Origin of the sequence: Salegentibacter flavus (genome assembly GCF_900115145.1) — a bacterium.
GTDB classification, from domain to species: domain Bacteria; phylum Bacteroidota; class Bacteroidia; order Flavobacteriales; family Flavobacteriaceae; genus Salegentibacter; species Salegentibacter flavus.
Window position 1 is genome coordinate 57,672 of sequence record NZ_FOVL01000007.1, and the last position, 57,671, is coordinate 115,342.

At 40.1% G+C, this 57,671-nt stretch carries 49 protein-coding genes and 1 tRNA gene (1 of these 50 only partly in view); 22 read left to right on the plus strand and 28 right to left on the minus strand.

Features of this window, described 5'->3' with window-relative positions; all coding sequences use genetic code 11:
• Nucleotides 1–55 precede the first annotated feature (55 nt).
• Nucleotides 56–391 (plus strand): single-stranded DNA-binding protein, encoded by a 336-nt coding sequence (locus BM266_RS07200; RefSeq protein WP_093407709.1) that lies wholly within the window; start codon nucleotides 56–58, stop codon nucleotides 389–391.
• 69 nt (nucleotides 392–460) lie between these two features.
• On the opposite strand, the gene BM266_RS07205 is transcribed toward BM266_RS07200, so the two are convergent.
• The 3 genes from BM266_RS07205 to metG form a co-directional block, all read right to left on the minus strand.
• Nucleotides 461–1,363: a histone deacetylase family protein gene (locus BM266_RS07205; RefSeq protein WP_093407712.1), complete on the minus strand. Its 903-nt coding sequence runs from the start codon at nucleotides 1,361–1,363 to the stop codon at nucleotides 461–463.
• Between the two features lie 32 nt (nucleotides 1,364–1,395).
• Nucleotides 1,396–1,614 carry a hypothetical protein gene (locus tag BM266_RS07210; RefSeq protein ID WP_093407714.1) on the minus strand — a complete coding sequence of 73 codons (219 nt, stop codon included), beginning with the start codon at nucleotides 1,612–1,614 and terminating at the stop codon, nucleotides 1,396–1,398.
• A 91-nt stretch (nucleotides 1,615–1,705) separates the two neighbouring features.
• A complete protein-coding gene (gene metG / locus BM266_RS07215; protein WP_093407717.1) occupies nucleotides 1,706–3,793 on the minus strand; it encodes a methionine--tRNA ligase in 2,088 nt (695 codons plus the stop codon).
• A 163-nt stretch (nucleotides 3,794–3,956) separates the two neighbouring features.
• On the opposite strand from metG, the gene BM266_RS07220 reads away from it, so the two are divergent.
• On the plus strand, nucleotides 3,957–4,526 hold the full coding sequence (locus tag BM266_RS07220) for a hypothetical protein (RefSeq protein ID WP_093407719.1): 570 nt from the start codon (nucleotides 3,957–3,959) through the stop codon (nucleotides 4,524–4,526).
• Between the two features lie 66 nt (nucleotides 4,527–4,592).
• On the plus strand, nucleotides 4,593–4,958 hold the full coding sequence (locus tag BM266_RS07225) for a YraN family protein (protein ID WP_093407722.1): 366 nt from the start codon (nucleotides 4,593–4,595) through the stop codon (nucleotides 4,956–4,958).
• 59 nt (nucleotides 4,959–5,017) lie between these two features.
• Here BM266_RS07225 and BM266_RS07230 read toward each other — a convergent pair whose 3' ends face one another.
• The 3 genes from BM266_RS07230 to BM266_RS07240 form a co-directional block, all read right to left on the minus strand.
• On the minus strand, nucleotides 5,018–7,087 hold the full coding sequence (locus BM266_RS07230) for a M13 family metallopeptidase (RefSeq protein ID WP_093407725.1): 2,070 nt from the start codon (nucleotides 7,085–7,087) through the stop codon (nucleotides 5,018–5,020).
• 153 nt (nucleotides 7,088–7,240) lie between these two features.
• Nucleotides 7,241–7,738 carry a nuclear transport factor 2 family protein gene (locus tag BM266_RS07235; protein WP_093407728.1) on the minus strand — a complete coding sequence of 166 codons (498 nt, stop codon included), beginning with the start codon at nucleotides 7,736–7,738 and terminating at the stop codon, nucleotides 7,241–7,243.
• A gap of 57 nt (nucleotides 7,739–7,795) precedes the next feature.
• Nucleotides 7,796–8,365 (minus strand): hypothetical protein, encoded by a 570-nt coding sequence (locus BM266_RS07240; protein WP_093407730.1) that lies wholly within the window; start codon nucleotides 8,363–8,365, stop codon nucleotides 7,796–7,798.
• Nucleotides 8,366–8,509: 144 nt separating this feature from the next.
• Here BM266_RS07240 and BM266_RS07245 point away from each other — a divergent pair, with 144 nt between their 5' ends.
• Nucleotides 8,510–9,466: an NAD-dependent epimerase/dehydratase family protein gene (locus tag BM266_RS07245; protein WP_093407733.1), complete on the plus strand. Its 957-nt coding sequence runs from the start codon at nucleotides 8,510–8,512 to the stop codon at nucleotides 9,464–9,466.
• Between the two features lie 83 nt (nucleotides 9,467–9,549).
• On the opposite strand, the gene BM266_RS07250 is transcribed toward BM266_RS07245, so the two are convergent.
• The 4 genes from BM266_RS07250 to aspS form a co-directional block, all read right to left on the minus strand.
• Entirely contained in the window at nucleotides 9,550–9,744 is a 195-nt protein-coding gene (locus BM266_RS07250; protein ID WP_093407735.1) for a cold-shock protein, read from the minus strand.
• A 102-nt stretch (nucleotides 9,745–9,846) separates the two neighbouring features.
• Nucleotides 9,847–10,086, minus strand: coding sequence for a hypothetical protein (locus BM266_RS07255; protein ID WP_093407738.1), 240 nt, complete (start codon nucleotides 10,084–10,086; stop codon nucleotides 9,847–9,849).
• Between the two features lie 2 nt (nucleotides 10,087–10,088).
• Nucleotides 10,089–11,801, minus strand: coding sequence for a chloride channel protein (locus BM266_RS07260; RefSeq protein WP_093407741.1), 1,713 nt, complete (start codon nucleotides 11,799–11,801; stop codon nucleotides 10,089–10,091).
• A gap of 138 nt (nucleotides 11,802–11,939) precedes the next feature.
• On the minus strand, nucleotides 11,940–13,688 hold the full coding sequence (aspS, locus tag BM266_RS07265; RefSeq protein WP_093407743.1) for an aspartate--tRNA ligase: 1,749 nt from the start codon (nucleotides 13,686–13,688) through the stop codon (nucleotides 11,940–11,942).
• Between the two features lie 227 nt (nucleotides 13,689–13,915).
• Here aspS and BM266_RS07270 point away from each other — a divergent pair, with 227 nt between their 5' ends.
• On the plus strand, nucleotides 13,916–14,275 hold the full coding sequence (locus BM266_RS07270) for a toxin-antitoxin system YwqK family antitoxin (RefSeq protein WP_093407746.1): 360 nt from the start codon (nucleotides 13,916–13,918) through the stop codon (nucleotides 14,273–14,275).
• Nucleotides 14,276–14,329: 54 nt separating this feature from the next.
• Here BM266_RS07270 and BM266_RS07275 read toward each other — a convergent pair whose 3' ends face one another.
• The 4 genes from BM266_RS07275 to BM266_RS07290 are packed head-to-tail and all read right to left on the minus strand — an operon-like array spanning nucleotide 14,330 to nucleotide 20,971.
• Nucleotides 14,330–17,803: an efflux RND transporter permease subunit gene (locus tag BM266_RS07275; RefSeq protein WP_093407747.1), complete on the minus strand. Its 3,474-nt coding sequence runs from the start codon at nucleotides 17,801–17,803 to the stop codon at nucleotides 14,330–14,332.
• A gap of 1 nt (nucleotide 17,804) precedes the next feature.
• Nucleotides 17,805–19,016 carry an efflux RND transporter periplasmic adaptor subunit gene (locus tag BM266_RS07280; RefSeq protein WP_245760402.1) on the minus strand — a complete coding sequence of 404 codons (1,212 nt, stop codon included), beginning with the start codon at nucleotides 19,014–19,016 and terminating at the stop codon, nucleotides 17,805–17,807.
• On the minus strand, nucleotides 19,006–20,361 hold the full coding sequence (locus tag BM266_RS07285) for a TolC family protein (RefSeq protein ID WP_093407750.1): 1,356 nt from the start codon (nucleotides 20,359–20,361) through the stop codon (nucleotides 19,006–19,008). Before BM266_RS07285 ends, BM266_RS07280 begins: the two co-directional genes overlap by 11 nt.
• Nucleotides 20,354–20,971 carry a TetR/AcrR family transcriptional regulator gene (locus BM266_RS07290; protein ID WP_093407952.1) on the minus strand — a complete coding sequence of 206 codons (618 nt, stop codon included), beginning with the start codon at nucleotides 20,969–20,971 and terminating at the stop codon, nucleotides 20,354–20,356. Before BM266_RS07290 ends, BM266_RS07285 begins: the two co-directional genes overlap by 8 nt.
• Before the next feature lie 147 nt (nucleotides 20,972–21,118).
• Here BM266_RS07290 and BM266_RS07295 point away from each other — a divergent pair, with 147 nt between their 5' ends.
• From BM266_RS07295 to odhB, 3 genes are all read left to right on the plus strand, one after another.
• Nucleotides 21,119–22,093: a polyprenyl synthetase family protein gene (locus tag BM266_RS07295; RefSeq protein ID WP_093407753.1), complete on the plus strand. Its 975-nt coding sequence runs from the start codon at nucleotides 21,119–21,121 to the stop codon at nucleotides 22,091–22,093.
• A gap of 195 nt (nucleotides 22,094–22,288) precedes the next feature.
• Entirely contained in the window at nucleotides 22,289–25,057 is a 2,769-nt protein-coding gene (locus BM266_RS07300) for a 2-oxoglutarate dehydrogenase E1 component (RefSeq protein ID WP_093407755.1), read from the plus strand.
• A 65-nt stretch (nucleotides 25,058–25,122) separates the two neighbouring features.
• On the plus strand, nucleotides 25,123–26,367 hold the full coding sequence (gene odhB / locus BM266_RS07305) for a 2-oxoglutarate dehydrogenase complex dihydrolipoyllysine-residue succinyltransferase (protein WP_093407758.1): 1,245 nt from the start codon (nucleotides 25,123–25,125) through the stop codon (nucleotides 26,365–26,367).
• A gap of 248 nt (nucleotides 26,368–26,615) precedes the next feature.
• Here odhB and BM266_RS07310 read toward each other — a convergent pair whose 3' ends face one another.
• On the minus strand, nucleotides 26,616–27,050 hold the full coding sequence (locus BM266_RS07310) for a retropepsin-like aspartic protease (RefSeq protein ID WP_093407760.1): 435 nt from the start codon (nucleotides 27,048–27,050) through the stop codon (nucleotides 26,616–26,618).
• Nucleotides 27,051–27,101: 51 nt separating this feature from the next.
• Between BM266_RS07310 and BM266_RS07315 the strand changes: the two genes are divergently transcribed.
• From BM266_RS07315 to BM266_RS07355, 9 genes are all read left to right on the plus strand, one after another.
• Nucleotides 27,102–27,869 (plus strand): TatD family hydrolase, encoded by a 768-nt coding sequence (locus BM266_RS07315; protein ID WP_093407763.1) that lies wholly within the window; start codon nucleotides 27,102–27,104, stop codon nucleotides 27,867–27,869.
• A 50-nt stretch (nucleotides 27,870–27,919) separates the two neighbouring features.
• Nucleotides 27,920–29,062: a 1-acyl-sn-glycerol-3-phosphate acyltransferase gene (locus BM266_RS07320; protein WP_093407765.1), complete on the plus strand. Its 1,143-nt coding sequence runs from the start codon at nucleotides 27,920–27,922 to the stop codon at nucleotides 29,060–29,062.
• Complete coding sequence (locus BM266_RS07325; protein ID WP_093407768.1) at nucleotides 29,046–30,074, plus strand: asparaginase; 1,029 nt, start codon at nucleotides 29,046–29,048, stop codon at nucleotides 30,072–30,074. Before BM266_RS07320 ends, BM266_RS07325 begins: the two co-directional genes overlap by 17 nt.
• Before the next feature lie 72 nt (nucleotides 30,075–30,146).
• Nucleotides 30,147–30,234, plus strand: a tRNA-Ser gene (locus BM266_RS07330).
• Nucleotides 30,235–30,312: 78 nt separating this feature from the next.
• Nucleotides 30,313–31,116, plus strand: a complete 804-nt coding sequence (locus BM266_RS07335) for a MotA/TolQ/ExbB proton channel family protein (RefSeq protein WP_093407770.1) — start codon at nucleotides 30,313–30,315, stop codon at nucleotides 31,114–31,116.
• A gap of 14 nt (nucleotides 31,117–31,130) precedes the next feature.
• Nucleotides 31,131–31,568, plus strand: coding sequence for an Asp23/Gls24 family envelope stress response protein (locus BM266_RS07340; RefSeq protein ID WP_093407773.1), 438 nt, complete (start codon nucleotides 31,131–31,133; stop codon nucleotides 31,566–31,568).
• Between the two features lie 4 nt (nucleotides 31,569–31,572).
• On the plus strand, nucleotides 31,573–32,181 hold the full coding sequence (locus BM266_RS07345) for an ExbD/TolR family protein (protein WP_093407775.1): 609 nt from the start codon (nucleotides 31,573–31,575) through the stop codon (nucleotides 32,179–32,181).
• Between the two features lie 37 nt (nucleotides 32,182–32,218).
• Nucleotides 32,219–32,701 (plus strand): ExbD/TolR family protein, encoded by a 483-nt coding sequence (locus BM266_RS07350; RefSeq protein WP_093407778.1) that lies wholly within the window; start codon nucleotides 32,219–32,221, stop codon nucleotides 32,699–32,701.
• A gap of 132 nt (nucleotides 32,702–32,833) precedes the next feature.
• Nucleotides 32,834–33,529: a porin family protein gene (locus BM266_RS07355; RefSeq protein ID WP_317040964.1), complete on the plus strand. Its 696-nt coding sequence runs from the start codon at nucleotides 32,834–32,836 to the stop codon at nucleotides 33,527–33,529.
• Here the strand turns inward: BM266_RS07355 and BM266_RS07360 are convergent.
• The 8 genes from BM266_RS07360 to pyrH form a co-directional block, all read right to left on the minus strand.
• A complete protein-coding gene (locus BM266_RS07360; RefSeq protein ID WP_093407783.1) occupies nucleotides 33,524–34,129 on the minus strand; it encodes a hypothetical protein in 606 nt (201 codons plus the stop codon). The genes BM266_RS07355 and BM266_RS07360 overlap by 6 nt on opposite strands.
• Nucleotides 34,129–35,586, minus strand: a complete 1,458-nt coding sequence (rpoN, locus tag BM266_RS07365; protein WP_093407785.1) for an RNA polymerase factor sigma-54 — start codon at nucleotides 35,584–35,586, stop codon at nucleotides 34,129–34,131. The genes BM266_RS07360 and rpoN overlap by 1 nt, the downstream gene beginning before the upstream one ends.
• A gap of 84 nt (nucleotides 35,587–35,670) precedes the next feature.
• Complete coding sequence (locus BM266_RS07370) at nucleotides 35,671–36,537, minus strand: RluA family pseudouridine synthase (protein ID WP_093407788.1); 867 nt, start codon at nucleotides 36,535–36,537, stop codon at nucleotides 35,671–35,673.
• A 3-nt stretch (nucleotides 36,538–36,540) separates the two neighbouring features.
• A complete protein-coding gene (asnS, locus tag BM266_RS07375; protein WP_093407791.1) occupies nucleotides 36,541–37,983 on the minus strand; it encodes an asparagine--tRNA ligase in 1,443 nt (480 codons plus the stop codon).
• Nucleotides 37,984–38,076: 93 nt separating this feature from the next.
• Nucleotides 38,077–40,497, minus strand: coding sequence for an efflux RND transporter permease subunit (locus tag BM266_RS07380; protein WP_093407793.1), 2,421 nt, complete (start codon nucleotides 40,495–40,497; stop codon nucleotides 38,077–38,079).
• A 75-nt stretch (nucleotides 40,498–40,572) separates the two neighbouring features.
• Nucleotides 40,573–43,041, minus strand: coding sequence for a DUF5686 family protein (locus BM266_RS07385; RefSeq protein ID WP_093407796.1), 2,469 nt, complete (start codon nucleotides 43,039–43,041; stop codon nucleotides 40,573–40,575).
• A 117-nt stretch (nucleotides 43,042–43,158) separates the two neighbouring features.
• Entirely contained in the window at nucleotides 43,159–43,713 is a 555-nt protein-coding gene (frr, locus tag BM266_RS07390) for a ribosome recycling factor (protein WP_093407798.1), read from the minus strand.
• A 32-nt stretch (nucleotides 43,714–43,745) separates the two neighbouring features.
• Nucleotides 43,746–44,453, minus strand: coding sequence for a UMP kinase (gene pyrH, locus BM266_RS07395; RefSeq protein ID WP_093407801.1), 708 nt, complete (start codon nucleotides 44,451–44,453; stop codon nucleotides 43,746–43,748).
• 160 nt (nucleotides 44,454–44,613) lie between these two features.
• On the opposite strand from pyrH, the gene BM266_RS07400 reads away from it, so the two are divergent.
• The gene (locus BM266_RS07400; RefSeq protein WP_093407955.1) at nucleotides 44,614–45,300 is read left to right on the plus strand and encodes a zinc metallopeptidase; all 687 of its coding nucleotides are present in this window, start codon (nucleotides 44,614–44,616) and stop codon (nucleotides 45,298–45,300) included.
• Nucleotides 45,301–45,454: 154 nt separating this feature from the next.
• Here BM266_RS07400 and BM266_RS07405 read toward each other — a convergent pair whose 3' ends face one another.
• From BM266_RS07405 to lysS, 3 genes are all read right to left on the minus strand, one after another.
• The gene (locus tag BM266_RS07405; protein WP_093407803.1) at nucleotides 45,455–45,886 is read right to left on the minus strand and encodes a Spy/CpxP family protein refolding chaperone; all 432 of its coding nucleotides are present in this window, start codon (nucleotides 45,884–45,886) and stop codon (nucleotides 45,455–45,457) included.
• A gap of 121 nt (nucleotides 45,887–46,007) precedes the next feature.
• Entirely contained in the window at nucleotides 46,008–48,503 is a 2,496-nt protein-coding gene (locus BM266_RS07410) for a zinc-dependent metalloprotease (protein ID WP_093407806.1), read from the minus strand.
• 180 nt (nucleotides 48,504–48,683) lie between these two features.
• A complete protein-coding gene (lysS, locus tag BM266_RS07415) occupies nucleotides 48,684–50,375 on the minus strand; it encodes a lysine--tRNA ligase (protein ID WP_093407808.1) in 1,692 nt (563 codons plus the stop codon).
• Nucleotides 50,376–50,516: 141 nt separating this feature from the next.
• Here lysS and BM266_RS07420 point away from each other — a divergent pair, with 141 nt between their 5' ends.
• From BM266_RS07420 to BM266_RS07435, 4 genes are all read left to right on the plus strand, one after another.
• Nucleotides 50,517–50,675, plus strand: a complete 159-nt coding sequence (locus BM266_RS07420; RefSeq protein WP_093407957.1) for a YqaE/Pmp3 family membrane protein — start codon at nucleotides 50,517–50,519, stop codon at nucleotides 50,673–50,675.
• A gap of 3 nt (nucleotides 50,676–50,678) precedes the next feature.
• Complete coding sequence (lipB, locus tag BM266_RS07425; RefSeq protein ID WP_093407811.1) at nucleotides 50,679–51,380, plus strand: lipoyl(octanoyl) transferase LipB; 702 nt, start codon at nucleotides 50,679–50,681, stop codon at nucleotides 51,378–51,380.
• Nucleotides 51,381–51,734: 354 nt separating this feature from the next.
• Complete coding sequence (locus tag BM266_RS07430; RefSeq protein ID WP_245760403.1) at nucleotides 51,735–54,743, plus strand: SusC/RagA family TonB-linked outer membrane protein; 3,009 nt, start codon at nucleotides 51,735–51,737, stop codon at nucleotides 54,741–54,743.
• A 10-nt stretch (nucleotides 54,744–54,753) separates the two neighbouring features.
• Nucleotides 54,754–56,112 (plus strand): RagB/SusD family nutrient uptake outer membrane protein, encoded by a 1,359-nt coding sequence (locus tag BM266_RS07435; RefSeq protein WP_139220605.1) that lies wholly within the window; start codon nucleotides 54,754–54,756, stop codon nucleotides 56,110–56,112.
• A gap of 73 nt (nucleotides 56,113–56,185) precedes the next feature.
• Here BM266_RS07435 and BM266_RS07440 read toward each other — a convergent pair whose 3' ends face one another.
• Both BM266_RS07440 and BM266_RS07445 read right to left on the minus strand, forming a co-directional pair.
• The gene (locus BM266_RS07440) at nucleotides 56,186–57,043 is read right to left on the minus strand and encodes a cyanophycinase (protein ID WP_093407819.1); all 858 of its coding nucleotides are present in this window, start codon (nucleotides 57,041–57,043) and stop codon (nucleotides 56,186–56,188) included.
• 37 nt (nucleotides 57,044–57,080) lie between these two features.
• Nucleotides 57,081–57,671, minus strand: partial view of a hypothetical protein gene (locus BM266_RS07445; RefSeq protein WP_093407821.1) — the 3' portion only. 1,854 nt of this gene lie beyond the right edge of the window; the window shows 591 of its 2,445 coding nt (coding positions 1,855–2,445); its start codon lies off the right edge, out of view — the gene reads right to left on this strand; it ends in the stop codon at nucleotides 57,081–57,083.

Genomic DNA, 57,671 nt, shown 5'->3' on the forward strand with positions numbered 1-57,671 from the left:
AGTTTGTTGTGTTGAAATGAACTAACGATTTTCAGCTAAATTAAAATTTTGAGTTATGAGCACTTTAAGAAACAAAGTTCAGTTGATCGGGAATGTAGGAAGAGAACCTGAGATCGTAAACCTGGAATCGGGAAAGAAAATCGCGAAATTTCCTATCGCAACTAATGAGCACTACAAGAACGGTGCAGGGGAAAAAATCACAGACACCCAATGGCACAATATCGTAGCCTGGGGTAAAACGGCTGAGTTGGTAGAGAAATATGTCGGAAAAGGGAAGGAAGTAGGCATTGAAGGCAAGTTAACCAACCGCAGCTGGGATGATAAAGAAGGCAAAATGCATTTTATAACCGAAGTGGTTTGCAACGAACTGCTGTTAATGGGAAATAAATAGTGTATGAGCCTTAAATTTTCTGAAGATTGAAATTCCCATCCGCATTACCCGGGCGGGAATTTTTTTGTTCTAGAAATAAATTTCCTGAGCTAATTTATAGTTATTGGCATGAGCTTCGATAATTGTTTTAATTTCCGGGGAATACCCGCCACCCATACTGCATTGCACGGGAATCTTAAGATCATGGCAGGTTTGCAGCACAAAGCGGTCGCGTTCTTTGCAACCTGCGACCGTGCAAGAGAGCTTTCCTAATTTATCGGATTTTAAAATATCCACACCGCTTAAATAAAAAATGAAATCGGGATCTTGATTCTTTATTAAATCCGGAAGGGTTTCTTTGAGGATTTTCAAATAGTCTTCATCTCCGGTGCCATCGGGTAATTCTATATCCAGGTCAGATTGTTCTTTTTTAAAAGGATAGTTGTTTTTTCCGTGCATTGAAAAGGTAAAAACCGAAGGATCATTTTCGAAGATCTTGGCCGTGCCATTTCCCTGGTGAACGTCCAGATCTACAATAAGTATTTTTTCGGCCAGTTTTTTATGTTGAAGGTACCTGGCGGCAATAGCCTGGTCATTTAGCAAACAAAAAGCCTCCCCGTAATTGGAATAAGCGTGATGGGTGCCTCCGGCAATGTTGAAGGCGACACCATTTTCAATAGCGAAATGGCAGCCTTTCATCGTACCATCAGCAATTATGAGTTCCCTCTTTACAAGTTCCACAGAAAGCGGAAATCCGGTTTTTCTTTCAGCTCTTCTGTCGAGTTTAAGGTTTTTAAGTTGTGTAAAATATTTTGCATCGTGCACGGCAAGGATATGTTTCTCATCCGGAATTTCCGGTTGAAAAAAATTTGCATCTACACAGGTTCCTTCGTGTAGGAGTTGCCTGGGTAGCAACTCATATTTTTCCATAGGGAAGCGGTGTCCCTCCGGCAAAGGATGTTTGTAGATAGGATGGTAGGCGATTTTTAGCATTTAGCTTGATTAAACCTCACAGGTTTCCACTTCTAAAAAGTCAAAACATTTGCCCATTTTAAAAGATACATTATTAGAAACGTACCTCCGATACCGACAAATATTGCACCTTGCCAATAGAAGGTTCTCGTCCCCCATTTTTTCCACATTTTTTTACCATATTCTTTTCTGAAATGACCACTAGTCATAATCCAAAAAAGAAAAGTGATTATTAAAAAAAGCGAAATTGTTATTACCCAAATTTTTTCCATTTGTCGAAATTTCAGTTTAAATGGTTTGCCAACTGTGTCAGTTCAAGCCGATTTGAGGCTTGTAGCTCGAGAGGAGTCGAGAGAACGAGAACTAATTGATTGCCGCTCCCGGTTCCACGCCATCTTCATCGGGATTAACAAAAACCAGTTTTCCCTGGGCATTTTCGGTCATCAGGATCATCCCCTGACTTTCTACGCCGCGCAGTTTCCGGGAAGCTAAATTGGCCAGAACTGTAACTTTCTTTCCAATGATCTCTTCGGCCTTAAAATGCTCTGCTATACCGGAAACTACAGTCCTTTGATCCAGTCCAGTGTCAACCTTTATAACCATAAGTTTCTTGGTTTTTGGCATTTTATGAGCTTCAATGATAGTTCCTACCCTCAGGTCCATTTTGGTGAAATCCTCAAAGCTTGCGGTATCTTTTTGCGGCTCTACTTTATTTGCTTCAGCGGCATTTGCAGTTTTTGTAGCTTCCAGTTTTTCCAATTGTTTCTCTATTTGTTCATCTTCAATTTTGCTGAAAAGCAATTCTGCTTTTCCTATTTGGTGACCCGCAGGTAACAATGATTCCCGGGTCGAGATCTTATCCCATTGAGATTTCTCATAGTTTTCCAGCCTGTTTTCTTCCGCTGAAAATTTCAGCATACCTTTTAGTTTCACCGAAGTGAAGGGTAAGAACGGCTCGCTTAGGGTGGCCAGGGCAGAAGCGATCTGCAGGGCAACATACATTATGGTTTGTACTCTGTCGACATCGGTTTTTATAAGTTTCCACGGCTCTTCATCTGCAAGGTATTTATTGCCAAGGCGGGCTAGGTTCATCAATTCGGCCTGGGCCTCGCGGAAACGATATTTTTCAATAGAACTTGCGATCACTGAAGGATAAGCTTTCAGCTCGGCAATGGTTTGCTCATCAACTTTTGAAAGCTTTTGAGGCTGGGGAACAAGTCCCTCGTAATATTTATTGGTAAGCACGATCACGCGGTTGATGAAATTCCCGAAGATGGCAACCAGTTCGTTGTTATTTCTGGCCTGGAAATCCTTCCAGGTAAAATCGTTGTCTTTGGTTTCTGGAGCGTTGGCAGTAAGTGCATACCGCAACACATCCTGCTGCCCGGGGAAATCTTCAAGATATTCATGAAGCCAAACCGCCCAGTTCTTGGAGGTAGATAGTTTCTTTCCTTCCAGATTAAGAAATTCGTTGGCAGGCACATTTTGCGGCAAAATAAAGTCGCCTTGAGCTTTTAACATTACCGGGAAAATAATACAGTGGAACACGATATTATCTTTTCCGATAAAATGGATGAGTTTGGTGTTTTCGTCTTTCCAGTATGGTTCCCAGTCTTTTCCTTCCCGCTCAGCCCACTCCTTGGTGGACGAGATATACCCGATTGGCGCATCAAACCATACATAAAGCACTTTTCCTTCGGCACCTTCAACGGGAACCGGGATTCCCCAATCCAAATCGCGGGTTACGGCACGTGCCCTAAGACCATCGTCTATCCAGGATTTAACCTGACCGTACACATTGCTTTTCCAGTCGGCTTTATGGCCAACCAGAATCCATTCTTTCAGCCAGTCTTCATACTGATCTAAAGGCAAAAACCAGTGACGGGTTTCCTTCAAGGTTGGTGTCGCTCCTGAAAATGTAGATTTCGGATTGATAAGATCGGTGGCATTCAGGGAAGATCCGCAGCTTTCACACTGATCGCCGTATGCTTCTTCATTCCCACATTTAGGGCAGGTTCCGGTTACAAAACGATCGGCCAGGAACTGTTTGGCTTCCTCATCATAAAGCTGTTGAGTGGTTTCTTCGATGAATTTGCCGTCTTCATACATCTTTCTGAAAAAATCAGAAGCCGTATCGTGGTGAACCTTCGCTGAGGTCCTGGAGTAATTATCAAAAGAAACCCCAAAATCCTTGAATGATTTTTTAATGATGGCGTGATACTTATCTACGATATCCTGCGGGCTCACGCTTTCCTTTTTCGCCTTAATGGTAATAGGCACACCGTGCTCGTCACTTCCGCAGACAAAAGCCACGTCGTGCCCCTGCATTCTTAAAAATCTCGCATAAATATCGGCAGGTACATAGACCCCTGCAAGGTGACCAATATGAATAGGGCCGTTGGTATATGGTAAAGCCGCTGTAATAGTATATCGCTGTGTAGAATCGCTCATTAATCTTAAACTTTTTGGAAGCCGTAAAGGTAAGCAACTGTTAAATAATACGCGTTAAATTCTTGTAAAAGACAGGGCTTCTCTGTGGAATGTTCCTGAATTTAGTGTCAAAATTTTTTCGTAGAGATTTTTCTGAATTTTTTGCGGAAGCAAACTAACCAAAATGAAAAAAATATTTGTTGTAATAAGCGTATTGACACTGGTTGCCTGCGGCAGTTCCAGAAACAACGCATCCAAAGATAAATTTGTAATTGAAAATCTTCAGAAGTATTCTTCTGAAGAGCTTAAACGCGAATATCCCGATGCGAATTTCAGGGAAGATGTGGGAATGTTTGAAGAAGGCACCGTGGAGCGTGCCTATACAATCCTTTTCCCCGATACTCCAAACGAACTTCACGTAACCTGGAAAGATAAAAGCCGCACAGAGATCCACGACATTAGATTTGACGTAGACGGGCAATGGAAATCCGATGAGGGCATTCAAATAGGGACTACTTATGAAGAACTCAACAGGCTGAATGGAAAGGACATATCTTTTTACGGCTTCGGCTGGGATTACAGTGGCGCGGTAATGTGGAATGACGGAAAGCTTGAAAATTCAGGCTTACGTGTTTTTCTCGGGCCTCAAAACGAACCCGGGAATGATTTCTATGGTGACCGCTTAATTGAAGCGAGCCCGGAAGAAATAGAAGCATTAGATCTAAGAGTGGAAACGATAATGCTGGTTAACTAAGCAAAATATAAAGGAATTCCCCCAATTCATTTTCGGTCAGGAAATTTTAATTTGCTTAAAAACTAAATGGCCAAATATAATTCATTAGGAATAGAGGGGGAACAATTAGCTGTGGCGCATCTTAGGAAAGAGGGGTATGAGATTCTGGCCGAGAACTACACGTTTCAGAAAGCAGAGGTAGACATAATTGCCAGAACAGGTGATACCCTCGTGATAGTTGAGGTGAAAACCCGCAGCACCCCCGATTTTGGCCTACCTCAGGAATTTGTAAAGCCTAAACAAAGAAGACAACTCCTAAAGGTCGCCGACTTCTATATCAATGACAGAAACCTCTCTGAAGTAGAAGCCCGTTTTGATATAATTGCGATTGTAATCAATAAGAAGGGTGTGAAACTGGAACATCTGGAAAATGCTTTTTACCATTTTCAATAAAAAAGGCCTACTGAAATTTACTTTCAGCAGGCCTTTTTAATAAATTATTTTTCAAATAACTACCAGATGATCACGCGATCTTCTGGAGCGACATACATTTTATCTTCTTCCCCAATTTCAAAAGCCTCATAGAAAGCATTTATATTTTGAAGCGGCACATACGCACGGTACATTCCGGGAGAATGTGGATCGGTCTTGATCTTGTTTTGCAAGGCTTCATCACGCATTTTGGTTCTCCAAACGGTTGCCCAGGACATAAAGAAACGTTGTTCAGGGGTATATCCGTCAATTTCGCCGGGGTGACCGTTTTCTTCAAGATGGATCTGTAAGCCATCGTAGGCGGCATTAACTCCACCAAGGTCTCCAATATTTTCGCCAAGAGTAAACTGCCCATTGATGAAAACACTGTCGAGAACTTCAATATTGCTGTATTGGTCGGCCAGATCACCTCCAAGTTCTTCAAAGGCTTCCAGGTCTCCATCGGTCCACCAGTTATTCAGGTTTCCTTCAGCATCAAAACGAGATCCGCTATCGTCAAATCCGTGGGAGATCTCATGACCAATTACGGCTCCAATTCCACCATAATTAATGGCAGCATCGGCTTTGTAATCGTAGAATGGTGGCTGGAGAATAGCAGCCGGGAATACGATCTCATTATAACTAGGGTTATAATAAGCGTTAACCGTTTGCGGAGACATAAACCATTCGGTTTTATCTACTGGTTCGCCTAGTTTGGCCATATTTTCGGCAGTTCTCCATTTACTCACATTCATCATGTTTTGGAAATAAGAACCGTCTTTTTCTACTCCGGCGATCTCTAGATCGCTGTAGTCTTTCCATTCATCCGGATATCCGACTTTAATAGTTGTAGTTCCCAGTTTTTCGATCGCTTTTTTCTTGGTATCCTCACTCATCCAACTAAGGTTGTTGATCCTTGTTTCGTAGGCTTTAATGATATTTGCGATCATCTCTTCAGCTTGCTCTTTTGCTTCCGCAGGGAAATGTTCCTCTACATAAAGTTTACCAAGCGCTTCCCCTATGGTCCAGTTAATGGTTTGCAAGGCACGCTCATCACGTGGACGTTGTTCCTGTGCTCCCTGCAGGGTTTTGTTATAGAATTCCCAGTTAGCGGTTTCAATTTCGGTAGAAAGCGCATTTGCAGCATCGTTAAAAATGCTCCATTTCAAATAGGTTTTCCAGTCTTCAACATTATTCCGGGTAAAGACACCCTGTAAAGCCTTCATATATTTAGGCTGAGCTACGATAATAGTGTCTATTTCTTCTGCACCTATTTCGTTGAAATACTTTTCCCAATTTAAAGCCGGAACTGAAGTTTGAAGCTCAGCAACAGTCATTGGGTTATAAGTATTACGCGCATCTCTACGCTCTACTTTATCAAGCTGAGGTTCTGCAAGACTGGTCTCGAATTCGAGGATGGTTTCAGCCGCTTCAGAGGCTTCTTCTTCAGAGTAATCTATATACTGAAGTATTTTAGTGATATGCTCCTTGTATTTTTCACGTTTCTCTTTGGAATCGGCATCATCGGCTACGTAGTAATCTCTGTCAGGAAGGCCTAATCCGGAAGGATAGAGATAAGCAGCATTTTGGTTAGAATTCTTTGCATCAGCTCTTACCCCGAAAGAAAAGAATCCTGCTCCACCGTATTGTTGCATATCAGTAAGAAAAGCCTGAAGGTCTTCTTTGTTCTGAATAGCATCAACTTTTTCCAGGTATGGTTTTACTGGCTCTACGCCTTGCTCATTCCGGCTCGCCGTATCCATAATAGTTTTGTAAAGGTAAACCGCTTTGGCTTGATCGCTATTAGGATCAAGCTTATCGTTGGAAGAAGCGCCTTCCAGTAAAGCAAGGGCATCAACATCGGTGGTTTGTCTTAGTTCCATAAAACTACCCCAGGTAGTCTGATCTTCCGGAATTTTGGTAGAATCCACCCATTTTCCGTTCACGAATCTAAAGAAATCGTCTTTTGGGCTTACCGTAGTGTCCATATAAGCCAGGTTAATCCCGTGGATTTCTTCTTTTTCAACGCTGCCTTCATTATCATTTTTACAACCGCTTACTACAGCAGCTCCTAAAAATGAATAAAACAGCACATTTGTTATTTTCTTCATTTGTTAAATAATTGTTTTTAGAAGATGCTAAAGTACTAAAAAGAAGCGCATTTAATGAAAAATTCTAAAAGTGTAGAATGGCGGTTTATAGAAAGTGATTAAGCCTGATTTCTATTGAAAGCTTTTATCTCATCTGGAATCTGAGGAAAAAATCTAATTATTTCTGATTTCAGAGATCAGTTTTTTATCGAAAGATTTTTTTAATTGAGTAACCTCTTCTACATTTTCATTCGGGATGGCGATAGAGAGCACATAATGAGCAATTTTCCATCCGGTTTCTGTTTTTTGCAGCACTCCTGAGCCCCGGCAAATTCCCATGTGGGTATCCAGAAGCTCATCAAACCAGGCGATAGACTTATTTTCGTTAAAATAAATGTTGCGTTCCAGGCTGGTAAAACTCCAGGCTTTTCCGCGGTCAAAATAAGGTTTTGAAAATTCACGGAAATCATCGTTTTGCCAGTTTTCAGTGGCATCGGTTCCTATAAAGACACCATCTGCGGTCATTAAGCCGAAATATTGATCGAAATCGGCTTCGGCAGCCGCTTTATGCCATTGATCGACGAGATTGTTGATTTTTTCTTCGGAAGTTTCCTGGGAAAATAGTTGAATAGCAAGTGAGAAGAAAAGTAAGGTAAAGCCAAGTTTTTTCATAAGTGAAAAATAAAATTCAAGAAACGATATTCAGAAAAAAGCTAAAGACCGGTTTTTTTAAACCGAATCTTTAATGCGTCTTGTTGCCCTGGAAATACTGTCCTGCTCTTGATCGAGTTCGTCCAGTTCACGTTCAAAATCCTCCAGGCTTTTCAGGAATAATTCATTAAGCTGAAGTTTGAAATTATTAAATTCAACCGGGATGTCCTGGGCGGTTTCTGAGATTTGTTCAAGATTTTTATTCCGGCGAGCGGCAAGTTGTTCAAGTACTTGTGCCTTGGTGGCCAAAACATTTAACCTGGCATCTACCGCTTTTGATTGCAGCGTGTCTGGAACTGTAGATTTTAAAGATTGCATTATTTGGGAGATAGGTTTTGCATTCCCTATTATCTGGCTAAGGTTGGCCGATTTTAAATTGTTTATCTCGTTTTGGGCCGTGATATAATTTACCCATTGCACTGCGTGTTTCCGGGCTTCAGGAAGCAATTCCACTTCAGTATCCGGCAGATTGATATTTTTAGCCAGCAAGGTACTATCCAGCTCGGTTTGCTCGTTGGCTTCGGCATTAACATCAGACTTACATCCGACCAGGATTAGTAAGCAAAAAAGTGGTAATAGGATTCTCATATTCAAACAAAGTTAAATGAAAATTAGCTCTTTAGCATGGAATTTTTTTTCGGATTAACATATTTTTAAGTTGAGGAGAGGTTTCGGAGGTTTTGTTGCGAATACCTTTATAATATTAAATATATTTGCTAAAAATTGAATTACATGACCAAAAATATTTTAGTCATAGGTGCCAGCGGGCAGATAGGAACCGAGTTGTCCTTAAAACTTCGGGAAATTCACGGAAATGACCTGGTTATCGCCAGTGATATTCGGGAAGGAAATGAAGAATTGATGCAATCGGGACCGTTTGAAATCCTTGATGCTACTAATTTTTCTGATGTAGAAAGCATTATTGAAAAATATAAAATAGAGGATGTTTATCTTATGGCTGCAATGCTGAGCGCTACAGCAGAAAAACATCCTATGAAGGCCTGGAGTCTGAATATGGATTCTCTTTTCCATATTTTAAATCTTGCAAAAGAAGGGAAGATAAAGAAAGTGTTCTGGCCATCCAGCATAGCAGTTTTTGGACCCACTACACCTAAGGAAAACACCCCGCAAACCGCTGTAATGGAGCCTTCTACCGTTTATGGAATTAGTAAACAAACCGGGGAGAGATGGTGCCAGTATTTTCATGATAAATATGGCGTGGATGTTAGAAGTATGCGTTATCCCGGAATTATAAGTTACAAAACCCTTCCGGGGGGAGGGACTACAGACTACGCGATCGAGATTTTTCATGAAGCACTTAAAAATAAAGCCTATACCTCATATCTAAGTGAAACTACCGGATTACCAATGATGTATATGGATGATGCTATTAAGGCAACTATAGATCTTATGGAAGCTCCTTCAGAAAAAGTGAAGATAAGATCCTCGTACAACCTAAGCGCGATAAGCTTTACCCCGAAGGAACTCGCCGAAGAGATCAGAAAACATATTCCTGAATTCAGTATAAATTACGCCCCGGATTTCAGGCAAAAAATAGCTGATTCCTGGCCTTCTGATATTGATGATTCTGAAGCAAGAAAAGATTGGAATTGGAAGCATCAATATGATCTTGCTGCCCTAACTAAAAAAATGCTTGACGGAGTGGCAGAAACCTTTGAAATTAATTAGAGAAGGGGATTTGGGAAGTTAATACAATAAAAAAGCCGCTGAAAATCAGCGGCTTTTGTAGTTTCGAAAATAGGATAATCTATCTATTCAATAACGCGCACATCGCTAGCGTTTACTCCTTTTTTTCCTTCTACTTCAACGTACTCAACTTTGTCACCTTCATTTAGAGTTTCCCCATCAAGAGCGGTAACGTGTACGAAGATGTCTCTTCCTGTTTCGTCGTTGGTTATGAATCCGTAACCTTTAGATTCATTGAAAAATTTAACTGTACCTTCCATTGTAAAAAAATAAATAATTAATAAAGTACAAACTTAATATAATAATATAGACAAGCCCATAAATTTTTAGAAATTATTTTGAAGCGCTTTAAAATCAGCTTGTTAATCCAGGCCTTTGTCCCGCATGCGATCCATGTTTTCTTTGGTGAGGGTGTAGTCTTTTAGCTTTTTACCATTCCATCTTATATAGAGAAAAATTGGCATTAAGACGAATGCACTGGCAAGAACAGCCACCCCAATAATGACATCGCCCATTGCCTGGTCATCAAAAGTTCTAATATAAAATCCAATTCCAATCGCGATGAGGATCGCGATCCCTAATATTTTCATTACAGTTTTCATAGCTAAACAGTTACTTCAATTAATTTTTGACGGTAGGCGGTGAGTAATTTGGATTTGGAAATAAAACCAACATATTTACCATCTTCTACCACCGGTAGGTTCCAGGCATTCGTTTCCTGAAATTTAGTCATGATATCTTTTGACCTATCCTTTCTAAGATCAATAATTTCAGGTGCTCTTTGCATAATATCGCTCACCTTTACTTCGTCATACATTTTCTGGTCGAACATTATCGGTCTTATATCATCTAAAAGAATGATTCCTAAAAAGTTACGATTTTCGTCAATAACGGGAAAAAGATTTCGGGAGGACTTTATGACGCCCTCGTGAATAACATCGCCAAGGTTCATATCTATATTCAGGGTTACAAAGTTTTTTTCTATAATCTGTTGAATATTCAAAAGGGTAAGGACCGCTTGATCTTTATTGTGAGTTAACAAATCGCCACGTTTCGCGAGTTCCATGGTGTAAACAGAATGCGGTTGAAACTGATTAGTAATCATATAAGAAATGGCAGCAGTGATCATTAAAGGCACAAAAAGTTCGTAGCCACCGGTAAGCTCTGCAATAAGAAAAATTGCGGTGAGTGGGGCGTGCAAAACTCCAGCCATGAGTCCTGCCATTCCTACCATCGTGAAACTACTTACCGAAATAGGGGTTTTTAGTATTCCAAGATTATTTACAATGAGGGCGAAACAATGCCCCATAGCGCTTCCCATAAATAATACCGGGGCAAAAATCCCACCAACACCTCCAGCTCCAAAAGTGAGTGAAGTAGCGATAATTTTAAAAATTACGAGGCCTGCAAGAAGAAAGATTACAACCCAGATGTTATCTAGATAATCATTAAACAGGTTAGTCCCTAATGCATCAAGATAATTTTCGGCCAGGAGATTATTTATAACATCATAACCTTCACCATATAGTGGTGGGATAAAGTAAATAAGAATCCCAAGCCCAAGTCCGCCAAGTAAGAGCCGGTAAAAAAGGGAATCTATTTTTTTAAAAGCATCTCCAATTTTGAAATAAATATGGGTAAAATACATAGAACAGCCAGCTGCAAGTATTCCGAGGATAATATAAAAAGGAACTTCAGAAATATTAAAACTGTCCTCAAGGTCAAAAGGTAAAATGATATCAGAGCCAAAGAAAAAATAAGAAGTGAGAATTGCTGAAACCGAGGCAATAAGCAAGGGAACCATAGAAATTAAAGTGAGGTCCAAACTAAAAACTTCAATTGCAAAAATAATCGCAGCAATAGGCGCTTTAAAGATAGAAGACATAGCCCCGGCAGCCGCACAACCTATTAATAAAGTGCGTGAGCTTTGGTTCATCTTAAAAAAACGCGAAATATTCGAGCCCAAAGAAGCTCCTGTTGCTACTGTAGGGCCTTCCAATCCTACAGATCCTCCAAAGCCAACAGTTAACGGCGCTGTAATTATTGAAGCATACATCTGGAAAGAACGCATAATTCCTTTTCGTCGTGAGATGGCATAAAGCGTAGAAGGGATACCGTGACCTATCTTTTTTTTGAAAATCACTTTAATAACAAACAAAGTAAGGCTTAAACCAATAAGCGGAAAAATAAAATAAAAAGCGTGGTGGTAATTTATAATTAGGCTTCCTTCCAGCAAGCGCTGTATAAAGTGGGTTAGGTTCTTAATAACTACCGCCCCCAAACCGGCAGTAAAGCCAATAACAGCACTTAAAATCATCAAGAATTGTTGATGACTTAAATGCCGGTTACTCCATTTCGAAAAACGGATTAATAGTTTTGTAGCTTTAGTGACCACTCAAAAAATTTTTAAGTGAAGGTAAAAAAATCCCGATATGGAATCGGGATTTTTTATCAATTATAATTTTACCTGAAGATGGAGTTCTTCGAGTTGTGCTTTATCAAGGCTTGCAGGAGCATCAATCATAACATCTCTTCCGGCATTGTTTTTCGGGAAAGCGATAAAATCGCGAATACTTTCCTGACCGCCCAGAATAGCTACAAGTCGGTCAAAGCCGAAGGCTATGCCCCCGTGTGGAGGAGCACCATACTGGAAGGCATCCATAAGGAAACCAAATTGTGCTTCAGCTTCTTCAGGAGTAAAACCAAGATAATCGAACATCTTGGCCTGGGTTTCTTTATCGTGAATTCTTATGGAACCACCGCCAATTTCGTTTCCGTTGAGAACAAGATCATAAGCATTCGCACGAACCTTACCGGGTTCTGTTTCCAATAAAGCAAAATCTTCTTTCTTAGGTGAAGTAAAAGGGTGGTGCATGGCATGGTATCGGTTGGTTTCCTCGTCCCATTCCAGAAGTGGGAAATCTACAACCCATAGCGGTGCAAATTCATCTGCTTTTCTGAGGCCAAGTTCGTTGCCAAGATGCATTCTTAAAGCGCTTAACTGAGTTCTGGTCTTGTTGGCGTCTCCTGCCATTACAAGGATCAGATCTCCTTTGTTAGCTTGTGTAGCTTCAGCCCAGGAGATAAGATCTTCTTCAGAATAAAATTTATCTACAGAAGATTTTAAACTTCCGTCATCATTATATTTCGCCCATACAAGTCCGGTAGCACCAATTTGTGGACGCTTGACCCAGGAAACAAGCTTATCGATCTCTTTTCGGGTAAACGAGGCTCCACCTGGAACCACAATTCCCACAACTAATTCCTGCTGATCAAAAACATTAAAACCTTTATTTTTAGCCAGGTCGTTTAATTCGGCAAATTCCATCCCGAAGCGTATATCCGGTTTGTCGTTTCCGTATTTCTTCATCGCTTCAGCATAGGTCATCCTGGGGAATTCCTGAACCTCAACATTATTTACTTCCTTCAGCAGAAAACGGGTAAGGCCTTCAAAAATGTTCAGGATATCTTCTTGTTCTACGAAAGCCATTTCGCAATCTATCTGGGTGAATTCCGGCTGCCGATCGGCACGAAGATCTTCATCGCGAAAACATTTTACAATCTGGAAATATTTATCCAACCCGCCTACCATAAGCAATTGCTTGAAGGTTTGCGGCGATTGCGGAAGCGCGTAAAACTGGCCCTCGTTCATTCGGCTTGGCACCACAAAATCACGGGCGCCTTCAGGTGTGGATTTGATTAGGTAAGGGGTCTCAACTTCGATAAACCCTTTTTGGGAAAGGTAGTTTCGCACCTCCATACCTACTTTATGGCGGAACATTAATTTGTTCTTAACCGGATTTCTGCGTATATCGAGGTATCGGTATTTCATTCGTAAATCTTCCCCACCATCGGTTTCTTCTTCAATGGTAAAAGGAGGAGTTTTGGAAGTGTTGAGAATATTTAATTCTGAAACCAGGACTTCAACCTCACCCGTTGGGATATTAGGGTTTTTAGATTCCCGTTCAATCACTTCTCCGGAAATCTGGATAACGAATTCACGGCCGAGTTTCTGGGCTTTTTCCATTAAATCTCTTGAAGATCGGTTTTCGTCAAAAATTAACTGAGTAATTCCGTAGCGATCCCGTAGGTCTACCCATACCATGAAACCTTTATCTCTTATTTTCTGAACCCATCCCGAAAGTTGGACTTTCTGGCCAATATTAGCAGTATTTAATTCTCCACAGGTGTGACTTCTGTACATGATTTCCCTTAAGTTTTAGTGCCAGCAAAAGTAAGAAGTTCTGGTGGCTTAACAGCTAATTTTTATTTGAAAATCCCACTTTTCCGGTGAATTTTGAATGCAAATTAGGATTTTATAGGCTATTGATAATTAAGGTGTCAGGGATCCAATGTTAATTTAATGTTACGTGAATATTGTTTAAAAGTAAACTTTTAGTTATATTTGTTAAGTTAAGATTATAGATACAAATGAAAAAGATCAGAAATATAGTAATTGCTGCGGTTTTTATTGCCGGAGCAACCATATACGCACAGGATAAGCCTGAGCCGCGTTTTGAAAAAGACGGAGATCTTATTAAAGGTACATTTTATTATGAAGACGGAAGTATTAAGCAGGAAGGTACGTACAAGAACGGGAAACTCCACGGCGAGTGGATTTCTTACAACCAGAGAGGTGAAAAGGAAGCAATCGCCCAATATTCCTTTGGTGACAAGACTGGTAAATGGTTTTTTTGGCATAACAGCCAGTTAACCGAAGTACATTATGACGAAAATAAAATTGCAGGTGTAATCAGCCGGGAAAGCGATTACAAGCTGGACAGAAAATAAATTTAATTTTTAAATAGAAAACCCCGAAGTTGAAGCTTCGGGGTTTTTTGTTTTTTATGCTTTCGCTTCCAGCTTTCTTTGTTTTCGTGCTTCAATTTTATCGGCTGTTTTAACCTTCGCCCGGCTTACCAGGTAAAACATTACCGGTACAATGACCAGGGTTAAGAAGGTCGCGAAGACAAGTCCGAAAATAACTGTCCAGGCCAATGGACCCCAGAAGATCACATTATCTCCTCCAATATATATTTTGGGATCGTAATCTATGAAAAGGCTAAAGAAATCGATGTTCAATCCTATAGCCAAAGGAATAAGTCCCAGTACCGTGGTGATAGCCGTTAAAATCACCGGTCTTAATCTGGAAATTCCCCCTTTTACAATACAATTGAAATACTGCTCGCGGGTTAATAACTGGTCGTCTTCTAACCCCAACTCATTTTTCTTCCGGTCTATGAGGATCTGGGTGTAGTCTACAAGCACGATGGCGTTATTAACCACAATCCCTGCCAGTGAGATAATTCCCATCATCGTCATAATAATAATGAAGTCCATCTGGAAAATAATCAAACCAAAAAATACTCCTACTAAACTAAGCATCACCGCCATTACGATGATTATTGGCTTTGATATCGAGTTGAACTGTGCTACCAGGATCAAAAGGATTCCGCCAATGGCAATAAGCAACGCCTTAAGCAGGAAGCTCATATTTTCTTCCTGTTCTTCCTGTTCCCCGGTGAACTCGAGAGAAATTTCCTTGGGAAGGTCGTAATTCTTCAACTCGGTTTTCAGGCGTTCTACAATCTCGTTTCCGTTGTAACCTTCAAGAACATTGGAGTATAATGTAATTACGCGCTTTAGATCTTTTCTCTTAATTGAGCTAAAAGAGGAAGCCTTATTGGTGGTAACCAGCGAGGAGATAGGTACCTGTACAATTTCCCCGGTATTTTGATCCATAAAGGTTACAGGTTGGTTGAACAAGGCATTTTCATCATAACGGAATTCCTCATTGAAGCGCACATTTACTTCATAGTCGTCATCACCTTCTTTGTAGGTAGAAACCTCTTCGCCATAAATAGCTCTCCTAAGGGTTTGTCCAACTGCTGAAGTAGAAACTCCAAGCTGGCCGGCTTTTCTGCGATCTACTTTTACGTCCAGTTCAGATTTTGATTTATTGACATCAATCTTAAGATTCTCTATTCCGGGGATGCTTAGCCCCTGGATATAGGCCCGCATATTTTCTGCTTCAGCAAGCATTTGCTCATAATCCTCTCCCTTTAATTCCATGTTGATTGGATAACCGGAAGGAGGACCTGCCTGGTCTTTTTCTACAATAACCGATGCTCCCGGAAAGCCCTGTACAGCATCACGCACCTCGCTTAAGACCTTGCTACTTCTCACGCCGCGTCTTTCATTAAACTCCCGCATAGAGAGGGTGATCTTGGCTTTATGTGGCATCTCATTTTGCTGCCCGCCATCAGTCATAGGATTTCCGGAGCCTTCACCAACCTGCGAGATAGCTGATTCGACCATAAAATTATACCCGTCTTCATCTTCGTACTTTTTAATAACTTCAAAAACCTGGCTCTCTATTTTTTTAGTGAGTTCGTTAGTTTTATGAATATCGGTGCCTTCGGGATATTCTATATATGTAATGATCTGTTTAGGTTCATTTTCGGGGAAGAACAATACCTTGGGTTGTACCAACGCGATCAAAACGAAGGATACAAACAGTAGAAACAGTGTTCCGAAGAAAAATAAATAAGCTTTTTTTCCGCGCAGCGCATAGACAAGGGTTCTCTCGTAGAAACTTTCCATCTTTTTGAGGGCTCTTACCTGAAAGAAGTCTACTGCCTTAGAAATAAAATATTTATAAGCCCAAAGCAGGATTACTATCAGGATAAGAATGTTTCCGAAAGCTCTTAGGGCTCCTGTCGCTAATACGAAACCAAGAGTCAGTAGGATTATTCCTGTAGCCCCCAGAATTAGGCTAAGTCGTATCAGACGTTTTTTGGAAAATGATTCTTCCTCAGTTTTCATAAACTGGGAGGTAAGCATCGAATTGATTATCAATGCAACAAATAGTGATGACCCCAATACTATGGAAAGGGTGATTGGGAATATCATCATAAATTTCCCGACAAGACCTGGCCATAATCCCAAAGGGAAAAATGCCGCCAAGGTAGTGGCCGTTGAAGCGATAATAGGCCATGCGATCTCTCCTAAACCTTGTTTTGCGGCCTTGGTTCTCGACATTCCCTGGTCCATCAGGGAGTATACATTCTCCACAACTACAATTCCGTTATCAACCAGCATACCCAGTCCCATTACCAGGGCAAAAAGTACCATGGTATTTAGCGTATACCCCATACTGGAAAGAATGATATAGGAAAGAAACATAGAAAGCGGGATGGCAATTCCTACAAATAGGGAGTTCCTGAAACCGAGAAAAAACATAAGTACCAGGACCACAAGGATAACTCCAAAAATAATATTGTTAACCAGATCATCAACCTGATTAATGGTTTGGGTAGACTGGTCGTTACTGAGGCTTATGTGTAAACTTTCCGGGAGATAATTTTCCTGCTCGGTTTTAACGATCTCTTTGATGCTTTCTACCGCCTCGATCATATTTTTCCCGGCGCGTTTTTTAATATCCAGCATCACTACAGGTTGCCCATATTCCCTTGCGAATGTAGTAGCGTCTTTTTCTTTGAATTTAATTTCAGCGATGTCTTTTAGAAATACAAGGCCACCATCACGTTTAACCACAACATCATTTAATTCATCTGGATCTTCAATTTCCCCGATTATCCTGATATTTTTCTGTGCTCCGCTGGTTATGATATTTCCCCCTGAAATGGTACGGTTTTCTGCATTTACCGAATTCACTATATCATCAAAACTAACCTTGGAAGCCGTCATTTTGTAAACATTAACAGCGATTTCAACTTCCATATCTTCTGCTCCACGAATTCCCGCCTCTTTAATTTGTGGGAGGAGTTCTATTCGCTCCTGAAGATATTCTGCATACTCCTTCAATTGCTGTACAGTATAATCTCCTGTAAGGTTAATATTAAGGATGGGCATTTCTTCGGTAAGGTTCAAATCGAAAACGTTAGGCTCTACTTTGGCACCGTTATCCAGAGTGGGCCAGGTGGTTTCTGCTTTTACCAGATCTACCTTGTCCTTAACTTTTTGCCTGGCAATATCTACCAGGATATCTTCTTCAAATTCAACAATTACCAGCGAATAATCCTGAAGTGTATTTGAAGTGATTTCTTTTACTCCAGCAATATTATTGAATTCCTCTTCCAGGGGTTCTGTAATAAATTTCTCAACATCTTCGGCAGAGTTGCCGGGATTTACCGAACTCACATAAATTTTGGTTTCAATAACCTCCGGAAATGATTCTCGGGGCATATTGTAATAAGACATAAGCCCGCCTACCATAATTATCGCGATAATCACGTAGACCGTCATTTTATTTCCAATGGCCCAGGAAGAAAGTTTGAATTCCTTATCTAATTTCATGTTACTCCTCGTTTCTTATTTTTACTTCCTGACCTTCGCGTAGATTCTTGGCACCTTCTACAATAAGAATTTCTCCCGGTTGTATACCTTCAGTAATCTCTATCTTATCCTGGTAAACATACCCGGTCTCCACGATCTTTTTACGGGCGATCCCTGTTTCGTCATCAGAATCTTTTTCCAGTATATAAACAATATTTTCTCCCAAAGCATTTTGTTGAACCGAATTTTCAGGAATTACCACTGCGTTTTCGGCAGTATAATCGTTAAGTCTTATTGTGGCAATCTGGTTCGGCTTGACCAGTCCATCTTCGTTAGGCAATGCCACCTGAACTCCAAAAGTGCGATTGTTGGGATTAATATAGCTTCCCACCTGTCTCACTTCACCTTCATACTCCCGGTTTATAGAACCAATCTTTATTTTTACCTGGGTGCCCTTTTCTATCATATTGAGGTAATTTTCGGGTACCGCAGCATCCACATACATATTTTCTAAACTTATTAGTCTGAATAACGGACTCTGACCGGGATTCACTACCTGACCCTCATCGGTGATCACCTCATCTATAACTCCGCTAAATGGAGCAGTAATCACTGTTTTGGCAAGACGGGATTTTAATTGCTCCAGCGACCTTTGGATTGCCTCATAATTGGTTTTAGTTTCCAGGTATTGCATTTCTGAGCCTATGTTCTGCTCCCATAATCTTTCCTGGCGTTCAAAACTTGTTTTTGCTAAAGCGACCCGCGTTTCCAATTGGGCAAGCTCACTAGAAAGTCCGCCGTCATCAATAATAGCCAGCGTTTGGCCCTTTCTAACATTCTGACCTTCCTTTATTCTGATATCGATTAATACTCCGGAAAATTCGGGATAGATAATGATATTTTCATCGGTAGCGACATCGCCCTGAACTTCTGCATAATGCTTGAACAAGGTGTCCTGAATAACCTGCGTAGTAACCAGGTCTAACCCGCGGTTTTTATCAAGCTGATTAATGGCCTTGTCCAGTTGGTCTATTTTGGCGGTTAATTCGCTTTGTTGTTGTCCTAATTCAGTTTTTTTTTGCTTGATCTCTGATAGGTCACCGCGTTTTATTATCTCTTCAACTGACTGGTCATCTTTTTTTCCGCAGGAAAAAGTAATAAAGCTTATCGTTAATAGAAGTGCTATTTTCTTCATCGGGATATTTTGATTGCTATTTTTTAATTTAGTTTTCATCAGGGTAATTTGTGGTGTCGAGTAGATTTTCCAGCTCGGCTTTATTGGTGATCACATTCAGCATTGACTGGAGGAAATCCTGCTGTGCGGTATAAAGTTGTCTTTGTGCCTCGCTTAGCTCAAAGCTACTGCCTACACCTTCAAAAAATTTGATTTGGTTTTTGCGTTCTATACGCTCGGAGAGTTCCAGGTTTTTCTTTTGAGTCTGGAAATTTTCAAGGCTATATTCATATTCGATTTTAGCCGAATTTATCTTTCTCAATACATCATTCCTGGTTTCTTCCAGTTCCAATATGGCCTGCTCGTAGGCTATTTTCTTTTGCTGCGTACGGGCACCACGCATCCCGCTACTGAATATAGGGATGTTTAAAGAGATGCCTAAAATTGATTGCCCAAAGTATTCCTGGTCACTGTTAAAAAAGGTGAATTCCTGACTAAAACCCTGAACTCCGTAATTAAGAAAACCGCTTAGACTTGGGAGCGCTTTAGATTTTTCAAGTTTCACCTGAATCTCGGCAGATTGAGCACGGTTTTCAGCAATGCGGTAATCAATATTTTCTTCTACCGGAATTTGGGTTTCAAGTAGACCCATATCAAAATACTCCATTGCCAGCTCATCAAGATCTTCGGTGAGTTCCACAGGTGTTTCTACAGGCAGGCCTAAACTTAATTTGAGGACATCATAAGAAATATCCTGCATTCTACGGCTTCTGCTTAGATTGTTTTTTAAGCGCAGCAAAGTGATCTCCAATTGCTCCACATCTTCTTCTTCGGCGAGACCATTTTTGTAAATCTCCTTGGTCTCATTGTAGTTCTTTTCAACATTGGCAACGTTCTTCTCGAGGATTTCAACACTTTCCTCTGCCAGAAGTACATTTCCGTAGGCATTAATGATGGCTTTTTTAACCTCGTGATTGGTTTTGGTTTTCGCATTTTTGGAAATCTGGAGTAGGGTTTTAGCCGATTGTATTCCCACTATATAAGAGCCGTCAAAAATAAGCTGGTTCCAGGTTGCTGTGGCATTAAGGTTATGCTTGGTGCCAAATACTACCGGCACAAAAGTCCCCGGTTCTTCTCCGGCAATTTCTCCCGGTAAAAGAGTTACCGGTTGTTTCAGATAATTCTGGTAATCTGTAATTGCGCCTAATTGAGGAAGCCCCTGGGCAATGATTTCCCATTTTTGTTTAATAGCAATGTCAATATCCCTTTGGGCATTTACCGAGCTATAATTGTTTTCCAGTCCGAATCGGATCGCTTTTTCCAGAGAAAAGCTGTATCCGTCATCGGTTTCCTGAGCCTGAATTCCTGAGGAAATCAGGAAGATGAGCAGAAAAAGTCTACGCATGATTTATATTTTTTCGTTTGTTTAAAAATTCCTGAAGTGTTTTAAGACCTTTAGGGGTCGAAATTGCCCGGATATGATATTCCACAAAATATTCCATTAACTTGGCATTGCTATACTCTTCTGTGGGAAAGAGATCTTTATCTTTTAACCCCATCATTCCTGTAAAATGAATTCGACTTATAAATGAGATAGGGATGTCGCTACGGTAATGCCCCGTGGTAATACCACATTCAAGATTTTCTATAACACAGCATTGCACCAGTTCATATTGCCTGCTGCTAATGCTCTTGTAAATTTTAGGATAATACTTCTGAAGCTGATATTGCGGCGAGGTCTTTTCGTCCTTCAGGTATTTCATCGAAAAGCTTTTAATCTCGTAAATCTCCTCGATAGGATTCATTTTTTTTGCCCTGATATCCTTGATCCCCTGGTCTATATTCTCAAACAGATGATTGGTGACCGCCTGCACCAGTTTTGTTTTGGTGTCAAAATGGGCATAAATAGTTTTTTTGGATATTGCCATTTCATTAGCGATATCATCCATAGTGACACTTTTAAAACCGAGGTTTAAAAACATCTCGGTAGCTGTATTTAAAATTTTATCTCTCACAAAATTCGGTCTAAAAAAATTGGCTGCAAAAATATAACTTGGAAACTTTATATACAAGGAAAGTTTCCCTGGTTTTTGAATAATTTAACCTGGTCTCTAAATTTGAATTACATTCTATTATGGTATTTTAGCCAAAAAATTGATACGATGAGGTCCATTTCAGAGTACCGGGAAGAATTTTTGGAATATTTAGACACGAAAATTGAAGTAAAAGAGCCAAGAAATCTTTACGAGCCTATGCGATATATTTTGCAATTGGGCGGAAAACGTTTAAGACCTGTTTTAGTGCTTATGGCTACTGAAATTTTTGATGCCGATTACCGCAAAGCCCTTGATGCTGCTCTGGCTATAGAGATTTTCCACAATTTTTCCCTTGTGCACGACGATATCATGGACGATGCCCCGATAAGGCGTGGTAAGAAAACCGTTCATGAGAAATGGGACATCAATACGGGCATTCTTTCAGGAGATGCAATGTTGATAAACGCGTATCAGTTATTTGAAAATTATGAGGATAAGGTCTTCAAAGAATTAGCGCAATTATTTACAAGGACCGCGATGGAGGTTTGCGAGGGGCAGCAGTACGATATGGATTTTGAGGCCCGGGAAGATGTAAGGATTGAGGATTACCTTAAAATGATAGAATACAAAACTGCTGTTTTGGTTGCTGCCTCTCTACAGATGGGAGCTATAATTGCCAGGACTTCAAGAGAATGTAAAGATGCTATATACCAATATGGGAGACTGCTCGGGATCGCCTTTCAGCTGCAGGATGATTACCTGGATGCCTTTGGAGATCCTGAAACCTTTGGAAAACAATTAGGAGGCGATATCATTGAAAATAAAAAAACATTCCTTTATTTAAAGGCCATTGAACTATCTGGTAAGCGGGAAGCCAGGCAGCTAGAGCATCTTTACTCTATTAATCCGGCCGAGAGTTTGGGAAAAGTTGAGGCAGTAAAGTCAATTTTTGAAAAAAGTGGCGCCGCCAAGCTCACCCGGACCGAAATTGAAAAATACACCCAAAAGGCTTTTGATGTCTTGGATAAGATAGATTTGAAGGAAGATAAAAAAGCTCCTTTGCGAAAATTTGGAGAAAGTTTAATGGAAAGACAGGTTTAACTTAAGCTCCAGCACAATTCTGAAAATTATGTGAAGTATTTTTAAATACTCTAATTACCCTGATAATACGCAGGTTTTCTATGTTAAATTTCTTATAAGAGATAAGATAAATTTATCGTTTTCTACAGGCCCTTTTTTTAAAAATTGTATTTTTGTCCTGTTTTCAAGATTTTAAAGAAACATTAGTTTCCACTTATGGATAGATTCTCATTTTTAAATGCTGCACACACAGCATATTTCGCCGAACTTTACGATCAATACCTTCAATACCCGGACAGTGTAGAGCCCAGTTGGAGGGCTTTTTTTCAAGGATTTGATTTTGGGATGGAGCAAAATGGCATTTCGCCTGATACCCTTGAGGACGCTCCGGTAAACTTTGAAGAGGGAGAGATACCTGATCACGTGATCAAAGAATTTCGGGTTATTCGCTTAATAGATGGGTACCGAACCCGGGGTCATTTATTTACAAAAACCAATCCTGTAAGGGAACGTCGTAAATATTCACCAACTCTTGATATAGAAAATTTTGATCTTTCAAAAGAAGATCTGGATACTGTTTTTAATGCCGGGGACGTATTGGGCATAGGTCCAAAAACGCTTAAAGAAATAATCACTCACCTTGAGAATGTTTATTGCGATTCTATAGGGATCGAGTATATGTATATTCGTAAACCGGAAGAAATTTCCTGGATCCAGGCAAAACTCAATGTAAACGAAAATCATCCTTCATTTAGTTCGGAAGAGAAAAAACAAATTCTCAAAAAATTAAATGAAGCGGTGTCCTTTGAATCTTTTCTCCATACCAAATATGTAGGCCAAAAGCGATTTTCTCTGGAAGGGGGGGAGAGCCTGATTCCTGCCCTCGATTCCATAATTGAAAAGGCGGCGGAGATAGGAGTTAAGGAGTTTGTGATGGGAATGGCCCACCGCGGAAGATTAAATACGCTAACCAATATCTTCGGAAAAAGTGCAAAAGATATTTTTAGCGAATTTGACGGAAAGGATTACGAGCAGGATATTTTTGACGGGGATGTAAAATATCACCTTGGATGGTCTTCAGGCCGAATTACCGATAAAGGAAAAGGAATTAATATTAATATTGCTCCGAACCCATCTCACCTGGAGGCTGTAGGTCCCGTAGTAGAGGGGATTACCCGGGCAAAACAAGATCGACGCTACGAGGGAGATACCAGTAAAGTACTTCCTATCCTGGTTCATGGGGATGCTGCTATTTCGGCTCAGGGAGTGGTATATGAAGTAGTGCAAATGGCTCAATTAGACGGTTATAAAACCGGCGGAACCATTCATATTGTAGTTAATAACCAGATTGGCTTTACCACTAATTATTTGGACGGTCGTTCTTCTACGTATTGTACCGATATAGCGAAAGTGACTCTTTCTCCTGTACTTCACGTAAATGCCGATGATGTTGAAGCAGTGGTTCACTCTATTCTATTTGCACTGGAATTTAGGATGAAGTTTGGTCGCGATGTATTTATCGATTTGTTGGGATATAGAAAATATGGGCATAATGAAGGGGATGAACCCAGATTTACCCAACCTAAACTTTATAAAGCAATTGCCAAGCACAATAACCCCAGAGATATTTATGCCGAAAAGCTTAAAAAGGAAGGGGTTATTGAAGAAGACTATGTAGGGAAACTCGAGGAAGAATATAGAGCCAAACTAGACGAAAATCTGGAAGACTCCAGAAAAGAAGAAACTACCAGGGTGACACCATTTATGTATGAGGAATGGGAAGGCTTTGAATCAGTGCGGCAAGAGGGAATGTTGGAAGCCATCGATACCACTGTGGATATTAAGAAGCTGGATGAGGTAGCAGAAACTATTTCGAAATTGCCCGGGGATAAAAAATTCCTTCGAAAGATAAACAAGATTATAGAGGGTAGGAGGCAGATGTATTTCGAAGATAACAAGCTTGACTGGTCTATGGCAGAGCATCTGGCTTATGGCACCCTAATGACCGAAGGTTATAATATTCGACTTAGTGGCCAGGATAGTGAAAGAGGGACCTTCTCTCACCGTCACGCCGTATTAAAAGTTGAAGATAGTGAAGAGGAAATTATCCTTCATAATAATATTCCCGATAGAGATGGGGATATATTTATTTATAATTCTCTTTTATCTGAATATGGGGTTTTAGGTTTTGATTATGGTTATGCCATGACGAGCCCAAGAACGCTTACCATTTGGGAGGCCCAATTTGGTGATTTTGTGAATGGCGCCCAGATCATTATTGATCAATATATTTCTGCCGCCGAAGATAAATGGAAATTGCAGAACGGATTGGTGATGTTTCTGCCACATGGATATGAAGGACAGGGAGCAGAACACTCCTCTGGAAGAATGGAGCGTTTTCTTCAGCTTTGTGCAAGGGATAATATGTATGTAGCCGATGTTACTACCCCGGCCAATATGTTCCATATCCTTAGAAGACAAATGAAGGCGGGATTTAGAAAACCCCTTATCATCTTTACTCCTAAAAGTTTGTTGAGACATTCAAAAGTTGTTTCATCAAAAGAAGAGTTTGCTAATGGTAGTTTCCAACCATTCCTTGATGATGAAGAGGCGAAGGTCGAAAAGATAAAAACTCTTGTTTTCTGTACCGGTAAATTCTATTATGATCTCTTGGAATTTAAAGAAAAAAATAGTCGCGATGATGTAGCACTGGTAAGGCTGGAGCAGTTATTCCCACTACCGGTTTCAGAAATGAAGGAAGCCCTTAAGAAATATAAAAATGCCGATGACATTGTTTGGGCACAGGAAGAACCCAGAAATATGGGAGCCTATGGCCATTTATTGCTGCATTTTGATGAAGCGAAGAACTTCAGGGTTTGTAGCAGAAAATTCTACGGTTCGCCGGCTGCCGGTAGCTCAGTGAGGTTTAAAAAGCGTCACGAAAAAGTTATCGCCTGCGTATTTGATAAAAATTTAGAAGAATAAATAATAAGAAGTAAATTCAAAAAATATCTCTGCTTTTTAGAGGTAACAAAATAAAAATTAAGAACATGGCTTTAGAAATGAAAGTTCCTTCTCCGGGAGAATCAATAACCGAAGTAGAAATAGCCCAGTGGCTTGTTGAAGACGGGGATTACGTTGAAAAAGATCAGGCGGTCGCCGAGGTTGATAGCGACAAAGCTACCCTGGAATTACCTGCAGAGGCTAGCGGAATAATCACCCTTAAAGCTGAGGAAGGCGATGCCGTAGCAGTAGGAGAGGTGGTTTGTTTAATCGATACCGATGCTCCGAAACCCGGTGGTGGCGAAGATAAATCTGAAGCAAAAGCGGAAGAAAAAAGGGAGGAAAAAGCCGGGAAGGAAGAGCCTAAAGAAAAAGAGAAGGAAAAAGAGTTTAAAGAATCTTCTAAAGAAACCTATGCTACCGGGAGTCCTTCTCCGGCTGCAAAGAAAATTCTCGACGAGAAGGGTATTGAAGCTAAATCTGTAAAGGGAAGTGGAAAAGATGGGCGTGTAACCAAAGAAGATGCCGTTCAGGCAAAAGCTTCTATGGGAACTCCTGGTCCTGGAAAAAGAGGGGAGTCGCGTAAAAAAATGTCTATGCTTAGACGAAAAGTAGCTCAGCGTCTGGTTTCTGCTAAAAATGAAACAGCAATGCTTACTACTTTTAACGAGGTAGATATGTCTCCAATTTTCGCTCTGCGTAAAAAATATAAAGAAGAGTTTAAAGAAAAGCATGGAGTAAGCCTTGGATTCATGTCCTTTTTTACATTGGCTGTTGTGAGAGCTCTGGATATGTATCCCGATGTAAACTCGATGGTAGATGAAGATCATCAGATAAAATACGATTTTAAAGATATTAGTATAGCTGTTTCAGGGCCAAAGGGACTAATGGTTCCGGTAATTAGGAATGCCGAAAATCTTAGCTTCAGAGGGGTAGAAGAAGAAGTTAAACGTCTGGCCATCCGTGCAAGGGACGGGGAGATCACGGTTGATGAAATGACCGGAGGAACTTTCACCATAACTAATGGTGGGGTTTTTGGATCTATGCTTTCTACTCCTATTATTAACCCTCCTCAAAGTGCTATTCTGGGGATGCATAATATTGTAGAGCGACCGGTTGCTGTAGATGGACACGTAGAAATCAGACCAATTATGTATGTAGCCTTGTCTTATGATCACAGAATTATAGATGGAAAAGAGTCTGTAGGATTTCTGGTAGCTATTAAAGAAGCCCTTGAAAATCCTGAAGAACTATTGATGGATAATGCTGTGAAGCGGACTTTGGAACTTTAGAAAAGTCTTTTCATTGTTACTATAAATAAAAAAGGAGGCCCCAGAGCCTCCTTTTTAAGTCCAATAACAAATTAAAATAATACAAGGGATGCGATGTTAAGAGATAAAACCCCTATGATTGCTATGGCAAGGATGATAAAAATTACTATAGAAAGGGTCTTATTTTTAAACAAAACAGGCATCATCTAACATTAAAGGCCAAATTTAAATTATAAGGTGTCTTGCGTCAAGGGGAAATTTCCCCTAAATTATTTGAGATACAGCGATTTGTTTTTATAATCTATTATTGCCTTTCCTTTTCTTAAAATATCTGCGCCAATTATGCCATGTACTTTTTCGGCCTCGTGATTGATAAGAGCTTCATTAACATGCCGAAGATCAAAAAGTACCAGATCCACTTTTTTCTTTTTCCATCCTTTTATTTCAATCTTGTTTTTTTGTGCTATTTGGGTGAGCATATTTGTGGCTCCGGCTCCTGCAGCCTTAATATCGCTGTCTTCAGCAAGAAGTTGAAAATGTTCTACGGCCTCCATTCCTACGCAAGTACTGGATGCACCGGTATCCAGGATGAAATTTCCTTCAATATTATTTATTTTCGCCACCAATTCAAGGTGGTTGGTTTTAGTGATATTTAGCTTGATACGCTTATAACCTTTCTCTTTCAGCAATTTCTTAAGTGACATTCCTTGTTTTTTGACAAAGATAGGTCTTCAAAATAAATTAATTTTGCATTTATGATTTTAACCGACACCCATATACATTTATACAGCGAAGATTTTCAGAAAGATCAAAAAGAGCTTATTGAAGAAGCTTTTGAAAATGATATCAAAAGGTTTTTTCTACCTGCTATAGATTCAAATTATGTTGCGGCCATGTATAGCCTGGAGAAAAATTATCCGGAGCATGTCTTTTTAATGGCGGGCTTGCATCCAACTCACGTAAAAGATGATTTTGAGGAAGAACTGGCCAAAGTTGAAAAGCAGTTTTCACAAAGGCAATTTGTAGCCGTTGGAGAAATAGGAATTGATTTATACTGGGACAGGAGTACGCTGGAAATTCAGAAAAAAGCTTTTAGAAGACAGATTCAGCTGGCAAAAAAATATAAATTACCTATGGTTATTCATTGCCGGGAGGCTTTTGATGAGGTTTTTGAAGTTCTGGAAAATGAAAAAAGTGAGGATCTCTTTGGGATTTTTCACTGTTTTACCGGAACCTACGAACAGGCTCAGCAAGCTTTGTCCTATAATATGAAGCTTGGAATTGGGGGAGTAGTTACTTTTAAAAACGGAAAAATCGATAAATTCCTGAAGCAGATTCCTATAGAGGAAATCGTTCTGGAGACCGATGGGCCTTACCTGGCGCCGGTTCCATTTAGGGGAAAACGCAATAAACCCGTATATTTAAAAAAGGTAGCCGAAAAAGTTGCAGAAATTTACGAACTCCCACTTGAGGAGGTGGCTGCAATTACTACTCAAAGCTCTAAAGATATTTTTAAGATTTAAGGGGTAATAAAATTTAAATTTGTTCATTTGCTAAGAAAATAAGACTTTTTGTGAAGGATTTTGAAGATATAAGATTTTACCGCGACGATGAGGTACAACAGGCCTTAAAGGAAAATATTAAGCACCCAATGATAAAGGCACTGCTGCAGTTTACTTTTCCTGAAAAGAGTTTTGCCGAGATTGAAGAAATCACCTTGGGCTGTACCTCCATCAGGGAGTTTCAAATCAAAGTGATTTATCATTCTGTACAAAAGGTTTTGGAGCGCAGTTCTGAAGGTCTTTCCTATTCTGGTTTCGATAAACTGAATAAAGATAAATCCTATTTTTACATTTCCAATCATCGTGATATCGTGCTAGATACATCTCTGCTGAACAGTGCTTTGTATGAGAACGATCTGGTGATGACGGCTTCGGCTATAGGGGATAACCTGGTGCAAAAGCCTTTCCTTATGTTGCTTTCTCGTCTTAATAGGAATTTTCTGGTTAAGCGCGGCTTAGGTCCCAGGGAAATGCTTAGAAGTTCAAAAAATCTTTCCAATTATATTAAATATCTTCTTCTTGAAGAAGGCCGCTCGGTTTGGATGGCACAAAGAGAAGGGCGTACCAAGGACGGTAGCGATCATACCCAGCAGGGTGTTTTAAAAATGATCGCAATGGCCAAAGGAGACCTGAGTCTCACTGAGTACCTGAAGAAACTAAAGATAGTTCCGGTTGCAATTTCATATGAATTTGATCCTACCGATAGGTTGAAAATGCCTGAAATTATGGCCAAACGCATGCAGGAGACCTATGTGAAATCTGCAAATGAAGATTTTAATAGTATTATGCAGGGTGCTTTGGGCAATAAAGGCCGTATTCATATTGGTGCCGGAGATATATTGGGGGATGAGGTTTTTGATGGAATAGAGAAAAATGCAGCTTCGGTTAACGAACAGTTACAAACTATTGCCACAAAAATTGATGAAGCAGTGTACAGGAATTATAAGCTTTGGCCTTCAAATTATATCGCCTGTGATCTTTTGAATAACTCAAATACTTATTCCGATAGATATTCAGAAAAAGAAAAGCGACAGTTTGAGCGCAGGATTTCTCGAAGAATAGATATGAAAAATGCGCTAGAACTAAATAGTTACCTATTAATGTATGCTAACCCGGTAATCAATAAAGAAGCGCTTTATGAAGAAAAAGGCTAACATTCTCCTTATTTATACCGGGGGAACCATAGGTATGATAAAAGATTATGATACCGGTGCCTTGAAGGCTTTTAATTTTGATGAATTACTTCAGAATATACCTGAGCTTAAAATACTTGAACATAATATTGATACTTTAAGCTTTGAGGAACCTATCGATTCTTCAAACATGGATCCCGAAGGCTGGCTGCAAATTGCCAGCACCATTAATTCTAATTTTGAAAAATACGATGGATTTGTGATTTTGCATGGCAGTGATACTATGGCTTATACTGCTTCGGCTTTAAGTTTTATGTTTGAAAATCTTACCAAGCCTGTAATTTTTACCGGGTCCCAACTTCCGATAGGAGATTTAAGAACCGATGCCAAGGAAAATCTCATAACTAGCATACAGATCGCCGGACTGCAAAAGAATGATCGACCGGTTATAAGTGAAGTAGGACTTTATTTTGAATATAAATTATACCGTGCCAACCGGAGTACCAAGATAAACGCTGAACATTTCCAGGCTTTTGCATCAATGAATTATTCCCCTCTGGCTGAATCTGGAGTTTACCTTTCAGTAAATTACAATGCTCTGTGGAAGCCAAATAGAAAACAACCCACAAAACTTCATGCTAATTTTAATGACGATATCCTTATTCTGAAAATGTTTCCGGGAATTAGTGAAAGTACCATCAGGCATATTTTGTCTAAAGAAAATTTAAGGGGGGTTGTTTTAGAAACCTACGGTAGCGGGAATGCTCCCAGTGCTCCCTGGTTTGTTAATATCTTAAAGGAAAAGATCGCCGAGGGCTTGTGTGTGGTAAACGTGACACAGTGTATAGCTGGAAGTGTGAATATGGGGCAATATGAAACCAGTGTTAAGCTAAAACAAATTGGGGTAGTTTCTGGAAAAGATATCACTACAGAGGCTGCTGTTGCCAAATTAATGTATTTATTAGGAAAAGATTTAAGTCCGGAAGTTTTTAAAACTATCTTTGAAACCTCTCTGCGAGGGGAAATGTTATAAAATTAACGCCAACTACTTGATTGAGTTTATTTTTTTTTGTTATTTGGCGCACCGTTTAGAAAACGTTAAGAAAGAGAGGTGGCCGAGTGGTCGAAGGCGCACGCCTGGAAAGTGTGTATACGCCAAAAGCGTATCGAGGGTTCGAATCCCTTCCTCTCTGCAAAATTTATAGTATTTTTATTAAAACTTTATTTTTATATCTTTAACCCTTTAACTAATTAAATTAAGACAAACAGCAATGAAAAGATTATTTTCTATTTTGGTAATCGCCGCGGTGATGGTGCTAGGAGCCGGAAACCTGAATGCGGCCAATAATGTGAATACATTACCTGAAACAATTGTAAATTTTGTGCAGGATGATGAGGCTGCCGCTGCCGCTGATGAGGTAGAGGAAGAAAGCCTTGGTTTTCACCAGGAACTTAAAAAACGATTTATAGAAGGGGGGCCTGCATTTATGGGGATTGTTCTTTTATGTTTAATTCTTGGTTTGGCTGTTGCCATTGAGAGAATTATCTTTTTGAACCTTTCTACTACAAATACCAGAAAACTGGCTCAGGATGTTGAAGATGCTTTAAACAATGGCGGAGTAGATGCCGCTAAAGAAGTATGCAGAAACACTAAAGGTCCTGTTGCTTCTATCTATTACCAGGGACTGGACCGTGCCGACGAAAGCATTGATGCTGCAGAGAAAGCAGTAGTTGCTTATGGTGGTGTCCAAATGGGACAATTGGAGAAAAACGTCTCTTGGGTGTCTTTATTTATTGCCATCGCACCTATGCTTGGTTTCATGGGAACTGTAATTGGTATGATTACCGCCTTCGATAGAATTGAGGCTGCTGGTGATATGCAACCATCACTTGTTGCTGGAGGTATTAAAGTAGCGCTACTTACTACAGTATTTGGTTTGATCGTGGCTATTATCCTTCAAATCTTTTACAACTACATCATCGCTAAGATCGATAGCATCGTGAATGATATGGAAGATGCTTCTATTACCCTTATCGATATGTTAGTAGCTTACAAAAACAAAAAAAGAATCTAAGACCAGATTAAATTATGACTTTACATAAAATATTAAAATATATAGCCCTCGTTATTGGTGTTATAGGTCTTATCCTTCTTGGGAGGATCTTAGCTGCAAACGATGATGCTATAGCGGCCTCAGCCGATATGCAGAACAGCCTTCTTGATCCGTTTATGTGGGTAGCGTATCTGGTATTGGCCATTGTGTTAATATTAGTAGCCTTCTATGTAATAAAGGGCCTTTTTAAAGGAAATATTAAAAACACACTTATTGCTCTGGGCGCATTTTTAGCAGTTATCGTAATTGCATATGTGCTAACCGATGGATCCCAAATGACTCTTAAAGACGGAAGTATTCTTTCGGCGAGTGGAGCGCATTGGATAAGTGCAGGATTAGTAACATTCTACATCCTTGCAGGAATTGCTATCTTAGCAATGGTATTCTCTGGAGTTAAAAAATTAATGAAGTAATAATATGGCAAGAAGAGATGCACCAGAAGTTAATGCCGGCTCGATGGCCGATATTGCTTTCTTGCTTCTAATCTTCTTTTTGGTAACAACAACCATTGAGACAGATAGCGGGATAAGTAGGAAACTACCCCCGTGGCAGCCAGAAGAGCAAGAGCCGCCGGTAATTAAGCAGAGAAACATCTTCACTGTACTTGTTAACCGTAATAATGAGTTGCTTGTAGAAGATGAATTTATGGAGATTGAGGAATTGCGTCAGGCAGCCTTCGAATTTTTAGATAACGGAGGAGGAACCGGAGACGAGGCTTGTGATTTCTGTCAGGGCCCCGGTGATCCATCTTCATCTGTGAACCCACAGAAAGCGATTATTTCATTGGTGAATAACCGTGGTACCGAATATGGGACCTATATCGCAGTTCAAAATGAACTCGTAGCGGCTTATAACCAATTGAGGGATAGAGAAGCCCAGCGTTTATATGGAAAATCCTTCACCCAAATGGAAAAGGAGTATAACGATCCAAATTATACTGGGAATAAGGAAAAACTGAAGGAACAAATTGGGGCTATTAAAGATATGATACCTCAAAAGCTTTCTGAAGCAGAGCCAACAAGTTAAGAGGCTTACTAACAAAATTTAAATTTGAGACTTAATTATGTCTAAATTCAAAAAGAAAACAAACGAAGGGCAACCTGCTATTAGTACAGCATCCTTACCGGATATTGTATTTATGCTACTGTTCTTCTTTATGGTGGTAACCGTAATGCGCCAGAATACGTTGATGGTACAGAATAAATTACCTTATGCCGATCAGGTTGAAAAACTTGATAAAAAGGATTTGGTAATGTATATCTATGCAGGAAAACCGAGTCCGCGCTATCAGGAACGTTTTGGAACGGAAGCCAGAATCCAGTTGAATGATAAGTTTGCCAGTGTAAGTGAAGTACAGCAGTTTATTTTTGCCGAAAGGGAAACTAAACGCGAAGAATTGATTCCCTATTTAACAACTGCCCTAAAGGTAGATGAAGAAACAAATATGGGATTGGTTTCAGATATCAAGCAGGAATTGAGAAAAGCTGAAGCTCTTAAAATCAATTATACCACATTACAAGGTGATGCTTTAAGAAACATGGAATAACGGCGAACCCGTTAGATCTTTTCAATACTGTAAAAACATCCTGCCTTAATTAATTTTGGCAGGATGTTTTTTTATATTTAATAATTAAATTTATAAATCCAGATGAAGTTGGTGCGGCTTTATTTTTGCTTTTTGCTTTTCCTGCCTTTAATGCTTACTGCACAGATAAATGAACAGGAAGAAACAAGACGAATCCCCGATTCGGTACCCTCGGTTATAGATAGTCTCTACAGGGAAGATCAGTTTTATATAGGCCTTACTTTTAACCTAATAGATCAAAAGCCATCCTCTATTTCTCAATCGGGTTTTTCAGGAGGTTTACACCTTGGATTTATAAGGGATTTTCCTCTTAATAAACAAAGAAATATCGCTATAGGTACTGGTCTAGGCTGGTCATTGAATAGTTTTGGACATAATCTTTTTATAGGCCAGACCATTGATGGGGAAAGCATTTTTAGAAGCCTTGATAGAAGCTTTGATTATGACACCAATCGGTTTACTACCCAGCTTATAGAAGCTCCTATTGAGTTCAGATGGCGCACTTCTTCAGCTGAAAGCTATAAATTCTGGCGTGTTTATACGGGTTTGAAATTAGGATATATTTATAAATTTAAATCTAATTTCATACAGCCGGGCAATCAGGTTGTACAATACGACCTGCCCGAATTAAACCGCTTCAGGTTGGGAGCGAATCTCACTTTTGGGTATAATACCTTTAACTTCCATTTTTATTACAGCCTTAATCCGTTATTTAAGGATGCGAAAGTAGATGATTCTGAAATTGGGATGCACCTGGTTCGCCTAGGTTTAATGTTTTACATTCTATAGCCAAAATCTCCACAGAATTAATTGTGGAAGAAATCCTGCCAGGAATCCGAGTAGAAGTTCTGGTGGAGTATGTGCCTTATAATATAATCGGGAAGAACCGGTTAATCCGCTGGCAAGGACTAAAAACAGGATGCTATAGACAAGGTTAATACGGTAGTGAATACTCAGGCCGGCCAGGAACATTGTTAAACCCGCCAGCCCCATCATATGCAGACTTATTTTTATTCTGAAGACCGAAAAAAGATAAGCCACCACGCCTGAAATCAATATCCCTGTAAAATAATAGTAGAGCGCCGGATAGTTGTATACATTCAATATCTGTTTTAGTATCATCAATATTAGCAGGATAAAGAAAAATAGTGGCCATTTGCGCTCTTTGGCATTACGCATAAAAATGCTGTCTACCTTCCCAAGATTTCGGAGCAAAAAGTAAAAAACTACTGGAATAAAGATAGTGAGAATAGCGATGGCCAGTAATTTAGCCTGGATCACCCCCGATGGAAAGAACCGCGGAGTAACTAAAAAATAAATAAGGCTTCCGCCTAGCGGCATCCATATTGGATGAAAAATATAAGAAGCGCTTTTTAACAGAAAGTTCATTAAATTTCCTTTCGTAAACGGGCCACTGGAATATCGAGTTGCTCCCTGTATTTGGCTACAGTGCGGCGTGCAATAGGGTATCCTTTATCCTTTAATACTTTCGCGAGTTTCTCATCTGTTAAAGGTTTTTTCTTGTTTTCTTCTTCTATAGACATTTCCAGAATTTTTTTGATCTCCCGCGTGGAAACATCCTCACCCTGGTCATTTTTCATAGATTCAGAGAAGAACTCTTTTATCAGTTTCGTACCGTACGGGGTATCTACGTATTTACTGTTGGCAACCCTGGAAACCGTAGATACATCCATTCCAATCTCATCGGCGATATCCTTAAGAATCATCGGTCTGAGGTTGCGCTCATCGCCGGTTAGAAAATACTCCTTCTGGTAGTTCATAATTGAACTCATGGTAACCATAAGGGTTTGCTGGCGCTGTTTAATTGCTTCAATAAACCATTTTGCCGAATCGAGTTTCTGTTTGATGAACATCACCGCATCTTTCTGGTCTTTGGTTTTTTCTTTAGACTCTTTATAGCCTTTAAGCATATCGCTGTAATCCCTGGAAACATGCATTTGAGGTGCATTTCTTCCATTTAAGGTTAATTCCAGGTCTCCATCAACAATTTTTATCGTAAAATCAGGGATTACGTGCTCTATAATTCTAGTATTTCCAGAGTAGGAACCCCCTGGTTTCGGGTTGAGATGCTCGATTACCTCTATCGCTTCTCTGAGTTCATCTTCACTTATATCGTGACGGGAAAGCAGTTTAGTATAATGTTTTTTGCTGAAAAGATCGAAGGATCTTTCCAGCATATCGATAGCAAGTTGAACGGCTTTAGTAGGTTCCCGGCGGTCCAACTGAAGTAAAAGACATTCCTGTAAGGAGCGGGCACCCACTCCGGCAGGATCAAGCGCCTGAACTTTCTTCAATACGCCTTCTACCGTTTCTTCATCGGTGTAAACGTTTTGGGTGAAAGCAAGATCATCTACCACATCCTGAAGCTCTCTTCTAAGGTAACCACTTTCATCAATACTTCCCACGAGAAAATCTGCGATCTCCTGTTCATTTTCGCTAAACCTTAATGTGCTTAACTGGGTTTTTAAATATTGTGTAAAAGAAGTTCCCGAGGCGTAGGGCACACTTTTTTCTTCGTCGTCTGCGCTGTAATTATTAGCCTGAAGCCTGTAGCTGGGGATTTCATCGTCGCTTAGATATTCATCTACATCAATTTCTGTTTCAATAGTTTCATTATCGTTGTCATCATCTTCAGTATTCGAAAATTCTTCTTCGTATTCATCTTCACTCTCTAATTTACCATCCTCCAACGCAGGGTTTTCCTCCAATTCTTCCTTAATCCTTTGCTCAAAAGCCTGGGTAGGAAGCTGTATAAGTTTCATCAGCTGGATTTGCTGAGGAGATAGCTTCTGTGAGAGTTTTAGATTTAATTGTTGTTTAAGCATATATATAATTTTGCCTTAATACAAAAATAAGCAAAACAACGCTACGCTAGCTTTGGCACAGTAAATGATTGTGGTAAAATTTTGTTAAGTAAGCTCCCTTTGTTCTTCTATTTTTATGAATCTTTTGGGAGGAGCTACGGCAATATTCATCCATTCCAGCGTTACTGGGTGTTGAAATTTCAAAGAAGTAGCTGAAAGAAATAATCCTTTTATATTGCCCGTACTATTTTCTTTACCATAAAGTTTATCCCCAACGATAGGGAAACCTGCCTTCGCCAAATGAATCCTTATCTGGTGGGTTCTTCCTGTATTTGGAATAGCAGAAACAAAAGAATAATCATTCCTGTTAATATGGAAACTCCTTATAAGTGAGATTTCAGTTTCAGAAACCTTATCTTCAATTTTATATTGAAGGCTCTTCTCCCCTGGAAATTCTCCATAAACTAAAGCTGTATAGATTTTCTGAATTTTCTTTTCTTTAAAATCTCTGTGTAGTTTTCTAAGGCTGTCCCCGGTTTTTGCAATTAGCAGTAATCCTGAGGTGGGGTTGTCCAGTCTATGGGCGGGTTGTGGTGCCGCAAGGACGGTAGGTTCCGTCGAGACCTTTAAATTAAAAGGAAGCGCATTAGTAATAGTCTTAAAATAATTTCCGCTGGTGGGATATCCGGCCGGCTTATTTACCACTCCGATATGATCGTCCTCAAAAAGGACTTCGAGTTTTAAACTGAAAACCTTTTTCGGGATTTCCTGTTTGAAAAGTTCAATTTTCTGACCTTCCTTAACCCAATCTCCGGTATTAGATGCCTTACCGTCAATCTTTATCTCTCTGCGTTTAATGGCTTTCTTAATGCTGCTTTTGGTAGGTGCAGCCTTGAAGATTGAAACCGCATATTCCTGCAGCCGTATATCTTTCACGCCTGCAGGAACTATATGGGTTTCTATAAGTTTCAAATATTAAAATTCAGCATTTTGTGGGGTCCTTGGGAAAGGGATTACATCTCTTATATTCCCCATACCTGTAACAAACTGCACCAGGCGTTCAAAGCCGAGCCCGAAACCACTATGCACACATGTACCGAATTTTCTGGTTTCCAGGTACCACCAAAGTTCCTTTTCGTCTATATCGAGTTCTTTCATTTTGGATTGCAACACGTCAAGGCGCTCTTCCCTTTGTGAACCTCCAACGATCTCGCCAATTCCAGGGAAAAGGATATCCATTGCCCGAACCGTTTTTCCATCCTCATTAAGACGCATATAAAATGCCTTAATATTTGCCGGATAATCAAATAATATTACTGGGCATTTAAAGTGTTTTTCTACAAGGAAACGCTCATGTTCGCTCTGAAGATCGGCGCCCCAGTCTTCAATAACATAATTGAATTTTTTCTTTTTATTGGGCTTACTGTTCTTTAAGATCTCGATCGCTTCAGTATAACTAACCCGCTTAAAGTTATTATCCAGAACAAAATGTAGTTTTTCCATTAGGTTCATATCACTGCGTTCGTTTTGAGGTTTAGACTTATCTTCATTCAGAAGTCTTTGTTCTAAAAACGCAAGATCATCTTTACAATTTTCAAGAACGTATTTTAAAACATACTTGATAAAATCTTCAGCTAAATCCATATTGCCGTCAAGATCACAGAAAGCCACTTCAGGTTCTATCATCCAGAACTCTGCAAGGTGTCTTGAGGTATTTGAGTTTTCAGCCCTGAAGGTTGGTCCAAAGGTGTAAACCTGCCCCAGGCCTAGCGCATAGGTTTCGGCTTCCAGCTGTCCCGAAACGGTGAGATTAGTCTCTTTTCCGAAGAAATCCTTTTTATAATCTATACTACCGTCTTCTTTTTTCGGCGGATTTTCTATATCAAATGCGGTCACTTTAAACATTTCCCCGGCTCCTTCAGCATCACTTCCGGTGATAATCGGGGTGTTTACATAATGGAAATTATTTTGCTGAAAATAACTATGTACGGCAAAAGACAGCTTGGATCGTACACGCATCACGGCGCCAAAAGTATTAGTTCGAACCCTTAAGTGAGCCTGTTCACGAAGTTTTTCCAGGCTATGGCGTTTTGGAGATAGGATGGTTAATTTTACATCTTCCGGATTCGCATCTCCCAGTATTTCCAATTCCTTTACCTCTATTTCTACGCGCTGCTGGCTGCCTTCACTCTCTATTAGTGTTCCAAGAACCCGGATGGCTGCTCCAACCGTAACCCTTTTTAAGAGTTCTTCATTGAAATTTTCGAAATCTACAACACACTGAAGGTTGTTGATTGTTGAACCATCGTTCATCGCGATAAAGCGATTGCTCCTAAAAGAGCGTACCCAACCTTTTACTTCAAATTCCTGTAAAAACTGATTGCTGTCTAATATTTCAGCAATTTTTGCTTGTATCATTTATGTTAGATTTAGAAAGGGACAAAGATAATTTTTCCGTTTATGCTTAGCAAGTAAGCGCTTTATTTTGAATGCCTTTCGGTGTAATTAATTTTATTCAGGGTGATTCTGTTCTTCTTTTGTGATTTCCTCCTCATCCTCATCGCTTTCTATGATCTTCATCGCCGGTTCCTTCATAACTTCTTTATTGGCAATACTTCGTTCCAGAGATAATAAAAGGGATGGTAGCAATAATAGGTTAGAGAGCATTGCGAAAAGCAAGGTCGCTGAAACCAGGCCTCCCAGCGCTACTGTTCCGCCGTAACTACTAATCATAAATACTGAAAACCCAAAGAAGAGTACTATGGAGGTATAGAACATACTCACCCCCGTTTCCTTTAGGGCTGCATAAACCGAACGCTTTATCTTCCAGTTGTTGGCTTTTAGTTCTTGCCTGTATTTTGCGAGAAAATGTATAGTATCATCTACCGATATCCCAAAAGCAATACTAAAAACAAGAATAGTGGAGGGTTTTATCGGGATTCCTAAAAAGCCCATCATTCCCGCCGTTACCAGTAATGGCAGCAAGTTTGGAACCAGAGAAATAAGGATCATTCTGAATGACCTGAACAACCACGCCATAAAAAGAGCGATAAGCAAAATGGCCAGGGAAAGAGAAATAATCAGGTTTTTTACGAGATAATTTGTCCCTTTTTGGAAGATTAACGCTTTCCCAGTGAGCGAAACATCATATTGTTCTTCGGGAAATATCTTGTTGATCTCAGGCCATAGGTTCTCCTCTATACGTTCCATCTTATCGGTCCCGATATCTTTCATAAAGGTAGTAATCCTGGCATATTGGCCGGTAGAATCCACATAGGAGTTCAGTAGGTCTTCTCCCGCATTCATTCCTTTAGTGTACGGCATTATGAAATTTTGTTCCTGGGAAGTAGGAAGCTGAAAGTATTTTGGATTGCCGTTATAATACGCCTGTTTGGTATATTTCACCAATCTCACCACCGAAAGGGGTTTAGACAGTTCAGGGATATCTGTGATTTCTTCTTCCAGGCGCTCCATGCGTTTCAGGGTAGAGAGCTTCAACACGCCCCTGGGACGTTTTGTGTCTACAAGGATCTCCATCGGCATTACTCCATCAAACTCTTCTTCAAAAAATTTGATATCCTGAAAAAAGGTCGCTTCCTGGGGCATATCCTCCAGAAGACTGCCTGAAATTTTTATAGTATAAATTCCAATAATACTAACTACCAGCAAAAAGACTGAAACTATATAAATTGCAATCCTGTGATGTCGTACCATACGTTCCATCCAGTCTACAAAACCACCTATCCACCTTTTGTTAAGGTGTTTAAGGTGTTTGTCTTTTGGAATAGACATATAGCTATAGATTATTGGAATGATAAGAAGGCTGAGCACAAATATCGCCAGAATGTTTATGGAAGCCACTAACCCAAATTCCTTCAGCAAAGTGCTATCTGTTAGGATAAAGGCTGCAAAACCGGAAGCCGTGGTAACATTGGTCATTAGGGTGGCATTTCCCACCTTTGTTATAACCCGCTGAAGGGATTTTGCCTGGTTTCCGTGTTTTTTTATTTCCTGCTGATATTTATTGATGAGGAAAATACAATTAGGGATTCCTATTACAATGATGAGCGGTGGAATTAAAGCTGTAAGCACTGTTATCTCATAATGGAGCAGCCCAATAACCCCAAATGCCCACATCACTCCAATACAAACGGTAATCATCGAGATTATAGTAGCGCGAATAGACCGGAAGAAGAAAAAGAAAATCAGGGAAGTCACACTTAATGCCGCCAGGATAAAAAGACCAATTTCATCAATGATATTCTGTGAGTTAAGGGTACGTATGTAAGGCATTCCCGAGACCTTAACATCAATTTCGTGCATTTCCTCAAATTCCCTGATAAGCGGCCTTAGTTTTTCCAGCACGAAATCCTTTCGTTTTTCCGAATTAACGATCTCTTTATTGATATAAAGAGCAGACTGAATGGTGTTGGAATGTGAACTGTAAACCAGGTTTTCATAAAAAGGAAGCGCGGTAAAGAGTTCGTTTTCATAAGCTTTCAGCTGTTCCTTATCGGGCTTGTCCTCTTTGATAAAAGGAACCATTTCAAAGCGGTTGGGGTCGTTAAACTTTTGCAACTTCTTTAAATTACTTACCGAAATAACATGATCTACTTCCGGATAATTTTCAAGCTCCTCATTTAGTGCTGTCCAGGCCTGGAACTTTTCAGGAGTAAATAAAGCAGAATCCTTGACCCCAAGAATCACGAGGTTGCCTTCTTCCCCAAAAGTATCGAGGAAGGAATTGTAAGTTAAATTGGCTTCGTGATCATCGGGTAGTAAATTGGCTTCGGTATATGAAAACTGCATGTTCTTCCACTGGGTAGCAAGAAAGGCAGTGGCGGCCAATACCAGAAAAATAATAATAATTCTGTTACGCAGAATTAATCTCGCAACAGAGTTCCAGAAACCAAAGCTGAAAATTTTGGACATGGGTGAAGTTTAAACGAGCGCAAAGGTATAAAAAGCCACACTAAATAGCGGAGTTTTAATTGTAAAGTGCAGTCTTTAGATCTTTAGCTGGAAGGTGAATTTAAAAGCAAAATTTTGTTTAAAACCCGGTAGGTTATATCCACCATAACGATAAGCGGTTCCAAGACCAAAACCGGCCAGGATATTATTAACCTCTAGCCCGGCTTCTGAGTAGACGTGATCCAGGGTGTTGAATGAAATATTTGCGTGGTCTTCAGGATGTTTAAATGTTCCAACGGCGTGGCGGGAGATGAGTACAACTTCAGGTTTCATAAACCTGTTGAGCTCAATTGGTCTAAATTGGTGCTTCACATGAAGCATCGCCTGGCGGTCGCTAAAGAATTCGTTGTAATACATGGTTTCAAAGCTGGTATGCCCTGCCACCGAGAAACGCTTTAGGATTTCTGTTTGGTTTCCATTGTTCGGGAACGCATGAAAAGCATGGGTTAGCGGTAATTCACCTATAGCAAAATTTCCCTCCAGGATGAATTCTGTACGAGATCTATCCAACCTCTTAATTTCGTGTTCTATTTTCAATCCGGCTTTGATGAAACTGAAATCGCCGTTCATAAAACCTGAAAAAGCCTGGGTGATCTGCCCTGTGAATTTAGGGTATCCTTTTTCTATCAGAATATCACTTGTTGGGGTCTTTAAAAATCTTCCGAATGGCCGCCATAAAAAAGAAAAAGTGGTCTGGCTGAGATTGTAATCACTGAGATGTTGTCCTTCATGGATATAGGCATAATCCAGGATATTTGAAATCTGGCTGTGGCTAATTTGCAGTTCGCTATTAAGCCTGGAAGTGAAACGGTGGATTAGGCCCCCGCTAAATGTTTTATCGGTATAGAAAAAATTGATATTCACGAAACGGGGTTCAACGATAGAGAACTCGTTAACACCCTGTAGATAATTAAAACGACCCACTTCAATAATATCGCTGGTGTAGTTCAGTTTCAGATTAGTACCACTTGGTTTATGAAGCGATATTTCTGTGCCGAGGCCATATTTGAAAACCTCATCTTTAAATCCATAAACGGCATAACCGTTAATATTGAATTTATCTGAGAACCTATTATTGGTCTTTCCCCCAAAACCCAGGCGTAAGCCTTCATAATTATTATACTTAAAAAATTTCCCCAGGTCAAAATCCCAGAAGTTAACAGGATAATACCCCGTTGTGATTGTATTTTTTATTTCTATCTGGCGTTCTACATTCTTTTCCTTTACCAGGTCCATAACTCTTTCTTCTAAGTTTTCATCTGCAAAAATAAAAGGCTGTTTCCGGTTATTTTGCCAGAATTCTTCCCCGGGATTAAACGCACCGGAGGCTATCTCCACCTGCGCAGAAGGATTTTCTATTTTCTCTTCGGAATTAAACTGAATTTCATAATTGGTAGTAGTAGAGGTGAGAAATAAACCAGGTTCTGTATCATTTCCCGAAAGTACCGTGCTAATTATATCGCCTCCACTTTGAAGACGCCCCGTAGAGATCACCCCGCCAAAAACCGAAATATCTTTTCCGCCGCTACCCGGCCTTATTCGGGTTAATTGTTTTTTAGGAAACCAGAGATTTTCACCCTCAAAATATTCATATTCCTGATCGGTTTCCAATTTAATGGCGCCCAGCAACTGCGCTTTGGTCTTTTGTATGGCGAAACTTGTGGTATCCAAGTATAAGATTCCTTCTAACCCGGCGACGGCCTGTTCCCTTTTTGGTTCAAAATATACCACGAAGGCAGGTTGTGCGGTATTGGTGGTATCCAGTATTTTAAATTTATAATTTCTAAAAGCCTTTTTGGAAAGTGGCCCGGCATATTCGGTTTCAAAAATGTTATAATCTTTTTTGTAGAGAGAAAAGGGGTTTACTGAAAGCGAAAGCAGCTCATAAACCGGTTTTTTAAAGCCTGCGTTTTTCATTCCTAAAACCACCTCTTTTAGATCTTTTCCCTTCTCAAATCGATATTCGGATATTTTTTCTGAAAAATAAGCGGCCCCGGTTTGGATAATCGTTTCAACTTCCAGCATGGTACTGTCGGTCTCCAGGCTTATTCGGTTGTTTTCGTTGTCTATTAAGAATTTATTGTAGCTTCTGAAGCTAAAAGAATTCACGGCTTTTTCGGGGTCATTTTGGTCGCGCCTGGCGATGGCTTTCCTGATGATCCTGTTCGCCGGATTTTCTTCTGAATTTAATAAAACGGCATCCAGGGTTTCAGTAAAAGGCTTCAGCCGCACAAAGATAAACTCTGTCGCAGCAGAAAGCTGGATTGTTCGGGGTGAAAAGCCAACATAGGAAAAAGTGGCTTCGGCTAAAGACTCTTTCAGATCAATTAAAAAGGAACCATCAATATTAGTTAGGCTTATAGGCTGATCCTTTATGGCGATTTTCGCGTAGGGAAGCGGCTCTCCGGTTTGGGCATTTACCACCCGTCCGGAAATTTTGTGTTGAGCAAAAGCACTGGTAAAAGAAACAATGCAAACGAAAACGAAGAAGTACCGATGGCGCATATTATTTCTTTACGGGTTAGCTTAAATTTCCGGAATTTAAGCCTAAAATAAAAATTGTCAGACAGGCACGAGTATGCTTATCTGACAATTGTATGTTAAATTATAAAATGTCTTCTGCTATACAGTCATAATCTCTTTCTCTTTGATTTCGAGAATTCTATCGATCTGGGCAATATAAGTGTCAGTTAACTCCTGTACTTCGTCTTCAGAAGCTTTACGGAGATCCTCAGAAATATCTAGCTTTTTAAGTTCATTATTAGCTGATTTTCGATCGTTACGAACTCCAACTTTTGCATCTTCAGCTTCAGCTTTGGCTTGTTTGGTAAGCTGCTTTCTTCTTTCTTCGGTTAATGGTGGTACGCTAATAATTACGTTTTCACCATTGTTCATGGGGTTAAACCCAAGATTGGCCTGCATAATTCCTTTCTCGATATCGCCTATAAGGCTTTTCTCAAATGGCTGAATGGAAATAGTTCGGGCATCGGGAGTGTTCACGTTGGCTACCTGGTTGAGAGGTGTTTGCGAACCGTAGTACTCCACCATCACACCGCCAACCATCGATGGACTGGCTTTTCCGGCCCTGATATTTGCTAATTGTTTTTTTAGGTGAGAAATGGCTTTTTCCATTCCTTCTTTAGTACTATCAATAATAAATTCAATTTCGTCTTCCATCTTTATAAAGTTTAAAATGCAGGTTTTTTGAACTATAGATTTACTTTGGTTCCAATATTTTCACCGGTTACTACTTTTAGAAGATTTCCGGGGGTATTCATATCAAAAACTATAATGGGTAATTCGTTTTCCTGACTTAGGGTAAAGGCAGTAGTGTCCATTACTTTAAGGCCTTTTCGAATTACATCATCAAAGGTAATATAATCAAATTTTGTTGCTTTGGTATCCTTTTCAGGGTCGGCAGTGTAAATGCCATCCACGCGGGTTCCTTTTAAGATAACATCGGCATGAATTTCTATGGCTCTTAAAACGGCTGCGGAATCTGTTGTAAAATAGGGATTTCCGGTTCCTCCACCGAAGATTACTACCCGGCCTTTTTCCAGATGCCTTATCGCTCTTCTTCTAATAAATGGTTCAGCGACTTCATTAATGTGGATGGCCGATTGCAGGCGGGTTTGAATATCGGCATCTTCAAGGGCCCCCTGAAGTGCCAGCCCATTAATAACAGTTGCAAGCATCCCCATATGATCTCCCTGCACGCGGTCCATTCCTTTGCTGGCTCCGGCAACGCCTCTGAAAATATTTCCGCCTCCAATAACGATAGCGACCTCAACACCTTTATCTATTACCGATTTAATTTCCTTGGCATAATCTGCCAGCCTAACAGGATCAATACCATATTGACGGTCTCCCATTAAAGCCTCTCCCGATAATTTTAAAAGTATTCTTTTATAATGCATAGCCGGTTTTTAATTAATTGCTGCAAATATAGGTATTATCTTATAGTGATAAATAAGGTTTTTTAATGGATTCTTTGTAAAAGCCTTACCAAAGAGTTTGTAGGTTATGGCGAGGTTTTTGCTATATTTGAAGTTCGAAAAAAATAAATATAAACAGGGAATGATAGGATATTATGTAATTGCGGGAGTACTCTTTATATTGAGTATGTATGTTAGCAATAAACTCAAGAGTAAATTCAAAAAATACTCTAAAGTTCACTTGCAAAATGGGATGAGCGGGAAAGAAATCGCTGAAAAAATGTTGAGTGATAATGGGATTAATAATGTTAAGGTAATCTCAACTCCCGGAATGTTAACCGATCATTACAATCCGCAGAAAAAGACAATTAATTTAAGTGAAGGAGTTTATACACAACGAAATGCTGCGGCTGCTGCAGTTGCGGCTCATGAAACCGGGCACGCCATACAGCACGCCCAGGCCTACAGCTGGTTACAATTGCGTAGCCAACTTGTGCCTGTAGTAAGTGTGGCCTCCAGGTTTTCCCAATGGGTGATCTTTGGAGGATTGATGTTAATGATGACCACGGCGATGGGCAGCACTATTTTGTTAATAGGAATTATTCTTTATGGTATGGGAACACTCTTTAGCTTTGTAACCCTACCGGTTGAATATGATGCCAGTAAGCGAGCTTTAGTATGGTTAGAAAATGAAAATATGCTTTCTACTCAGGAACACGATGCCGCTGAAGATTCCTTAAAATGGGCAGCACGTACCTACGTAGTAGCCGCGGTTGGTTCTCTGGCCACATTGTTATACTTTCTTAGCATCTATATGGGTAGAGATTAAATTTGCCACTAGATTTTTTAATTCAATAATAAAGAAGAGGCCGTCTGGATAAGACGGCCTCTTTCTATTTGGCAAAGAGGAAAAACTTCTAGTTAGCCTGGCTTAAGCTTATTTAAATTTCCGGATTCTCTTTACCTGCTCAAACAAACTAAAACTATTTACGGTGGTTTCTGTTTTTCCTGTTGTGAGCTTTACGTTCTCTCTTAGCAAGGTTTTCTTGCCAGGTTGAATATTGCTCATCTGTCAGTATTTCTTTCATCTTTTCACGATGTTCTTCGCGTTTCTTTGTACGTAAGTTTCTTACTTCTGAACGTTCTGCTCTTGCAGTTGTGTTGTTAATGCGTGCTTCTTTTCTTTCGGTTCTGTATTCTTCTCTTTCCTGAGTCTGCTCTGTAAAAAACTTTTTTATTTCTTCTTGTTGGGCCTGGGTTAGGTCTAATGCAGAAGTCATTCGTTCTGTTTTAAGGGTTGCCCTTTCTTCTGCGGTCATTTCTACTCGATCCTTATGGGCTTTTTTCTGCTTTCTTTCCTGTGCAAAGGCTGATACCGATATCAAAAGTATCAGGATTAAACTTATCTTTTTCATAGCATTCTATTTTTGTTATTAAGACTCCCAAAAGTGGGATTGGTTTAATAGAAAAACAAAAGGCCTGCCAAAAAATGGGCAGGCCTTTAAAAAATTAAACGAATGCTTGAAAATCTTACTTCTATTTAATAGGATTTAGTATTAGATCAATTCTTTCTAATGCATCCTGAAGGTGGTACCTGGTCATTGTGTCGCCAGTTCTGTTAATGTCATTTCTAATTTGTCGTTCCAGGGTTTTAAGTTCCCCACGAACTACAGGACGAATGTCGCTTTGCGCGACATTTACCTCACTTCTGGAAGACCAGGCGCGCATACGTGCTGGAATTTCAGGCTGTTCCTCGGTCATCAGATATTCCATTCTATCTATATAGGCACGTTGAAGGTTTCTGCGGTAGCGATCAATTTTTTGCCCTCTTGACAATTCGCTGAAAATCCCTTTGCGTACATCTCCCATCATGTCTAAAAGTCCATAGGCCTCGTTTCCATTAATTTCTTCATTTTCCATTAAACGAGCCATTCTTCCGAAATCAAGTATATTATTCAAGGTGCGAACCTGGAAGGTTCTTATGCGTTCTATATTTCCGTCAAATTCAATTTTGTTGAAAATATCCTGGTCTATAAGCCATTCGGGTGTTGTGAAGAGTTGATCCTGCAAAAACTGCATTGCATCTTTCTGGTGTGCAGCATCTACGTGAGTATAAACCGCTCCTTCCTGGTCATAGGTCTTGTAGTATTCATAAACCCCACCAATGTTAGCGGCTACGTGACCCATATATCTATTATATTGTCCAAGTACCTGCGAATACAAGTCATCCAAATCCTCATAATTTTTACCATCTTCAGCTGTCCACTCAATTAGATTTGGAACAATTCGTTTCAGGTTTTTAATTCCGTACTCACTGGCAAGAATGGCATCATCACCAAGATCTTCGGTTTGAGAGCTGGGATCAATTACTCCTCCACCTTGCTGTTTTCCGAAGCGATAAAGAGGGTCTCCTGCTTTTTCCAGAATCCACTGATCAAGGATCTCTTTTTCTTCTTCGGCGGTCTTATCAAGAATTGGCTTATACCCCCATTTGATAGCATATTTATCATATGGGCCAATATTTGGCATTAATGCAACATCTCCATCACCGGGCTGGGCGATGTAGTTGAAGCGGGCGTAATCCATAATAGAAGGTGCGGTTCCGAATTCAGCAGTGAACTCAGGATCGCGCAATTTTTCTACCGGATAAGCAGCACTGCTTCCCATATTGTGCGGTAAACCAATAGTATGACCTACTTCGTGGGCGGAAACAAAACGGATTAATCTACCCATTACTTCATCTTCAAATTGAGGCATCTGTGCGTCTTCATTTATTGCTGCGGTCTGCACAAAAAACCAGTTTCTTAAGAGGGTCATTACATTGTGATACCAGTTGATATCAGATTCAAGGATCTCTCCTGACCGGGGATCACTCACATGGGGCCCGTTGGCATTTGGAATAGGTGAAGCCAGGTATCTCACTACCGAATAGCGAACATCTTCAGGACTCCAATCCGGATCCTCCTCCTTGCTTGGCGGATCTTTTGCTATAATCGCGTTTTTAAAACCGGCCTCTTCAAATGCTACCTGCCAGTCTTCAATCCCTTGTTTGATAAATGGTCTCCATTTCTCTGGGGTGGCCCGGTCTATATAATAAACTATGGGTTCTTTTGGTTCTACCAATTCACCTCGTTCAAATTTTTCTTTATCTTCTTCCTTCACTTCTAGTCTCCAGCGGTCAAGGTATTTCACCTCTTTACTTTTATGATCTTCCCGGCCGTAGTCAACTTGTCCACGAGCAAACCATCCAACACGCTGGTCGAAATAACGGCGTTCCATCGGTGCTTTCGGAAGCAAAATCATAGAGTTGCTGAATTCCAAAGAAATAGATCCGGTGCTCTCATTTGAAGGCGGTTCGCCGGCATTGTATGTTTTTACATGGCGAACCTCGATATTTTCGGGATAGCTTCTAATGGTGTCTATGTAAGAACGGGCATCGTCCAATCGGGATACCTTGTATTGTTTCCTAGTCCTGTCTGGAAGACCAAGAGCCATAACATCTTTGGTGAAAAGTTCGGTGACATCGATTACCGTCGTTTTGCTCACTGAGTCTTTTCCGTAGGTTTTAATAGGAAAGCGCTGTAAAACAGGTTCGAAATTCGAATTAACCACGGCTTCGTGCACGGGTAGGGAATCTGCAGCGAAGATCTCGTGGGATACAACTCGTAATAATACATTGCCGTCTTTTTTCTGCCAGCGGTGCACCTGGGTGTTTTGTTTTCCGCCTCCAAAACCAATTCCTGTTGCGGTTTTGGCGATTCTGGTTACAGTAAGCATTTCACGGTTAAAAAGACTGTCTGGGATCTCGTAGAAATATTTGTCTTCTACACGATGAACAGTGAACATCCCGGGATCTGACTTTGCGTCTTTGGTGATTACTTTATCATAAGGTTTTACCCCATTGCCATTCTTTTTACCCTCATCGGCTTTTGCGGCCTGGGCATTATCTTTTTCCGGTTGAAAAACAGCACAACTGCTAACCGATAGCGACAGGGCTATGAGGAGCAGTTTATGTGAAAAAAATTTGTTCATAAAAAGTTCTTTACTTGATTAAAAATTTCTGAAGGCGGAACTATTTTCAGCGTAAGCCAAAATAAAAAAAAGACCACCATTAGGCAGTCTTTTGACTTATAATTCTTAAAAAGGTTTAAAAAAAGGTTAAGAAGAACTCAATTTAACCTTTGTTTAGCCTGAAAAATCAATTTGCAGTGTTTAAACCGTCTTGATCTTCATGGTTTCCCCTTCTTTGAAAACATCTATCATCTTATGTTTTCGCAATGCTTTTGAAGCCTTATCCCATTTTTTATTGCTCAATCCCGATTTGGTTTTCACCTCCTCTAAATCGTGAATTTCATTATCCTTTAAAATATTGAAAACCTCTTTTTCTTCATCGCTTAATTCCACCGCTTTTTTCTCGGGTTTCATTTGCGGAAAGAATAATACTTCCTGAATAGACCTGTTATTGGTTAGGAACATGATTAGTCTATCCATTCCAATTCCCAGACCTGAGGTAGGCGGCATTCCGTATTCCAAAGCTCTAAGAAAATCCTGATCTATAAACTCGGTAGCTTCATCGTCTCCTTTTTTGGCAAGTTTTAGCTGCTCTTCAAAACGTTCACGCTGGTCTATAGGGTCGTTTAACTCAGAATAAGCATTTGCGATTTCCTTACCACAAACCATAAGTTCAAAACGCTCGGTCAGCTCCGGATTTTCCCGATGTTCCTTACAAAGTGGACTCATCTCCTTAGGATAATCGGTTATGAAGGTTGGTTGAATATATTTTCCTTCACATTTTTCTCCAAAGATCTCATCGATGAGCTTTCCTTTCCCCATGGTCTCATCAACCTCAATGCCCATATCTTCAGCGGCTTTTCTTATTTCTGCTTCAGATCTTCCGGTGATGTCGAAACCGGTAAATTCTTTAATAGAATCGGTCATGGTGACACGCTTGTATGGCGCTTTAAAATCTATTTCATATTCGCCAAAAACGGCTTCGGTAGTCCCATTCACTTGCAGGGCGCAGTGCTCCAGAAGGTTTTCGGTGAATTCCATCATCCAGTTGTAGTCTTTATAGGCTACGTAGATTTCCATCGCTGTGAATTCAGGATTGTGGGTGCGATCCATTCCTTCATTTCTGAAGTTTTTAGAGAATTCATACACTCCGTCGAAACCTCCTACAATAAGTCTTTTCAGGTATAATTCATTCGCGATCCTTAAATAAAGCGGAATATCAAGCGCATTGTGATGCGTGATAAAAGGTCTTGCGGCCGCTCCTCCCGGAATAGATTGCAGGATTGGTGTTTCAACTTCGAAGTAGCCTTTCTCGTTAAAGAAATTACGCATAGCGTTGAATAATTTCGTGCGCTTTACAAAGATTTCTTTAACGTGAGGATTTACCGCGAGATCGGCATAACGCTGGCGGTATCGATGCTCAGGATCGTTAAAACCATCATGGGTATTTCCTTCTTTATCTGTTTTAGGCAGGGGAAGAGGGCGGAGAGATTTGCTTAGTAAAGTGAAATCCTTCACCATCACCGTCATTTCACCAACCTGGGTCTTAAAAAGCTCCCCTTCAATTCCAATAAAATCACCTATATCAAGTAATTTTTTGTAGAAATTATTGTATTTATCTTTATTCTCGCCAGTGCAGATCTCATCACGATTAAAATAGATCTGAAGTTTTCCTTCAGAATCCTGAAGTTCAGCAAAAGAAGCTTTACCCTGAATTCGACGTGACATTAGCCGGCCGGCCATCACTACTTTCTTACCTTCTTCAAAGTGGGATTTCACCTGTTTGGTGGTATGATCTACCGGAAAAAGATCGGCGGGATATGGATTGATACCTTCTTTGCGAAGTGCAGCGAGCTTTTCGCGGCGTATAATTTCCTGTTCAGATAGGTGCATGATAATAGTTTGAAAATTAAAAACCTGCTTTTCTGCAAGGCGGATGCAAATATAGTGACTATCAGGCTACCAATCAATGGAGGTGCAGGCCGAATTTTTAATCTTATCTTTGCAACCAGAATCGCTTTAAATTTTAGAATTATGAGTGTTTGGAGAGTTATACTTTCTGTGTTGTTTCCGCCCCTTGCCGTGTATGACCGAGGTTGCGGCTCTATTCTTATCGTATTGCTTTTAACTTTGCTGGGTTGGATTCCCGGAGTGATCGCCGCACTTATAATTCTGAATAATCCGAAGAGGTAAAGAATGAATAAGAAAATTGAATTACAGGAACTTGGGCTAAAGGATTATAAGGATGCATGGGATTACCAGGAGGAGTTATTTAAACAGATACTGGCTCTTAAAATAAAGAACCGCCGGGAAGAACTCAATTTAGAAACTCCCAATTATTTTCTTCTGGTGGAGCATCCCCACGTGTATACTCTAGGTAAAAGCGGTGATATCAAACACCTCCTGATTTCTGAAGAGGAACTGGAGAAAAGAGATGCGAAATATTATAAGATAAATCGCGGAGGTGATATCACCTATCACGGCCCAGGGCAACTCGTAGGCTATCCTATACTGGATCTGGAAAATTTCTTCACCGATATTCATAAATACCTACGCTTGCTTGAGGAAATGGTGATATCAACTTTAAAGGAGTACGGACTTAAAGCTGAACGAAGCCCGGGAGAAACCGGGGTTTGGCTGGACGTAGGTACGCCTTTTGCCCGTAAAATCTGCGCTATGGGCGTGAGAGCCAGTCGCTGGGTGACCATGCATGGTTTTGCCCTGAATGTGAATGCTAATCTGGGTTATTTCGATAATATTATTCCCTGCGGAATTAAAGGAAAAGCCGTGACCTCCCTAAATGTGGAGCTCGGAAAAAAGGAAATCCCCATGGTTGAAGTTCAGGAGAAATTACTGAAACATTTCTCCCGGCTATTCGAGGCAGAGATATTAAAGTAGAGCCGGAACTTTTGCTTTCCTTAAACCGGGCCAGAATTATAGATCTTCAATAAACCTACGGAAGAAGATTCCAAAGGTCCAGATGAAACTTTTTAAGAACTTTCTGACTTTCCTGTTATGTCAGGACTGAAATTTTTAAATAAATAATTCCTTATTTTCTTAACATTTTATAAGGACTTTCAATTTTTATATTTATAAATGCATGGGAACACTGCTGTAGTTTTGATTTCGGTGCATCTCTAGTGTTAAATTATGGTCTTAAAATTGTTTGTATAGTCTTTTTGTTTGTGAATTTAATATTTTATTAAGACTTTTAAATCGCTAATTCAAACTACTTTTCAAATGAGATTAAACATGAAAGTTTTTTCAGCCCTACTTTTGGGGTTGATGGTTCAACTAACATTTGCCCAGGAACGCGAAATTTCGGGAAATGTTACTGATGAGAATGGGATGCCACTTATTGGGGTGAATATTGTAATAGAAAACACCACCACCGGAACCCAAACCGATTTTGATGGGAATTATTCCATTACAGCTTCTGAAGGCGATGTCCTGAATTTTTCTTTTATAGGATTCGCAACCGAACAAAGAACGGTTAGGGATAATTCTGTAATTAATGTACAGATGGCTTCAGATAGTAGCCTGGAAGAAGTTGTGGTTGTAGGTTATGGTACCCAATCCAAAAGAAAGGTGACCGATAATATTGCATCGATTTCTGCAGATGAAATCAATAATATTCCTGTTGCCAGCTTACAAGGTGCTCTAACCGGGAAAGCTGCCGGGGTTCAGATCACTCAAATTAACGGTAAGGTTGAAGGAGGCGTGAAAATGAGAATTCGGGGTATTTCGAGTATCTCTTCTTCCCAGGAGCCATTATATGTGTTAGACGGTATGCCTTTAATCAATGACGACGAAAGTGTGTCTCAGGCTCCAATTAACCCGTTGATCTCTTTAAACCCGAATGACGTTGAATCTATTGAAATCCTTAAAGATGCCTCTTCTGCTGCCATTTATGGAGCGCGAGGTACTAACGGGGTTGTTCTTATTACTACAAAATCCGGGAAATCAGGGAAAACCAAGGTTTCTTTGAATACTTCCACCGGCTGGAGTAAACCTACTAATAAACTGGAATGGCTGAATGCCGAAGAGTATATTGAACTCTTTACCGAGGCATCTACCAATTCTTATGGCGCCGAAGATACCTGGCTCACGGAAGAAGGAGGATATTTTGATTTTATGGCCAATGGTTTGGATTGGAGAAACGGAGAAGTAGATACAGATTGGCAGGATTATGCCTTGGTAGACGGAGCCGTTCAGGATCATACATTATCAATTTCCGGAGGGAATGAAAAAACCCGATTTTTTGTTTCTGGAGGTTATAATCGTACCGAAGCTATAATTAGAGGAAACAACCTTGAGCGTTATTCCTTAAGAACAAATATAGATCACGAAATTTCAGATAAATTTGACGTTGGGGTTAATGCCAGCGCAAGCAGAACTCAGATTGCCCGTATTGGAACAGACAATTCGTTTTCCACGCCATTGCAGGCAGTAGCGCAATCACCTTTATCTCCAGCATATCTGGAAGATGGTGTGATTCCTAACAACGAGTCTACGATTTATTATAACTTTCTGATGCAGGAATATAACGGAGATTGGGATGCTGATATTTTCAGGGTTTTATTTAATAGTTACCTGCAATATGAGATTATTCCCGGCTTAAATTTCAGAACTGAACTCGGTTATGATAATCTGGGACAAACAGAAGAATACTTTTCGGGAAGTTTAACCCAGTCTGCTTCCACAAATGGTTATGCTGATGCTAATGCGGTTCAGTCTGATAAATATAACCTGAACAACTACTTCAATTATTTCACTACCCTTGGAACCGATTATGACCTTGACCTGGTGGTGGGAATGAATTTTGAAGAAAGTTCAAGAAAGAATCAATTTGTAGCAGGTACAGGTTTCCCTTCAGACGATTTGCAAACCGTTGCCAGTGCTTCTGAAATTACTTCAGGGACTTCAACAAGGACTAAATATAATTTTCTTTCATACTTCGGAAGAGCTACATTCTCAATGTTCGATAAATACCTGTTTAAAGGTAGCTTAAGGTATGACGGATCTTCCCGTTTTGGGGACGAAAACCGCTATGGATTTTTTCCAGCCGCTTCGGCAGGTTGGATAATTTCTGAAGAGGATTTTTTAACCGATTCCTCTACCTTCTCCCTTTTAAAACTTCGTGGAAGCTGGGGTGTTACCGGTAACGCCGGGATTGGGAACTTTGCTAGTCTCGGACTTTTCACAGGGAGAGCATATAACCAACGATCGGCTTTGGCACCAATTCAACTGGCCAATCCCGAATTAAAATGGGAAAGAACAACTCAGGTTGATATAGGACTTGATTTTGGATTATTGAATAACCGAATCAGTGGGGAACTGGACTATTACGTGAAGAAAACAAACGATCTTCTACTTAACGAACCCATTCCCGGAACTTCCGGTTATACTTCCATTACCCGTAACGTTGGGTCTCTGGAAAACCGGGGACTTGAATTTGTGTTGAACACTAAAAACTTCCAAACCGAAAATTTCAGCTGGAGTTCTTCCCTTAATCTTTCAACTTTAGATAATGAAGTGACTTCGTTGCCTGGCGGTGATATTGTTTCAGGACTTAACCTGGTACGCGAAGGAGAAACTATCTCATCTTTTTATGTTGTTGAATATGCCGGGGTAGACCCGGATAATGGGGATGCTTTATTTTACAGAAATACCGAAAATGCAGACGGTTCTTTTGACCGGTCTACCACCGCGAATTATTCTGAAGCCAATAGGGTAGTTATGGGAAGTCCCTATCCCGAATTTATGGCCGGATTCACCAATAACCTCAACTTTTTCAATTTTGATCTTTCTTTTACTTTCCAGGGAGAGTGGGGAGCGTCCTTATATAATTCAGGTGGGAAATTCCAATCGGGTAATGCCCGTTATGAAGATAACCAGACCAGAGATCAGTTAAACCGCTGGCAAAATCCCGGGGATATCACGGATGTGCCACAAGCACGAATGTATTCAACTAATGGGCAGCAGGATTCTTCACGCTATCTTGAGGAATCAGATTTTATCAGGTTGCGAAATCTAACATTTGGATATACTCTTCCGGCGAGTTTGAGCGACAGACTTACAGTAGATCGCCTTAGGGTGTATTTCACTGGAGTTAACCTGCTCACCTTTACCGATTATAGCGGTTTTGATCCGGAATCTACCTACGATAACCTGGGGAATTCAAATATTCAGAGGGGAATCACATTTTATTCCGCTCCGCCGGCAAAGACCTTTACGGTCGGTTTAAATATTGAACTATAAAAATTTTATTATGAAAAAATATATGAAAATAAATTATATACTGGCGTTCATAGCCCTTGGCCTGTTTTCCTGTGATGATAATCTTAATGTGGAACCAGAGCAAAATCTTTCGCCTGAAGTAGCCACTGAAACTCCCACAAACGTAAAAAACATTCTGAATAATATCTATGGGACTGCACGTTCCGGTGATAGCTATGGAGGAGGGATTGGCCTTGCATCTGAGTTGATTGGTAATGATGGTGACCTATCCTGGAACGGAACTTTTGTTGGACCTTCAGAATATAACGAGAAAGCAATGGTGGCAGATAATGGATTCGTAACCGATGCCTGGCTAAATGCATATGATATGAACAACCAGGCTAATATTGTATTGGCGAATCTTGAGATTTTTACCGATGAAGATGAGAAAGCAAGCGTAGAAGGTGAAGCAAAATTTCTAAGAGCTCTTGCCTATTTTGACCTGGGAAGATTATTCTCTAAACCTTACACTCCTGGAGAACCGAATACTCAACCCGGAGTGCCAATTATTCTTGAACCGGTTTTGGATGCAACTGCGGTAACCTATCCTGCAAGAAATACCCTTGACGAAGTATATGCCCAGGTTATTAATGATCTTTCCGATGCTTATAATTTACTTCCTTCATCTAATGATTATTTTGCCAATAAATACAGCGCACAGGCTTTACTTGCGAGGGTTTATTTAGAAATGGGAGAATATGAAAACGCAAGGGATGCAGCCAACGATGTGATATTGAATAGTGGTGCCCAACTTACTTCCACATTTGCGGAAGCCTTTAATAATACTCAAAATTCAGATGAAGACCTTTTTGCCATCCAGGTAACCAGTCAGGATGCCAGTGAGCACTCCTGGAACGTTTATTGGGCCGGGGTTGATTATGGAGGTCGTATTGGAAACCCCGATGTTTCTGTAGAAGAGCCACATTATGAAAAGTATGACGACCCTGAAGATGACCGCGCCAACTTCTTTTATACTACTACCCGTGGAGTAGCTACTACAAAATGGCAGAATCAATTTGGGAATATTTCGGTGCTAAGACTTGCTGAAATGTATCTTATTAGAGCTGAAGCAAATGAAAGACTCGATACAGAGGAAGGAGCAACACCTTTAGACGATATTAATAGACTTCGGGAACGAGCAAATGCTTCTACCTACGATTCAGTGGATTTGGGTTTAATTTTAGCAGAAAGGCAAAGAGAATTAGCTTTTGAGGGCTTTGCATTGTTTGAAGCTAAGCGATTAGGTTATAGCATTAACGATATTCCTTCTGATGCTGATCAGCTGGTTTTGCCTGTTCCTCTAAGAGAAATTGATGCAAATCCAGAATTGGAACAGAACCCAGGCTATTAAATTGAATTAATTGGCCAAAACAAAAAGAGGAGCTCCATTGCTCCTCTTTTTGTTTTAATACCTTAATTAAATTCTACTCAAGTTCAAAACTTTCGCCGTGAAGATAAATATCAAGCTTTAATCCTCGCGCTGAGATTTTTTCCCCGGTAGTTTTGTTTGAATTTGAAGGATTAGTTATAACCACTACCTGAGAATTCCCCACTACTTCAGCATTATTCCCTCTCACCAGAATAGCGGTGGCTTCATCGATACCTATGCCTGTTATTTCCGGAAACTCTATAACTGCAGTAAGCAACCGGTTATATCGGCTCCGTCTAACAAAATGCTGATCTATAATTACGTTCTTAATAAGTCCCAGGCCATCTTTAAGTTCCAGGTTATCTTTTTCCAGGTGAAGAAATGTTGAGTGATATCTGGGATGCCTTAATTCGGTGCCGGTAATCATTTTCTTGCTCATTACAGCTGCCCCGGCACTGGTGCCGGCAATCATACCGCCGTTTTCAAAATTATATTTTATAGCTTCTTCTATAGTTGTGTTAGCCACCACTTTCATAAACCTGTCCTGGTCTCCCCCTGAAATATAAATCAGGCTCGCGTTTCTTAGAGAGTCCAGTTTTTCTTCTGAAGCTTTTTTACCTTTCACGAAATGCAATCCATAAATATTATCCAGATTAAATTCAGTGAATTGATTTTTGGAGTAGAATACGGCCGAATCCGGTTCGGCACTGGACATAGGGAGAATTACGGCATAACCTTTTTTATCAATCCCCGATTCTGAGATTATTCGTTTAATCATTTCCGGAGGTCTGGAGCCACCACCGATAATAAATAAGGAACCTTGTTTTTCCTGTTGTGCAAACGAAATTTGCGGAACTCCAAAAAATAGTAGCACCAGGAAAATAAAAGAAACAGAGGTATTAAGGTTTTTCATAGTTCAGAAATTTAATAATATGGCCTTGTTATAATTTTTAAAACCTATAGATTAATATTTCACCTTTATCACCCTTCACAACAAATTCAGGGGAATTATCAATATCGATGTTAGCGATGTCTATTCCTGAGGTGCCGTAAACCGGAAAGCCGGGTAATAATTCGGCATTACTGTCAAAAACATAAACTTTTTGAGTTTGCAAATCGGTGATACTAATGTAGTATTTATTGTTTTCCAGAAAGATCTGCGGTTCGGTATAAAGTCCGAAATCCAGGTTAAGTTTCTTGTCTCTAATCTTCAGAATGTTTTCAGAAAAACTAACCAGTAAATTGGAGGTGGCGTCTATTTTATGGTTTTGAGTGAGGTTTAAATTTTGATTTGAAACATTTCCGTTTTCATCTACCAGGATAAGTTCACCCAGGTTATTACTGGAGATGAAATGCCCGTTATACTGAAACCATTCGTTGTCTGAAAAGTTGAAGTTCTCATTCACTTTTACCCGATGCCGGCCCTGGCGGGATAGAATATTGAGCCTGCCCGATTCTTCAGCAACTAGAATGTAATCTTTGTTGCCCATTCGTATGTGTTTGGGAGGAAATAAAACTTTTGAGCCTGCCCTGTTAAAATC

What these genes read in the sequence shown, in the direction of transcription:
- BM266_RS07200 (WP_093407709.1), top strand. Translation starts at nt 56, where the DNA reads ATGAGCACTTTAAGAAACAAAGTTCAGTTGATCGGGAATGTAGGAAGA.
- BM266_RS07205 (WP_093407712.1), bottom strand. Translation starts at nt 1,363, where the DNA reads ATGCTAAAAATCGCCTACCATCCTATCTACAAACATCCTTTGCCGGAG.
- BM266_RS07210 (WP_093407714.1), bottom strand. Translation starts at nt 1,614, where the DNA reads ATGGAAAAAATTTGGGTAATAACAATTTCGCTTTTTTTAATAATCACT.
- metG (WP_093407717.1), bottom strand. Translation starts at nt 3,793, where the DNA reads ATGAGCGATTCTACACAGCGATATACTATTACAGCGGCTTTACCATAT.
- BM266_RS07220 (WP_093407719.1), top strand. Translation starts at nt 3,957, where the DNA reads ATGAAAAAAATATTTGTTGTAATAAGCGTATTGACACTGGTTGCCTGC.
- BM266_RS07225 (WP_093407722.1), top strand. Translation starts at nt 4,593, where the DNA reads ATGGCCAAATATAATTCATTAGGAATAGAGGGGGAACAATTAGCTGTG.
- BM266_RS07230 (WP_093407725.1), bottom strand. Translation starts at nt 7,087, where the DNA reads ATGAAGAAAATAACAAATGTGCTGTTTTATTCATTTTTAGGAGCTGCT.
- BM266_RS07235 (WP_093407728.1), bottom strand. Translation starts at nt 7,738, where the DNA reads ATGAAAAAACTTGGCTTTACCTTACTTTTCTTCTCACTTGCTATTCAA.
- BM266_RS07240 (WP_093407730.1), bottom strand. Translation starts at nt 8,365, where the DNA reads ATGAGAATCCTATTACCACTTTTTTGCTTACTAATCCTGGTCGGATGT.
- BM266_RS07245 (WP_093407733.1), top strand. Translation starts at nt 8,510, where the DNA reads ATGACCAAAAATATTTTAGTCATAGGTGCCAGCGGGCAGATAGGAACC.
- BM266_RS07250 (WP_093407735.1), bottom strand. Translation starts at nt 9,744, where the DNA reads ATGGAAGGTACAGTTAAATTTTTCAATGAATCTAAAGGTTACGGATTC.
- BM266_RS07255 (WP_093407738.1), bottom strand. Translation starts at nt 10,086, where the DNA reads ATGAAAACTGTAATGAAAATATTAGGGATCGCGATCCTCATCGCGATT.
- BM266_RS07260 (WP_093407741.1), bottom strand. Translation starts at nt 11,801, where the DNA reads ATGATTTTAAGTGCTGTTATTGGCTTTACTGCCGGTTTGGGGGCGGTA.
- aspS (WP_093407743.1), bottom strand. Translation starts at nt 13,688, where the DNA reads ATGTACAGAAGTCACACCTGTGGAGAATTAAATACTGCTAATATTGGC.
- BM266_RS07270 (WP_093407746.1), top strand. Translation starts at nt 13,916, where the DNA reads ATGAAAAAGATCAGAAATATAGTAATTGCTGCGGTTTTTATTGCCGGA.
- BM266_RS07275 (WP_093407747.1), bottom strand. Translation starts at nt 17,803, where the DNA reads ATGAAATTAGATAAGGAATTCAAACTTTCTTCCTGGGCCATTGGAAAT.
- BM266_RS07280 (WP_245760402.1), bottom strand. Translation starts at nt 19,016, where the DNA reads ATGAAAACTAAATTAAAAAATAGCAATCAAAATATCCCGATGAAGAAA.
- BM266_RS07285 (WP_093407750.1), bottom strand. Translation starts at nt 20,361, where the DNA reads ATGCGTAGACTTTTTCTGCTCATCTTCCTGATTTCCTCAGGAATTCAG.
- BM266_RS07295 (WP_093407753.1), top strand. Translation starts at nt 21,119, where the DNA reads ATGAGGTCCATTTCAGAGTACCGGGAAGAATTTTTGGAATATTTAGAC.
- BM266_RS07300 (WP_093407755.1), top strand. Translation starts at nt 22,289, where the DNA reads ATGGATAGATTCTCATTTTTAAATGCTGCACACACAGCATATTTCGCC.
- odhB (WP_093407758.1), top strand. Translation starts at nt 25,123, where the DNA reads ATGGCTTTAGAAATGAAAGTTCCTTCTCCGGGAGAATCAATAACCGAA.
- BM266_RS07310 (WP_093407760.1), bottom strand. Translation starts at nt 27,050, where the DNA reads ATGTCACTTAAGAAATTGCTGAAAGAGAAAGGTTATAAGCGTATCAAG.
- BM266_RS07315 (WP_093407763.1), top strand. Translation starts at nt 27,102, where the DNA reads ATGATTTTAACCGACACCCATATACATTTATACAGCGAAGATTTTCAG.
- BM266_RS07325 (WP_093407768.1), top strand. Translation starts at nt 29,046, where the DNA reads ATGAAGAAAAAGGCTAACATTCTCCTTATTTATACCGGGGGAACCATA.
- BM266_RS07335 (WP_093407770.1), top strand. Translation starts at nt 30,313, where the DNA reads ATGAAAAGATTATTTTCTATTTTGGTAATCGCCGCGGTGATGGTGCTA.
- BM266_RS07340 (WP_093407773.1), top strand. Translation starts at nt 31,131, where the DNA reads ATGACTTTACATAAAATATTAAAATATATAGCCCTCGTTATTGGTGTT.
- BM266_RS07345 (WP_093407775.1), top strand. Translation starts at nt 31,573, where the DNA reads ATGGCAAGAAGAGATGCACCAGAAGTTAATGCCGGCTCGATGGCCGAT.
- BM266_RS07350 (WP_093407778.1), top strand. Translation starts at nt 32,219, where the DNA reads ATGTCTAAATTCAAAAAGAAAACAAACGAAGGGCAACCTGCTATTAGT.
- BM266_RS07360 (WP_093407783.1), bottom strand. Translation starts at nt 34,129, where the DNA reads ATGAACTTTCTGTTAAAAAGCGCTTCTTATATTTTTCATCCAATATGG.
- rpoN (WP_093407785.1), bottom strand. Translation starts at nt 35,586, where the DNA reads ATGCTTAAACAACAATTAAATCTAAAACTCTCACAGAAGCTATCTCCT.
- asnS (WP_093407791.1), bottom strand. Translation starts at nt 37,983, where the DNA reads ATGATACAAGCAAAAATTGCTGAAATATTAGACAGCAATCAGTTTTTA.
- BM266_RS07380 (WP_093407793.1), bottom strand. Translation starts at nt 40,497, where the DNA reads ATGTCCAAAATTTTCAGCTTTGGTTTCTGGAACTCTGTTGCGAGATTA.
- BM266_RS07385 (WP_093407796.1), bottom strand. Translation starts at nt 43,041, where the DNA reads ATGCGCCATCGGTACTTCTTCGTTTTCGTTTGCATTGTTTCTTTTACC.
- frr (WP_093407798.1), bottom strand. Translation starts at nt 43,713, where the DNA reads ATGGAAGACGAAATTGAATTTATTATTGATAGTACTAAAGAAGGAATG.
- pyrH (WP_093407801.1), bottom strand. Translation starts at nt 44,453, where the DNA reads ATGCATTATAAAAGAATACTTTTAAAATTATCGGGAGAGGCTTTAATG.
- BM266_RS07400 (WP_093407955.1), top strand. Translation starts at nt 44,614, where the DNA reads ATGATAGGATATTATGTAATTGCGGGAGTACTCTTTATATTGAGTATG.
- BM266_RS07405 (WP_093407803.1), bottom strand. Translation starts at nt 45,886, where the DNA reads ATGAAAAAGATAAGTTTAATCCTGATACTTTTGATATCGGTATCAGCC.
- BM266_RS07410 (WP_093407806.1), bottom strand. Translation starts at nt 48,503, where the DNA reads ATGAACAAATTTTTTTCACATAAACTGCTCCTCATAGCCCTGTCGCTA.
- lysS (WP_093407808.1), bottom strand. Translation starts at nt 50,375, where the DNA reads ATGCACCTATCTGAACAGGAAATTATACGCCGCGAAAAGCTCGCTGCA.
- BM266_RS07420 (WP_093407957.1), top strand. Translation starts at nt 50,517, where the DNA reads ATGAGTGTTTGGAGAGTTATACTTTCTGTGTTGTTTCCGCCCCTTGCC.
- lipB (WP_093407811.1), top strand. Translation starts at nt 50,679, where the DNA reads ATGAATAAGAAAATTGAATTACAGGAACTTGGGCTAAAGGATTATAAG.
- BM266_RS07430 (WP_245760403.1), top strand. Translation starts at nt 51,735, where the DNA reads ATGAAAGTTTTTTCAGCCCTACTTTTGGGGTTGATGGTTCAACTAACA.
- BM266_RS07435 (WP_139220605.1), top strand. Translation starts at nt 54,754, where the DNA reads ATGAAAAAATATATGAAAATAAATTATATACTGGCGTTCATAGCCCTT.
- BM266_RS07440 (WP_093407819.1), bottom strand. Translation starts at nt 57,043, where the DNA reads ATGAAAAACCTTAATACCTCTGTTTCTTTTATTTTCCTGGTGCTACTA.